Source organism: Nocardiopsis sp. L17-MgMaSL7 (assembly GCF_003182025.1).
Lineage (GTDB): Bacteria > Actinomycetota > Actinomycetes > Streptosporangiales > Streptosporangiaceae > Nocardiopsis > Nocardiopsis prasina.
Map to the genome: position 1 here is coordinate 1 of NZ_QGTF01000020.1, position 57,671 is coordinate 57,671.

Below are 57,671 nucleotides of genomic sequence, written 5' to 3' on the forward strand. Positions count from 1 at the left end.
CACCAGCTCAGCGCCCGCCTGGACCCCGAGGGTGTGGAGCGCGAGCACGAGGCCGCCCACGCCAACCGGGGCGCGACCCTGGCCCGGACCTTCGGTGGGAGCTTCCTGTTCCAGGCCTGGGGATCGGCCGCTGACGCGCTGCGCCTGGAGGCCGTGCTGGAGGGTTACGCCAACCCCCATAACCCCGAGGAGGGGTTGTCGCGAGCCCAGCGGGACTATGACGCGTTCATGAACGCGGCGGCCTTGGCCCAGACCCACCACGGGTGTGAGAAGCCCTCGACGCCGGCCGCGCTCATCACCATCCTGATCCCCGCCACCACCCTGACCGGGGCGGGCGGGGGTGATGCGGCCGCCACCCAGAGCGGGCAGGTGGTCCCCACCACCGCCGTGCGGGAGCTGCTGGGTGAGAGTTTGGTGCGTCACCTGATGGTGGAGCACAAGAGTGGCGCGGTGTTGGATGTGGGGCACGAGTACCGGACCGCTTCCCCGCAGATCAAGGCGGCCGCTTACCTGGGGCACACCACCTGCGCCTGGCAGTACGGGTGTGATGTGCCCCTGAAGTGGACGCAGGCCGATCACATCGTGGAGTGGTGGCAGGGCGGACGCACCAGCGTCGAGAACATCCAGCCCTTGTGCTCGACCCACAACCGGCTCAAGCACCGGTGGGGGTTGCGCAAGGACAACAGGATGTGGTCCGGCCGCAACCGAGGCCACCCACCCCGACCACCCCGACCACCCGGCCCGCCGGGGCGGGTACCGCTTCCCCGCCCACCACGCGAATGACCCCCGGCCCCAGCCCCCTACCCCTACCTCCGCACGCCCCTACCACCGGTCCGGGAGGAACCCCGTCATGCCCACACCCAACATCGTCGTCCAGACCCCCGCCCAGGACAGGGACGGGCAGCACCTTCCCAACCTGCGCACCACCACCAACCCCGACCCAGCTCCCGCCCTCGCTGATGCTCTTCCGTCCCAGCGAATGACCAGCCGCGACACGCAACCCGTTACGCACCGACGCGAGGAAACACCCGCCCTCGCTGCCGCAGTCCCGTCCGGGCCAATGACCAGCCGCGACACGCACCACGCTGCGCACCGACGCGAGGAAGCACCCGCCTTCGCTGATGCCTTTCCAGTTCCGGCGAGGCCGAAGAGGAGGATCCGGTGGGTGGGAAGAGAAGGCACCCCGCGTGCGAGCCGAGGAGGGCTGCCCCTCCAGCACCTGGAAGAGATCCCAAGAGATGGGGCCCATGAATCACCCGGAGCAGGTGAATCCACGAGGTGCTGGGTCCTGAGGGTTGTCGAGGAGACCACGATCAATGACTGCGCACGGGATTCTGGGCGTGGCCAGGGTGAATCCGCTGGCCTCACCCTGTGGGGCGTTGCTCAGTGTGCCGGGGTTCCCCGTTCAACGAGGGTTCGGGGATGTTGGTGATCAGGGCCGCCAACCCGTCCGCGTCCAGCAGATCGGCGGGCCGGACGGTCTCCCCCGCCCGCACGTAGTGGAACGCGGCCCGAACCTCCTCCAGCCCCACTCCGGCCAAGTCGGCCCAGGCCAGCCGATAGGCGGCCAGCTGCACCCCGACAGCCCTGCGCTCGACGTTGTTCCCCGGCGGACGACCGGTCTTCCAGTCCACGACGTCGTACCGCCCGGTGTCGGCGTCATGGAACACCGCGTCCATCCGACCACGGATCAGACGGTCACCGATGACCGTCTCGAACGGCACCTCGACCTCGGCCGGAATCCTCGTGCCCCACTCGCTCTCCTCGAACCTGCGCTGGAGTTCGGCCAGGTCCTCATCCTCACCTGCGGTCTCGTCGGCGGCCCCCGGCAACTCGTCCAGCAGCGTCGCGTTGTGGCCGAACCGCTGCTCCAACCACGCGTGGAAGGCGGTGCCCCGGCGGGTGTGCGGCGCAGGCGGCCGGGGCAGCGGCCGACGGATCTGCCGGGCCAGCGCGGAGGGATCGCGCGCCAACCAGACCATGGAGGACACCGACAGGTGGTCGGGCAGCTCCACCTGGACTGGCCCGTCCCCCGGGCCCGAGGCGGCCCGGTCCCGGTGGGCGAGCAGCAACTCGGTGTCGCGCTCCCACCCCTGGAGCCTGCGGCGCAGCCCCTCGGGGGGCTTCCTCGGCCCGACCGGCTTCCCCTCACGCATGCGCGCACGCGCCTGCTCGACCAGCTCAGCACCGGCCACGATCTGGGCTCGTCGGGAGTCGGCGGCGGGGGGCTGGTCCTGCGGGTTCGGCTCGGGCTCCGCTACCGGAGCGGGCTCGGCCGGGGACTCGATGAGCGCGTCGAAGTCGGGCACCGGTACGTCGTCGAACTCGGGATCGTACTCCGGCTCGAACTCAAAGTCCGGTTCCGGTCCGAACTCGAAGTCCGGCACGGGTTCCGGAACTGCCGGAACCGGCAACAGCACCGGCGCGGACTCCGCGGAACCCGTGGCGGACGGCACGTCCTCGGGGGGCCACACCGCCGACGACTCCTCCTCGTCGTGCGGGTTGGTGTCCTCGGGGTCCGGCGGCGGGTCCCAGCGCACCACTCCCCCGGCCCCCTGCTCGCAGGCCTCGCGGATCTCCTCCAGGAACTCCGAGGGCCCGCGCGGAGTGCTGCCGGTCCGCCCCCACCAGTGACCGGTGCACACCAGTTCGTAGGAGGCCCGGGTGACCGCCACGTAGGCGAGCCGCCGTTCCTCCATCAGGTGGCGGGCCTCCTCCGCCTCCTTGAACGCGGCGATGTCCTCCTTCTCGACCCCGCGCAGCGTGGGCAGGCTGGAGCGGTCGCCGCGCAGCGGGTACGGGAGCTGGTGGTCGGCCTTCACCCAGGCAAGGGAGTCGCGGGCCTTGGCGGGGAAGAGCGGGGCGCGCGCCCCGGCGCTCACCCCGGGCACGATCACCACGGGCCACTCCAGGCCCTTGGCTCCGTGCATGGTCATGAGCTTGACGCTGTCCGAGCCGCCCACCCGTTCTCCCGGGCTGAGGGCGCTCTCGTTCTCCTCGGCGGCGTTGAGGTAGCCGAGGAAGCTCCCCAGGGTGGGGTCCTCGGAGTTGCCGACGAAGCGGACGGCGTGGTCCACGAAGGCGTCCAGGTCGGCGCGGGCCGAGAGGGGGTCGCGGTTGGTGCGCGCACCCACCTCGATGTCCAGGCCGAGCATCCGCTCGATCTCGGTGATGAGGTCCGGCAGCGGTTGGCCCACGAGCTTGCGCAGGGTGCGCAGTTCCTCGGCGAGGCGCCCCAGACGCTCGTAGGCGGTCTCCGAGTAGTTCTCGGCGGGCCCCGGGTCATCGACGGCGTCCACGAGGCTGCCGCTCTCGGCGGTCAGGTCCAGGACGGTGCGGCGCAGCAGGTCCTCCGACTCCTCGCGCGCCCCCTCCTCGGCCGCGGGGCCGGTGAGGTCGCGGCGGGTGTGCCTGGCCAGCTCGGTGGCGCGGGAGCCGAGCGCGGCGAGGTCGCGGGGGCCCATCCGCCAGCGCGGCCCGGTGAGCAGGCGGGCCAGCTCGTTCCCGGCCGAGGCGTCGTGGACCACGCGCAGGGTGGCGATGATGTCGCGGACCTCGGGCACGAGCATGAGCCCGCCCAGGCCGACGACCTCCACGGGGATGCCGTGCGCCTCCAGGGCGTCGCGCAGCGGCGGGAACTGGGAGCGCTTGCGGCACAGGACCGCGACGTCACCGGGGCTGATCCCGCCGTCGGGTCCGCCGCCGGTCTCGCTCTCGGGCCACACCAGCCCGTCCGGGGCGAACACCTGGCCGCCCGGGGTCTCGGCGTCGGCCCGGAGCAGGTCCCGCACGTGGTCGGCGATCCAGGCCGCCTCCTCGGTCTCCGTGGAGAACAGCCCCGCCCGTGCGAGGCCGCGACCCTGCCGAGCCTGGCTGGGGTGCAGCACCGGGACGTCGGCCGCCTCGGCGCGCAGCGGCTCGGAGATTCGTTTGGCCACCCGCAGGATCCGTTCACCGTTGCGGAAGCTGAAGGTGAGTCGGCGGACCGGGGCGGGGCGTCCGGGCGCGACCGGGAAGTCGGTGGGGAAGCTGGTGAGGTTGGCGGCGATCGCCCCCCGCCATCCGTAGATGGACTGGCAGGGGTCGCCCACGGCGGTCACCGCGTGCCCCTCGCCGAACAGCGCGCGCAGCAGCACCAGTTGGGCGTGGCTGGTGTCCTGGTACTCGTCGAGCAGGACCACGCGGAACCGGCCGCGCTCGATCAGCCCGACCTCGGCGTGGTTCTGGGCGATGCGGGCTGCCAGCGCCATCTGGTCGCCGAAGTCCATGGCCTCGCGCGCGTGCTTGGCGTGGTTGTAGCGGTCCACCAGTGGGAGCAGTTGCTCGCGACGGCGCTGGGTGTCCACCAGGTCCCGGGTGGGCTGGGTGGTCTTGCGGGACATCGCGTCCACCCCGGCCTGGATCCAGCGGCCGACGCCGCGCACCTGGTCCGTGGTGGTGAGGTGGTCGGAGATCTGCCCGGACAGGTCCAGGACGCGGCGGGTGACGGTGTCCGCGCCGACGTTCACGTGTTCCATGGGACCGTCGTACTCGCCGACGATCCGGGCGGCCAGTTGCCAGGCCTGACCCTCGCTGAGCAGCCGGGACGTGGGTTCGACCGCCTCACGCAGGGCGTGGTCGGCGACGATGCGCCCGGCGTAGGAGTTGTAGGTGGAGACGGTGGGCTCGCCGTCCAGCAGCTCGTCCGGGAACTGCTCGGTGGCGCGCAGCTGCTCCAGGCGCTTGCTCACGCGCTCGGCCAGCTCGGCGGTGGCCTTGCGAGTGAAGGTCAGCCCGAGGATCTGCTCCGGGCGGACGTGGCCGTTGGCGACCAGCCACACGACGCGGGCCGCCATGGTCTCGCTCTTGCCCGACCCGGCGCCGGCGATCACCACCCCGGGTTCCAGCGGCGCCGAGATGACCTGGGCCTGCTCGGCGGTGGGTTCGGGACGCTTGAGGAGCCGGGCCAGCTCGGCCGGGTTGAAGCGGGGTCTGTGGGGGTCGGGGGAACCGGAGGCGGAGGGTGCCCCGGTGATGGGTTCAGACATGTCGGCCCTCGTCCTGGACCGGGCAGCAGGCGCGCACGGCGCACGCGTTGCATCCGGTGTTGCGGGTGGCGGCGAAGCGGGACCCGCCCATACCGATGGCGACCTCGCGGACGAGGGTCCCCGCCCAAGCAGGGTCAGGGTCCTCGCCCAGCGGGGGCTGGGTCTGTTCGCGTGCCTTCTTGCTGAGCGCGGCCTTGCCGACCTGGACGAGGGCGGCGCCGCCGGGTTCGGCCAGGCCGAGCTTGGCGAAGGCGCCCCGGAGCACGGCCATCTGGTAGACGCCGAGCTGGGGGTGGCGGGCCAGGTCGTCGGCCTTGGTGCCGCCGGTCTTGATGTCCACGACCACGGCGCGGCCCTCGGAGTCGCGTTCGAGGCGGTCCACTCGGCCGGTGATCTCGATCCCGCCCACGTCCACCTTGAAACCCTCCTCGGTGACGACCAGTTCGCGGTCGTTGGTGGCGTCCCAGGTGATGAACTTGCGGACCATCTCGTCGGCGCGGTCGCGCTGTTTGTCGGACTGCCAGGGGCCGCCGAAGTCGAGGTCGGCCCAGATCTCGTCCATGCGGGCGCCGACCTCCTCGGCGGTGCCGCCCTCGGCGACCAGCACGGCGACGGCGTGCACGACGGTGCCCAGGGCGGAGGCGGAGTCGCCGGAGGACGCCCCGGCCGCGCGCTCCAGCAACCAGCGGAGCTGGCAGTTGGTGAAGCTCTCCACCTGGGAGGGCGACACCCGGATGGTGTCCTCGGGGTCGGAGAGCGGTCGAGCGTCGGAGAAGGGGGTGAGCGCGTACCACTCGGCCGGGTCCGCTCCCCGGACGCCCTCCTCTGCAAGGCGGGCCAGGTGGGCGGCGGCGGCCGTGCGCAGGGGGTTGGGGGCCTCGGGGTCGGTGACCACCGAGCGCAGGTCGGCGACGAGCGCGGGCAGGGACAGCCAGCGGCGGCCGGTGCTGACCGGTTCCGGGTCGCCCGTGCCCATCTCGTTGAGGAAGCGGGAGGGGCGTTCGTCGGTGTCCTCGCCGCCCACGCAGGTGACGTAGAGGGTGCGGCGCGCACGGGTGAGCGCCACGTAGAACAGGCGGCGCTCCTCGTGCAGGAGCTTGGACGCCAGGGCGGCGCCGAAGGAGTCGGCGGAGTGGCCGCCGGAGTCCAGCAGCTCCTCCACGCCGAGCAGGGAACCGCGCAGCCGCAGGTCCGGCCACTCGCCCTCCTGGACCCCGGCGACGATCACCAGGCCCCACTCCAGGCCCTTGGAGCGGTGGGCGGTGAGGATGCGCACCGCCTCGCCCTCGGGCGCGCGCTCGGCGAGGCTGTCGCCGGGAATCTCCTGCGCGGCGAGGTCCTCCAGGAACCCGCCGGGGGTGCCGGGCGGCAGGCGGTCGCAGTAGCGGGCGGCGCTCTCGAACAGCGCGACCACGGCGTCCAGGTCGCGGTCGGCGGCAGCGCCCCGGCGGCCCCCGGCCAGGCTGGCGCGCATGAGGCGGTCGGCCAGGCCGCTGGCCCGCCACAGCTCCCAGAGGACCTGCTCGGCGTCGGCGCCCTTGGCCGACAGGTCCCGGACGGTGCGCAACGCGTTGGCCACGCGCAGGGCCGGGGCGGCCACGGCGGGGTCCACCAGCGTGAGTTCACCGGGGTCGCGCAGGGCGTCCACGAGCAACCGGGAGGAGGGCCGGTAGCCGGTCTCCTCGGTGCCCTCGGTGTTCCTGGCATCCCCGGCAGCGTCAGTGGGTTCGGGGGGCTCGGCGGGCTCGGCTCCGTTCGCGGCGCGGTCGAGGTCCAGGCGGCGCAGGGCGCGGACCAGACGGCGCAGCCGTACCGAGTCCGCCTCACCGAAGGGGCTCATGAGTAGCTCTCGGGCGGCGTCGTCGTCCAGCTCCTGCGGGCGCAGGCCGTAGCGGATGAGGCCGAGCAGCGGACGGACGATGGGTTCGGCTGCCACCGGCAGGTCATCGGACCCCACGACCACCGGCACCGAGGCGGCCGTGAGCGCCCGACGCAGCACCGGGAGCTGGCGGCTGGAGGAGCGCACCAGAACGGCCATGTCCGACCACGGGACCCCGTCCACCAGGTGGGCACGGCGCAGGGTGTCGGCGATGACGGCGGCTTCCTGGGTGGAGCTGTCCGCCATGAGGACGTGCACCTCACCGTCCGGGACCCCCTCGGCGGGGATGAGGTCGCGGTGGGCGTTCACCCTTCCCTGGGCTGAGGCCACGGCGGGCAGGCGGCGGGTGAGGCCGCGCGAGGCCGTCAACAGGGCAGCACCACTGCGTCGACAGGTGCGCAGTGCCACGACCGGGGCGTCGGTACGCCGCAGTGTGGGGAAACGACGCGGGAAGTCGAGGATGTTGTCCACCTCGGCACCGCGGAAGGCGTAGATGGACTGGTCCGGGTCACCCACCGCGACGAGGTCGCGGCCGTCCCCGGCCAGGGCGCGCAGCAGCTCCTCCTGGGCCGGGTCGGTGTCCTGGTACTCGTCGACGAACACCACCTCGTGGGCGGCCCGCTCGCGCTCCTGCACCTCGGGGTCGGAGAGCATGTTCGCGGCCACGCGTACGAGTTCGGCGTAGTTGAGGGTGGGCACCGGCGCGATGTCGAACCGGCCGTTCATCCGGGAGAGGAACCCGGCGGCGGCGGTCCAGTCGTCGCGGTCGCGCTCGGCCGCCGCCCGGGCCAGGTCTGCCGGGCCCAGCCCGCGCTCCTGGGCGCGCATGAGGAAGTCGCGTAGCTCCTCCGCGAACCCACGGGTCTCCAGGGCCGGGCGCAGTCGCTCGGGCCACTCCTCGGCGCCGTCCTGGAACTCCCAGTTCAGCAGCTCGCGAACCTCCATGAGCTGCTCGGGCCCGGACAGCAGCCGGGGCGGGGAGTCGCCCATCCGCTGGAACTCGCGGCGGATGAGGGCGTAGGCGTAGCTGTGGAAGGTGAGGGCGAGGGGTTCGCGGGTGGTGCGCCGCAGACGGCCGGTGATGCGCTCACGCAGCTCCTGGGCGGCCTTGCGGCTGAAGGTGAGCACCAGGATGCGGGAGGGGTCCACACCACGGTTGTCGATGCGGTCCACCACGGCCTCGACGATCGTGGTGGTCTTGCCGGTCCCGGGACCGGCCAGGACCAGGAGCGGGCCGCCCGGGTGGTCGACGACGCGCTGCTGGTTCTCGTCCAGCACCGGAGGCGGCAGCACCTGGTGGGCGCGCCGCACAAGACGGTACGGGGATGTGTTCACGCCTCCAGTTCACCAGAGGTCGACGACCATCGCGGACGCCGCGTGGGCGCTCCGGAGCCCCGTCAGGCGCCGCTTCCCCCGTCCCATCGGGCTTCCCGCATGTCCACCCGGTCGCCGCTCGGGCGCATCGGGGTGGCCTCCGCCGCGTAGTGGGATCGGGCACGTACGAGGTGGCCCTCGGCGGGTCGCCCGTCCGAGCGCACCACGCGCCACCACGGAACTCCCCCGCCCCAGCGGGACATCACCGAACCCACCTGCCGGGGTCCGCCCCGGCCGACGTACTCGGCGATGTCGCCGTAGCTCATGACCCGGCCCGACGGGATCCGCTCGACCACCGAGAGGACCTCCTCGGTGTACTCGTCGACGGGCTCGGACTCCTCGTCCTCGGCGGGTTCTCGGGGGTGGGGCTCGACCATGCGCCCGAGCCTATCCGCCCCCTCGGACACTCGTCGGCGCCCGTTACTCGGACACCACGTTCATGTGGGTGCCCCACGCCAGCTCGGGGTCGCGCCTGCGCGCGGCGCGGGCCCGTACCAGCCCGTTCACGCCCAGGGCGGCGATGATCACGCCGCCGACCCACGCCGTGATCGCGGCGGGCAGGACGTGGGTGTAGTCCAGCGCCCACGGCAGGACGAACAGCAGCACGCCGGCCGCCGTCACGCCGAGCTCGGTCACCAGCGCGCCGGGCCGGGTCAGGGACATCGTGGCCATGACGATGACCGCCAGCCCCACCAGGAGGAACATCGCCCCGGAGAAGCCGTACATCCCGTGCCCGACCCAGCTCAGACCCACGACGAGCCCGAGAACAATCGTGGCCACGTCCGCCCAGCGTCCCTTCTCACGCATCACGCCACCTCCTCGCGGCAGGGGTCCGCACCGGAGGTCGGTACCGCACCCCGTGGGTGCTTCGTACCCATTTATCACCCTTGATAGGGGTTCGGACCAGCGAAAAGCCCGGCCCGGACACACGACGGACGGCGCCGGGAACACCCGACGCCGTCCGAAGGAGACGCTTGGTCCCGCCGTGCGGGCTCGCTCTCTAGTACTCGGGCAGGCTCGGGTCGACCTGGTTGATCCAGGCCAACACGCCGCCGCCCACGTGCACGGCGTCGGAGAACCCGGCGGCCTTCACGGCGGCCAGGGCCTCGGCCGAACGCACACCGGACTTGCAGTGCAGGACCACGCGCTTGTCCTGCGGCAGCTGCTCGAACGCCTTGCCGTTGAGGAACTCACCCTTGGGGATGAGCGTGGCGCCCGGGATGCTGACGATCTCGTACTCGTTCTGCTCGCGCACGTCCACGAGGAAGATCTCGTCGGGCTTGTTGCCCAGCAGCTCCTTGAGCTCCGGAGCGGTGATGGTCGAGTCCGCGGCGGCCTCGGTGGCCTCCTCGGACACGGCCCCGCAGAAGGCCTCGTAGTCGATGAGCTCGGTCACCGGCTCGGTGTCCGGGTCCTTGCGGACCTTGACCTCGCGCCAGGTCATCTCCAGGGCGTCGAAGATGAGCAGGCGGCCGACCAGCGGGTCACCGATGCCGGTGATCAGCTTGATCGCCTCGTTGACCATCACCGAGCCGATGGACGCGCACAGCACGCCCAGCACGCCGCCCTCGGCGCAGGACGGGACCATGCCGGGCGGCGGGGGCTCGGGGTAGAGGTCGCGGTACTGGGGCCCGTACTCGTTCCAGAAGACGCTGACCTGACCGTCGAACCGGTAGATCGAACCCCAGACGTAGGGCTTGTTCAGGATGACGGCGGCGTCGTTGACCAGGTACCGGGTGGCGAAGTTGTCCGTGCCGTCCAGGATCAGGTCGTAGCCCGCGAGGATGTCCAACGCGTTGTCCGACTCCAGGCGGTCCTGGTGCAGGATGACCTCGACGTTGGGGTTCACCTCCTTGATGCTGTCCCGGGCGGACTCGGCCTTGGGGCGGCCGACGTCGCTCTGCCCGTGGATGACCTGACGCTGGAGGTTGGACTCGTCGACGACGTCGAAGTCGATGATGCCGAGCGTGCCCACACCGGCGGCGGCCAGGTAGAGCAGGGCCGGGGAGCCGAGACCGCCCGCACCGACGACCAGCACCTTGGCGTTCTTCAGGCGCTTCTGGCCGGCCATCCCCACATCGGGGATGATCAGGTGGCGCGAGTAACGGCGCACCTCGTCCACGGTCAGCTCGGCGGCTGGTTCGACCAGCGGCGGCAGCGACACGGTGACTCCTCATGACTGTTCGGGTCGCTTCGCGTCCACCCGTGCCGAGGGGCCCACGGGAACGTGGGGGTGCGCGAAGCTGCTTGCACTCATACCCAACCTAACGGGTGGGGTATTCCATTCCCACCCCGGGGAGGCGTGGTCCTCGTCGCCCCCCGGGCGCTTCCTGACCTCCCTCAACCACTGCGGCCCGGGAGTTCATTCCGCACGGTGCGGGAACACCGGCCGCGCGGCTCCCCTTGCCCCGAGAGTCGTCGCGGGTAGTGTCGCTCGTACGCTCCGCGACGATCCTGGGAGGACCCTGTGGCAACTTCCGACGACAGTGGGAACCGGCGGCCCAGCGCCCCCGAGGACGAGGACCCGACCTCGGCGGTGCCCGAGGCGGACGCGGCCGAGCAACGCGTACGGGCCGACGCCGACGGTGACGAGGGCCGCGAGGAGTGGACCGAGCGGGCCGCTCGCGAGAGCTTCGACCAGGCCGACGAGGCGGACGTGATCGAACAGGTCCGGGAGGCCGGGCAGGACGAGGAAGAACGCCGCTGACCGCACACGGTCCCGCCCCACCCCGCCTGACCACGGGCGGTCGTCCGTGCGCACTGCCCACTCCGAAGCTACGCCGGAGTAGGATGAGAGAAAAGCTGCGGGCCGCGTCACAGAGCCGAGACCGCGTCCGACAGCGTAAGCCACGCAGATGTCCGGTGAATGGTGTGCATCTGCCATGCCGAGTTCGGAGGGTGTGGGTGTGACAGCTCCATCAGACGCCCGCGCCCGGGGCACGCGCCTGCCCCGGGTCCGGCGCCGCCGCCAACTCCTGGCAGCGGCTCAGGAGGTCTTCGTCGCCCGTGGCTACCACGCCGCGGCGATGGACGAGATCGCGGACCGCGCGGGAGTCAGCAAGCCGGTCCTGTACCAGCACTTCCCCGGAAAGCTGGAGCTCTACCTGGCCCTTCTGGAGGAACACTCCGAGGCCCTGGTCGAGAAACAGCGGGAGGCGCTGGAGAGCACCGACGACAACCGTCAGCGCGTCACCGCCAGTTTCCAGGCCTACTTCGACTTCGTGGCGGGCGACGGTGAGGCGTTCCGGCTGGTCTTCGAATCCGACCTGCGCAACCTCCCGGCCGTCCGGGAGAAGAGCGAGCAGACGTTCCAGCGCTGCGCGGAACTGATCGGCAAGGTCATCCGCCAGGACACGAGCATCTCCGACGACGAGGCGCACCTGCTGAGCATCGCACTGGTCGGCATGGCCGAGACCAGCGCCCGATACTGGCTGAACAACCACGGCGCGATCCCCAAGGACGCCGCCGAACAGCTGGTGGCCCGGTTGGCCTGGCGCGGGATCAGCGGCTGGGACCTGACCCGGTCCGCCGACGAGGACGGACCGGAGACCGCCCCCGGGGCCTGACCCCGCACTGACACTCCCGCGAACCACGCGGAACGGCCCCCGGAACACCACGGTGTTCCGGGGGCCTTCGCGTTCCCCTGCGCTCTCCATGCTTTTCCCGCGCAATTACCAACCGGGGATTATCTCGAATCCCCGGGCGAAAAAGAACCACAGAATGGCCATTCCTCGACCAAGAGCGGGCAATCAACGCGACACCGGCATTCAGAACGGTTCGATTATCGTGCGCCGGGTATCGCGAAACTGAGAAGTAACGCGCTTCTCTTCGCCGTATCCGTTCGGCACCGGCCACCGGCGCCCGGACGGAACCAGCGATTCGGGGGTGAGGACGTATGGACATCGGTCAGGGCCTGATGGACGCCTGGCAGACCGTGGCGGGCTTCGTACCGCTACTGCTGGGCTTCCTGGTGATCCTGGTACTGGGCTGGATCATCGCCTGGTTCGTGGGGAAGGGCGTCGCCAAGGGCCTGCACAGTGTCGGGCTGGACCGCGCGCTGCACCGCGGGGGCGTGGGCGAGTACTTCGAGCGCAGCCGCTGGACCGCCAGTGAGCTGGGCGGAAAGATCGTCTACTACGTCGGACTGTTGTTCGTGCTGACGCTCGCGTTCAACGTCTTCGGGCCGAACCCGATCAGCACACTGCTCAATGACGTCATCGCCTGGATTCCGCACGGCATCGTGGCGCTGATCATCGTCGTTGTGGCGGGCATGATCGCCAAGGCCGTCCGGGACCTGATCACCGGTGCCCTGGGCGCTCTGTCCTACGGCCGGTTCCTGGCCAACGTCGCGGCCGTCGCCGTCCTGGCGCTCGGTGTCATCGCGGCGCTGAACCAGATGGGCGTCGCCACCACCGTCACGCTTCCGGTGCTGGTCGCGGTGCTCGCCACGGTCGGTGGCATCCTGGTGGTCGGCGTCGGCGGCGGACTCATCCGCCCGATGCAGTCCCGCTGGACGAACTGGCTGGAGGCGGCCGAGCGTGAGACCGCGCGCGTGAGCGGCGGTGGGAGCAGCTACGACGCCGGGCGCGAGGCGGCCATGGGCCGCCCCGGTTTCAGGGCCTCCGAGGGCCAGGGGACGCCGGAAGAGGCCTCCAGCCTGCCGGGACAGCGCCCGAGGGGCGGTGAGTCCACCTCGTAGACACGAGGGCAGCCGGGTCACCCGGAAACGCAGGTGAGGGCGGGGCCAATGGCCTCGCCCTCGTCGTGTGCGCCGTCCGTGCGGCGCCCCGTCACAGGAACTCGGAGTCCCGCAGTTCCTGACGGGAGAGGTTCTCGATGCGTCGCCACGCCAGGACGCCCGTGGCGATCAACGGCAGGAACGCCAGCCAGAAGACGACGCTTCCGGGTCCGGTGAACACCATCGACGCGAGCGCGACAACGAAGATCAGTGCGAAAAGCGCGAAGTCGACGCGATCCTGCTGGATCAGGACGCCGACCGGTGGGCGCGCCGCCCCATGCCGACCGCTCCTCATTCGCTTTCCTTTCTCGCGGCTCTTCGGGCCGCTCCGCAGTTACGGTGCCCGGGTACCGCCTCGCCCCTGGAACACCGTGAATACACCGTTGCATTCCGCAGGCCGCCGGTTCCGGCGGTGCGCCGATCCGGATCGGGCCGCCAAGGTTCACCGGTGCCTTTTCAGCGTACGCCCAAGTGGCGGATCGCGCCGGAGAACCAGAAGGCGATGACCGCGAGAGGAATCGCGGCGCAGATCACACCCGCCTGCGGACGTCACCAACCTAGCGGACGAAACCGCGGTCCTTCGCCAGTCGGCAGATCGCGAGAATGCGGAGCGTCTCCCAGTCATAGCTGGAGTCCTCGGAGTCCCAGCCGCGTTCGAGGCAGCCGTCAAGGAAACCGTGCAGGTACGTCCCGAGCGTGTTGGCGGTCAGTTCGGCGCCGCCGGAGACGATGCCTTCGCACACCTGTGCGGCGTGCTGGTCCAGCTCAGCGCTCATCCAGGGCGGTACCGGCGCGTCGAGGGGGCCGATCTTGTGGAAGTCACGGGTGAGTCCGGCCAGCGGGTGGCGCACGGAGGTCCCACGGGGCATGGAAGTACCTACTCGCGTGGTCAGGAGACGGGAAACTCCATCGACTCTATGTGCGCCGAACCAATGGATCGTAACGAATGTGTTGGAAATTACCCGCACTTGACCAAGTGGGACCAAGTTCCGGTCAAACACCCAAGAAGGTGGAAACCAGTACTGGTCGGACGTTCCGCGCGCCTATTCGGCCAGACCCATCGCGGAGAGTCGCGCCGCGTGCCCCTCCGTGAGGGAGGCGAACATCCGGCTGACCGCGGCGAGGTCGCCCAGGCCCGAGTCGCCCGTCCTCTCACCCCGCTCGACCACCTTGGGGTCACGCGCCAAAAGGGTGGCCAGCTGCGGTCGGTCCACCGCCACGGCCTGCGCCTGGCTCAGCGCCTCCCCCACCAGACGGCGGGCCCACAGGGACAGGCGCCCGGCCAGCTTGGGGTCCTCGGCGAGCGCGGCGCGCACCTGCCCGGCGACGAACGCGGCCCGCTCGGTCTCGGCGAGCACGTCCTCGACGAGGGCGCGGGTGTCGGCGTCGGCCAGCTCGGCGACCCTGCGGTAGAAGTCACCCGCGATGCCGTCGCCGACGTAGGTCTTGACCAGGCTCTCCAGCCAGCTCTGCGGTTCGGTGCGCTCGTGCCAGGCGTCCAAGGGCCGCACGAACGGGGCCATGGCCTCCTCGGGGTCCACCCCGAGCTCCGCCAGGCGCTGGTGGAGCGCCTGGTAGTGGTTCTGTTCGGTGGCGGCCAGACCCGCCAGCTGGCCCTTGGTCCGCAGCGACGGCGCCAGACCGGCGTCGTCGGCCAGACGGAAGAAGGAACCGAGCTCGGCGTAGGCGAGCAGTCCGAGCAGATCGATCACGCCGGGGGCGGCAGAGGGGCCTTGGGTCATGCCCGTCAGGGTATCGTCCGGCCTCCCCCGCACCCAATCGGGGACTAAACGCCTCCGGAGAACGGTTGCACCCGCTGAGAGCGGGTACGGTCCCGGCCGTCGGAGCCCGGTGAAGAGCGGGGTCCACAGCACAGTGAGCAACTATGTGCACCGGGCGAACCAGCAGCTAGACTCAGCGTGATGACCGGCGCGCACGATCGCGGCGCCGCGTCCCGCACCCCAGCGACGCGGGCCCTCCCGCGAGCACCTTCCGGCGCCGCGGACGCGGGCGCCCAGCGACGTGCGACCGGACACCACAACGTGTCCTCACGAGCAGTGCGGCGTGAGGGAGCAACGGCCCACGCGCCCAGCTACGCACCGCACACGACAATCCAGCGGATGGAACCGACACATCGTGACCAGGGAACCCCCCGGGCCGCGCGGGTCCAGACGGCAGCGCCACCGAGACTCCCTCGCCGAAGCGGGAACCGGTGAGCCGCGCCCTCCGCGGCGGTCACAAGCCGCCCGCGACCGCACCCCGCCGCGGCCACGAACAACGCTGCGGCCCGCCTAGATGGAGGCCTGAGCCCTGAGCAGCACAGCAGAAACCACGACATCCGCGACCACCTTCCGCGACCTGGGCGTGAGCCCGGAACTCGCCGACGCCCTGGAGGCGGAGGGGATCATCTCCCCGTTCCCCATCCAGGAACTGGCCCTGCCGATCGCGCTGAACGGCAGCGACATCATCGGCCAGGCGCGTACCGGAACCGGCAAGACCCTCGCCTTCGGTCTTCCCCTCCTCCAGCGCGCACAGGAGAAGCCGGGCACGCCCAAGCGGCCGCGCGCCCTGGTCGTCGTCCCCACCCGTGAGCTGGCCATCCAGGTGGCCGCCGACCTCACCACCACGAGCAAGCGCAGCGGTGGCCGCATCCTGACCGTCTACGGCGGCCGCTCCTACGAGCCGCAGATCAACGGGCTCAAGGAGGGCGTCGACGTCGTCGTCGGCACCCCCGGCCGGCTCCTCGACCTGGAGAACCAGAAGCACCTGCGGCTGGACGAGGTCGCGGCGGTGGTCCTGGACGAGGCCGACAAGATGCTCGACCTCGGTTTCCTCCCGGACATCGAGCGCATCCTCAAGAAGATCCCGACCGAGCGCCAGGTGATGCTCTTCTCGGCCACCATGCCGAGCGAGATCGTCACTCTCTCGCGGAACTACCTGCGCCAGCCCACCCACGTGCGGGCCGGTGACGACAACGAGATCGACGGCTCGGCCATCACCAAGCGGATCGCCCAGCACGCGTTCCGCACCCACCAGATGGACAAGCCCGAGATGCTGGCCCGGCTCCTCCAGTCCGAGGAACACGGCCAGAGCATGGTGTTCTGCCAGACCAAGCGGGCCTGCGACAGGGTCGCCGGGGAGCTCAAGGACCGTGGCTTCGCCGCCGCGGCCGTGCACGGCGACCTCGGCCAGAGCCAGCGCGAGCGAGCCCTGCGGGCCTTCCGCAACGGCAAGATCAACATCCTGGTCGCCACCGACGTGGCCGCCCGGGGCCTGGACGTCGACGACGTGACCCACGTGGTCAACTACGAGACGCCCGAGGACGAGAAGACCTACACGCACCGCATCGGCCGCACCGGTCGCGCGGGGCGCACCGGCACCGCCGTCACGTTCGTGGACTGGCAGGAGATGCCGCGCTGGAAGCTGATCAACGGCGCGCTCGACCTGGACTTCCACGAGCCCGAGGAGACCTACTCCACCTCCCCGCACTTCTTCGAGGCGCTGCGCATCCCCAAGGGGACCAAGGGCAAGCTCGCCATGGACAAGCGCGGCGAGCACGCCGGCTTGGAGGCCGAGGAGGTCGAGGACATCGGCGACACCGGGCAGCCGCGCGGCGGCGACCGGGGTGGCCGGGGTGGCCGCAATGGCCGTGGCGGCGACCGCAAGGAACACTCTGAGCAGGGGGGACGCAAGAGCTCCCGTGACCGTGACCGCGACCGGAACCGTTCGCGCCGACGCACTCGCGGCGGTGAGAACGCCGGCCGGTCCGAGGGTGCGGCGGAGAAGGCCTCGGTGAAGGCCGACGCCCCGACCAACGGTCCCGAGCAGTCCGCCGAGGGTGACGGTGCCCGCCGGGTCCGCCGCCGTCGTCGCACCCGTGGCGCCGTGCGCCGCGACCCCGAGAACACCTGACACACCTGATCCGAGAACGGTCGAATCCGCGTCGGGTACCCCCGGACCGGTAGTCCCATCGTCTAGGGTGGCCCGACGTGAGTACACCTGAGTTCCTCGATCCGCCGCCGGGTGTGCGGCGCACGGACCTGCGTCTTTCGTACGGTCCGGTGGCCGCACTCCGGGCCCAGCCCACCTCCGGCGGCACCGTCCTGACCCCCGCTGTCCTGGTGCACGGCTTCACCGGCAGCAAGGAGGACTTCATCGCCCTCCTCCAGAGCCTGGCGCAGGCCGGGCGGGAGGTGGTCGCGATCGACCTGCCCGGCACGTACCGTTCGCCGGGCCCCGAGACCCTCACCCCGCCGCCCGGGGTCGAGCTGCCCGACTACCGCCTGTCCTCCCTGGGCGCCGTCGTCGGAGAGGTGCTCGACGTGGTCGGCGACGGCGGCCCTGTGCACCTGGTGGGGCACTCCTTCGGCGGGCTGGTCGCCCAGGAGGCGGCGCTGACCGAACTCACTCCCCTCTCCTCCCTCACACTGATGTGTTCCGGCCCCGGCGCCCTGAGCGGCGCCGGCGCGGACCGGGCACGCAACCTCATCGCCGCACTGTCGATGGACCCCACCCCGGAACGGCTCCGGACGCTGTGGGACGAACGCTTCGCCGCCGAGGCCCGCGCCCGCACCCCCAAGCCGGAGGTCGTCGACTTCCTGCGCGACCGGTTCCTGAACACGAGTGCGCTGGCCCTCATCCGGATGGCCGAGGACCTGCTGGGCGCCCGGGACCGGATCGACGAGCTGGCGGAGGTGGACCTCCCCGCCCTGGTCATCTACGGCGAGAACGACGACGCCTGGCCGCTGGCCGAGCAGGACGGGATGGCCGAGCGCCTGGGCGCGCGGCGGCTGGTGGTCCCCGGTGCGGGCCACTCCCCCAACGTGGAGGCGCCTGAGACCACGTCGAGCGCGCTCACGAGCTTCTGGAACGAGACGGAGTCCGTGGGCCGCCGCTGACCGGCAACCGGTCCGAGACCGGTGGTGAACGAAGACGTACGGCCGGGCCGCCGCTCCTCACAGGGTGCGGCGGCCCGGCCGTTCGGGTTCGGGAGTCCGGGGGTCAGACCCAGGAGTCGAAGTTGCGGCCCTCGGCCTCGACCGTCGTGGAGGGTCCGCGGTCCGGGAGGATGCGGGTGTCCGGCGGCAGGGAGAGCAGGTTCTCGCCGATGGAGGCGAGCTGGGTGGTGTAGTCGATGTAGGTGTTGCCGACCATGCCGGGCTCGCCCTTGCGGAGGGTGTCACCGCTGAACACGGCGCCGAGTTCGCTCACGTAGAAGCCGACGGTGCCGTTGGTGGTGCCGGGCAGGGCCAGGACGTCGATGTGCAGGTCGCCGATGTCCAGGGCGCCCTCGCCCTCGACGTCGATCTCCGGGCGGTGCTCCGCCCCGTGGATGCGGCGCCAGGCACGCATCTCGCGGGGGTGCAGCGCGATGTCGGCCTCGGTCTCCTCCGCGATGGCCAGGGCCGACTCGATGTGGGGGCTGTAGCCGTTGGTGCAGGCCACCAGGTAGACCTCGCGGTCGCCGACGGCCTTCATGATCGCCTCGGCGTCGTGGGCGGGGTCGATGATCACGACGCCGTCCTTGTCGGCCTCGATGATCCAGGTGTTGCTGATGATCTCGTACTTCTCGCCGTCGAACTCGAAGGTCCCGGCGGTGCGGACGCGGATGACGCCGTCCGAGTCGGGGCCGGTGACACCGACCTCCTCCACCTCGTCGTCCTCGTCGACGGACACGGCGGCGGCCTTGGTGTCGTCCTCAGCGTCCTCGGCATCGGCGTCAGCCTTGGCCTCGCCCTTGGCGTCGGCGCCGGACTCGTCAGCGCCGGACTCGTCGGCCTCGGCCTCGGCGTCCTTGACCTCAGCCTCGTTCTCGGACCCGGCGTCCTCGGCCTTGTCCTTGGTCTCCGTGGTGTCGACCGCGTCGTCCTCGGTCTCCTCGGTGACGTCCTCCGCGACCTCCGCAGCGGAATCGGTGGCCTCCTGGCCGTCCTGCTTCTTCGGCTTCCGCTTCCAGAACACGGCTCCAGACCTCTCATCCAGGGGTAAGTGCTAAATCGCTGCGACCATTCTCGCGTCCCCGCGCAGTGATCCGTACCGTACCGAACCCCCGGCTCCGGCGGCGGGTCACCCCACGATCAGCGGTACCCCCGTCGCGGGAGCGGTGAGCTCCTCGAAGGCCTCCGGGGCCGTGGTGCGAGAACCCAGCCGGTGCCCTGTGAGCGCGCCGTGGTCGTCGCTGGAGCCGGTGACCACCACGCCCAGATCGGCGGCCACACCCCGCCAGAACTTGCGCTGCGGCCGGTTGTGCGAGGGGTGGTCGGCCTCGATCCCGCCCAGACCGGCCGCCGCCATGCGTTCGGCCAGCTCCACGGGGACGGCGCCGTTGGTGGCGCCCTCGGCCCGCCCCGGGTGCGCCAGCGAGCAGACCCCGCCGGCCTCCCGGACCAGTTCGACCGCGCGAACCGGGTCGATCGCGTACCGGGAGGCATAGGCCGGGCCACCCGATCCGATCCACTTGTCGAAGGCGTCCTGCACGTCCCGGGCAGCGCCCGCCTCCACGACCGCCCTGGCCAGGTGCGGGCGGCCGATCGTGTTGGCGTCCGCGTACTGCGCCTCGCCCGCTCCGGCGATCTCCAGCACCCGCTCCCAGGTCACGTCCACACCGTGCTCCTGGAGCTTGCGCACCATCTCCTCAGCGCGCGAGGCCCGGTCCGAGCGCACACGGCGCAGCTCGGCGGCCAGCCCCGAGGAGCCCGGGTCGAACAGGTAGGAGACCAGGTGGACGCTGGAGCCCTCGTAGGCGCAGGACAGCTCCATGCCGGGGACCAGGGTGAACCCGGAGGGCAGATGCGCCGCCGCCTCCTCGATCCCGCCGACCGTGTCGTGGTCGGTCAGGGCCAGTACGTCGAGTCCGGCGGCGACCGCGTACGCGATGACCTCGGCTGGGGCGTCGGTCCCGTCGGAGACCGAGCTATGGGAGTGCAGGTCGATACGTGTCACCGGGCGATTGTACGTAAGCGGGGGCGTTCCCGCTCGGTGCGGGACGCAGGACGGGATCAGTCCTGCTCGCCCTCCACCACCAGGACGCGGCTGAGGAAGGGGCTGGGCGCCCCGAACGGCGGTTCCTGGGCGACGCCTCCGTCTCGAAGGTCGCGCAGGTCCCGAAGGGAGCTGACCTCGCACATCAGCAGGCCGGTGTCGGCGGACGCGAAGACCAGCCACAGCCAGTGGGAGAGAGCCTCACCCGCGTAGGCGGCGCGGTCGCGCCCCAGATCGAGGTTCCACAGCGCCATCTCGTGCCCGTCGAAGCGCACCTTGGCGTCGGGCGGACCGGAGTCGAACCCGTGGCCGGGGTCCGGGCCCTCCAGCCCCGCGATGCGGGCGCCCAGGCCGATTCCCGGGTCCTCCGCGACGATGACGGCCTCACCGACGCCCCCGAGCGGGTTGGGGCCGGACAGCGCCACGGCCACCGCCAGGGCACCGCTGCGCTCGTCACCGACCTCCGCGAACCCGGTGACCACCCATCCGGTGGGCAGCGGCCACGGAATCCACACGGGGACCCCGGCCTGCGAGAGGAGGGAGTCGAGTGCGGCGGGGCCCGGTGCCCGTACTCCCTGGAGAGGTGCCACCGCCCCATGGGCGTCACACCTCCACGCGCTGGTCCACAACCCCGGGGGTTGCACGGCGCGTCCGCAACGTGGACACGAGGGCTGGGCTTTCATGTTCTACGTGTTTACCCGAGTGGTGTCCTGTGAAAACGCCGAGCGGGCGGGGCGCGATCGCACCCCGCCCGTTCCGGGCGACGGCGGGCCCGAAGGTCCGCCGTTCACCGCCTACTGCTGCTGACGCTTCCGGTTCGCCGTGATCCGGCCGCGCTCCTTCTGGTCGAGGATGACCTTGCGGATGCGGACGTTCTCCGGCGTCACCTCGACGCACTCGTCCTCGCGGCAGAACTCCAGGGCCTGCTCCAGGGAGAGCTTGCGCGGCGGCACCAGGCGGACGAGCTCGTCGCCGGTGGCCGAACGCATGTTGGTGAGCTTCTTCTCCTTGGTGATGTTGACGTCCATGTCGTCGGAGCGCGAGTTCTCGCCGACGATCATGCCCTCGTACACCTCGGTGGTGGGCTCGACGAACAGCGTGCCGCGCTCCTGGAGGTTGAACATCGCGAACGCGACGGCCACACCGGCGCGGTCGGCGACCAGGGAGCCGTTCGGACGGGAGCGGATGTCGCCGAACCAGGGCTCGAACTTCTCGAAGACGTGGTTGGCGATACCGGTGCCGCGCGTCTCGGTGAGGAACTCGGTGCGGAAGCCGATGAGGCCGCGGGACGGGACCAGCCAGTCCATGCGGACCCAGCCCGTGCCGTGGTTGACCATGTTCTCCATGCGGCCCTTGCGGACGCTCAGGAGCTGGGTGATGGCGCCCATGTACTCCTCGGGCGCGTCCACGGTGAGGCGCTCGACCGGCTCGTGCACCTTGCCGTCGATGTTCTTGGTGACCACCTGCGGCTTGCCGACGGTCAGCTCGTAGCCCTCACGGCGCATCTGCTCGACCAGGATGGCCAGCGCCAGCTCGCCGCGGCCCTGCACCTCCCAGGTGTCGGGACGCTCGGTCGGGAGCACGCGCAGGGAGACGTTGCCGATGAGCTCCTTCTCCAGGCGGTCCTTGACCAGACGGGCGGTGACCTTGGCACCCTTGACCTTGCCGACCAGCGGCGAGTTGTTGGTACCGATGGTCATGGAGATGGCGGGCTCGTCGACCTTGATGAGCGGCAGCGCCACGGGGTTCTCGGGGTCGGCGAGGGTCTCGCCGATCATGATCTCCTCGATACCGGCGATGGCCGCGATGTCACCGGGGCCCGCCTTCTCGGCGGGCTTGCGCTCCAGACCCTCGGTCATGAGCAGCTCGGTGATCTTGACCTGCTGGGTGGTGCCGTCCGTGCGGATCCACGCGACCTGCTGGCCCTTGCGGAGCTCACCCTGCTGGACCCGGACCAGGGCCAGACGGCCGAGGAAGGGGGAGGCGTCCAGGTTGGTGACGTGGGCCTGGAGGGGCGCGTCCGGGACGTACTCGGGGGCCGGGATGGTGTCCAGGATGGTGGAGAACAGCGGGACGAGGTTGTCGTTGTCGGGCACGGTGCCGTTGGCGGGGCGCTCCAGGGAGGCCTTGCCGTCACGGGCGCACGTGTAGACGATCGGGAACTCGATCTGCGACTCGTCGGCGTCCAGGTCCATGAACAGCTCGTAGGTGTCGTCCACGACCTCGGCGATCCGGCTGTCGGGCCGGTCGACCTTGTTGATCACGAGGATGACGGGGAGCTTGGCCTGGAGGGCCTTGCGGAGCACGAAGCGGGTCTGCGGGAGCGGGCCCTCACTGGCGTCGACGAGCAGGACGACACCGTCCACCATCGACAGGCCGCGCTCGACCTCGCCGCCGAAGTCGGCGTGGCCGGGGGTGTCGATGATGTTGATGACCACGTCCTCGCCCTCGGGCGTGGTGTAGTGCACCGCCGTGTTCTTCGCGAGAATGGTGATGCCTTTCTCGCGCTCCAGGTCGTTGGAGTCCATCACACGGTCGTCGACATCCTGGTTCTCCCGGAAGACTCCGGACTGCCAGAGCATGGCGTCAACGAGGGTCGTCTTGCCGTGGTCGACGTGAGCCACGATGGCGACGTTGCGCAGGTCACTGCGGCGGGCGGAGCCCTCGACGGGCGTAGCGCTGGACATGCTTAAGTCTCGATCTCCTGTACTGGGTAGAGACCGCAGAATGCCACGGCCCGTAGCCAGTTTATGCGGTCATAGCGGGCTGGTTGGGAAACGTACAGGTCACCCCGGTTAGTTTCGTCACCCCGAAGGGGGTTTCGCCGAGGGGTGTCCGAGCGTGCGTCATCCCTGTCATGAAGGGCTTTCGTGCGTCTGGAGGAGCGGGGTGAGCTCCGCCAGGAAGGGGATGTCGGCGGGCATCCAGTCGAGGTCGCGGAGCCCCTCGGCGGGCACCCAGCGCACCTCACGGTGCTCCAGCGCCCGGGGCTCTCCGATGAGGAGTTCGGCCCCCAGCAGGCGCAGGACGGCGGGGCGGGTGTGCCCGTCGGAGGGGGCGGGGAAGGGCACGTCGGCGCCGATCTGTTCCCCTGCCCGAACGGTGACGCCCAACTCCTCCTGGCACTCGCGGACCAACGCCTGGGCGGGGGTCTCCCCCGGTTCGGTCTTACCGCCGGGGAACTCCCACAGCCCGCGCAGGCGCTCGGGTTCGGCGCGCTGCGCGGCCAGGACGTGTCCGTCCCGGATGATGGCCGCGCCCACCACGATCAGTGTCTCTCGCACGAACAACCACCCTAGGCCCTCCCGGCGACCCCGGGTGTGGTCGGGGAACCCGCCACCGGCCCCGTTCCCCTGCCCCGGGGGCGGCCGCCGCGAGGTGCCCGCGACGGCCGACCCCGGACACCTCCCCGCTACGCCTCCGCGGCGGAGGCGTTCAGCACCCCGGGGATCCGCAGCAGCCTGCCCTGCCGGTCGCTGACGTAGACCGCGTCGCGGCCGTGGTCCAGCCCGATCCCGCAGACCGGGCCGAGACCGTCCGCCGCCGCGCGTTGGAGGCCCTTCTCCTCGCCGTCGGTGCGGACGACCTCGTGCAGTCTGCCGCCCGCCGGGTCGGCGACGTAGGCGTTGGCCGAGCCGTCCAGCGCCACACGGATGCTCTGTCCCAGGGCGGTGGCCACCCGCTGCGGAGAGGCCTCCTCCGCCGTCAGGTCGACCTCGTACAGCTCGCCCCGGTCGTACTGGCCGACGTAGGCCCTGTCACCGTTCAGCGCCACCCCGGCGGCCCTCGGCACCGGCCAGCTGCGCCGCTGCTCCGCCGAACCGCCGTTCAGGTCGTACTCGACCAGCCTTCCGGCCCCGAGGTCGCTGACGTAGACCCGGTCGTTCGACGGGTCCACCGCGACGCCGTAGACGGACAGACCGTCGACGACCGTCACGGGTGCGGCGGAGGGGTCGGAGAGCCTCACCGTGATCAGGCGCCGGTTGTTGTGGTCGGTGAGGTAGGCCCTGTCCCCCGGCAGGTCCAGCGCCACGTCGTTGGTGTCTCCCAGGCCCTCCGCGACCCACTCGGTCTCGCCGCTGTCGAGGTCCACCTTGTGGAGCCGACCGCCGCGACCGCGCTCGACCACGTACGCCTTCCGGCCGTCCGGATCCAGTGCGAGGCCCTCGGCCCTGCCCAGCCCCGTGGCGACCTCGTCGGGGGTCGCCTTCGGGACCTCCGGTCGCGCCATGTCGACCTTGTGGAGGGGGTGGTGCTTCTCCTCGAAGACGAGGTTCTCCAGCTCGAAGACCTCGTGCTCCCCGGCCAGGGTGGAGACGACCTCGGCCTCGCCCCTCTGCATGAAGGGTTTGCCGTCGTCGGTCAGGTCGAAGGCCTCCTTCTCCTGGCCGGTTTCGTTGAGTTTCCACGCGAGCACCCTGGAGTACCGGGGGTTCGAGGACTGCGGCCCGGCGGGACGTGCCTCCTTCACCTCGACCGGCTCGGGGTAGTACAGCGCGACCCAGCCGCCGAAGGTGATGGGGAACTCGTAGTCGAACCGGCGCACCTGGCGCCGCTGCGTGGCCAGCACGTCGACCCGGCTTCCGACCTCACCGCTCAGGGTGGACGACGTCTTGAACCCGGTGGTCAAGGAACCGCTGACCGATCCGGTGATCCCGAGCATCAGCTGGGCCGACACCTCCCCGGTGCCCGTCGCGGTCCCCGTGGCCGTGGTCGTGCTCGTGGTCTGCGACTGGGACTCCGTGTCGACGCCCTGGTTGTCCTTGCTGTTCTTCAGGGTGGTCTTCTGGGAGTTGTTCAGGGCCATGCTCTTCTGGAGCTGCTGTTGCAGCGAGGCGGTGGCCTTCGCGCCGAAGGTGAGCTGGACCTGCCCCTGGAGCGACCAGCTGATGGTGTTCGAGATGGAGAACTCGACCGTGTGCGACCAGGTCGTGGGGGTGGGGTCGGTCCGGTTGACGTACGTCTGCTTGGAGACGACGTCGGGCGGCGGCTGCGTGATGTCGCCGCGCTCCTCGACGAGGGGCACGCCCACCGTCATGTAGGCGCGCCACTCGCGTTGGTGGGCCGTGTCCTCCCGGTCGGGAAAGTCCCCGAACCGCCCCTTGTTCAGGGAGAACCCGGTGGGGTACACGTACCGGTCCCTGCCGTCCGAGGTCTTCCGTTCCGCCTTACGCCTCAGCTTCTCCCGATCCCGTTCCAGGATGACCGGAGCCTTGGCGGCGATGTCGAGTTCCTTGAGGTTCCGCCCCGTCATCGGGTGCCGGATGAAGCGTTCTCCGAGACGGGTCGTGCTCACGTGGTTCTTGGTGGGGCCGCCCATGGCCTCCTCCTTTTCTCATGACGAAACTCAACGTGTGCTGGGTGATACCGGGACCGGCTCCCGAATGGCGACCGGCGTCATTCTTCGGGCGGCCTGCGGTCGAAGCCCCTGACATTCGCCGTCGACTCCTCGTTGTCCTTCTTCAATCCCTCCCGCTCCTCAGCGCTGATCCTCGGTTCGTCCTCCTCCTCGACCTCCACCCGGACCTTCGTGAAGGCCTGGTCCTTGGCGGAGGAGGCCATTCCGGCGGTGGACTCGGGGTCCTCGCTGGCGTCCTGCTGCTCGGCGGCGGCCGTCCGGGTGTTCCCGAACAGAGGGGTGACGAAGTTGGTCAGGATCTCCAGCGCCTCCGGCGAGGTCTCGCGTACGAGCTTCGGATCGCGCTCGACCTCGGGAATTCCTTCGAGGAGCTCCGGGTCGACGCCCTCCCACTCGGGGCGGGCCCCCGGGACCCTGCCGTGCAGGTTCCGGGCGGACTCCTCGGCGGACCCGGCCTCGTTCCTTCCGTTGCCGAATATGTTCTTGAAGGTCATGACCCTCTCCCTTTGCTGCTCTGGTCTCTCGGCGGGATCACTGCTCCTGCGCGGGCTTCAGTTGCGCGGTACCGGGTTGCGATCGCATGGTTCACCGCGCACACCACAAATGGGGGAGAATCGCCACAGGGCGCATTCACCGGGTTTCACTGATGAGTCGGGGGTTGAGGGGGTACGTCATTCCCTGGACGGGGACTCCGTGTCCGCCCATACCCTCATGATGAACCATGTACTCGGTTCATGCATGCTTTTTCCGGACAGAAACCCACCAGCCTCGTCATTGGTCTGCAAAGTCTGGAATAAGAACATCACGAATTAGATAGACCTATGTCCGGACATGCGAATTTCGGGCGCGTGCCGGAGCGCGACGGGGAAACCGCCCTCGCGATCACCGGTCGGCCGGGGTGGCGGGATCAGCCCGAGACGTCCGCCAGCGATCTGCGCAGGCGGTGCGCGAGCGACGTGTACCGGCGTCCCGAGGAGGCGTTGGCGACCGCGCGTGCCAGAGCGCGGCGGGAGCCCACCAGCACGACCAGCTTCCTGGCCCTGGTGATCCCGGTGTAGAGCAGGTTGCGTTGCAGCATCATCCACGCCGAGGTCGTGACGGGGATGACCACCGCCGGGTACTCACTGCCCTGGGAGCGGTGCACCGTGACGGCGTAGGCGTGCGCCAGTTCGTCGAGCTCGGCGAAGTCGTAGGCGACCTCCTCGTCCTCGTCCGTGCGCACGGTCAGCTCCTGGCCCACCTGGTCGATCCCGATGACCACTCCCAGGGTCCCGTTGAACACCCCGTTCGCGCCCTTGTCGTAGTTGTTGCGCACCTGGGTGACCTTGTCGCCCACTCGGTACACCCGGCCGCCCAGCCGCCGCTCGGGCACGTGGTCACCGGGCGGGGTCAGCGCGGTCTGGAGCGCCGCGTTGAGGTTGACCGAACCGGCCGGGCCGCCCTTCATCGGGGTGAGGACCTGTACGTCCCTGCGGGGGTCGAGGGAGAAGCGCCGGGGGATGCGCCGGGCCACCACGTCCACGACCGTCTCGGCGGCCTCCTCCGCCTCGTCGCAGGCGAAGAGGAAGAAGTCGGACATCCCCTGGAACTCGGGAGGTTCCCCCTGGTTGATCCGGTGCGCGTTGGTGACCACGCCGGACTGCTGGGCCTGGCGGAACACGTGGGTCAGGCGCACGTGCGGGACAGGGGAGCCCTCCTCCAGCAGGTCACGCAGGACCTGGCCGGCGCCCACGGACGGCAGCTGGTCCACGTCGCCGACGAACACCAGGTGCGCCCCGGGCGGGACCGCCTTGACCAGTTTGTTGGCCAGGACGAGGTCGAGCATGGAGGCCTCGTCCACCACGAGGAGGTCGCAGTCCAGGGGGTTGTCGCGGTCGTGCGCCGCCTCACCACCGGGGCGCAGTTCGAGGAGCCGGTGGACGGTGGAGGCCTCGTGGCCGGTGAGTTCGGTGAGGCGTTTGGCGGCCCGCCCGGTGGGTGCGGCCAGGATGATCCTCGCGTCCTTCACCGACGCCATGGTGACGATGGAGGCCACGGTGTAGGACTTGCCGCAGCCCGGGCCGCCGGTGAGGACGCAGACCCTGCTGGTCAACGCCTCGCGGACCGCGTCCCGCTGGGCCTCGGCGAGGGTGGACTCCGAGCGCCTGTCGAGCCAGTCGAAGGCCTTGGGCCAGTCGACGTCGGTGAAGGCGGGCAGGCGCTCCAGCGGAGTCTCCAGCAGGGAACGCAGACCGGCGGCCAGGCCGATCTCGGCCCGGTGGAAGGGCAGGAGGTAGACCGCGCGGACAGGTTCGTCGTCGGGGCCGGGCACGGTCTCGCGGGCCACGCCCTCGGCGGCGACCAGCTCGGCCAGACACTCGATGACCAGCCCCGTCTCCACCTGAAGGATCTTCACGGCGGCGGAGATGAGCCGTTCCTCGGGCAGGAAGCAGTGCCCGTCGCCACCGGACTCCGAGAGGGTGAACTGGATGCCCGCCATCACCCGTTGGGGGCTGTCATGCGGGACGCCGACCGCCTGGGCGATGGTGTCGGCGGTCCTGAAACCGATCCCCCACACCTCCGAGGCCAGCCGGTAGGGCTCCTCCTGGACCACCCGGATGGAGTCGTCGCCGTACCTCTTGTAGACGCGCACGGCCAACGAGGTGCTGACCTGGACTCCCTGGAGGAAGACCATGACCTCCTTGATGGCCTTCTGTTCCTCCCAGGCGTCGGTGATGAGTCCGGTGCGCTTGGGCCCCAGCCCGGGGACCTCGATCAGGCGGGCGGGCTCCTCCTCGATGACGTCGAGGGCCTCGGTGCCGAAGTGGTCGACGATCCGCTCGGCCATGCGGGGCCCGATCCCCTTGATCAGCCCGGAGCCGAGGTAGCGGCGGATGCCCTGCACCGTCGCGGGCAGCACCGTGGTGAAGTCGTCCACGTGGAACTGACGGCCGTACTGGGGGTGCGACCCCCAGCGCCCGTACATGCGCAGTGACTCGCCGGGCTGGGCGCCCGGCAGGGAGCCGACCACGGTGAGCAGGTCGTGGCCGCCACGGCCGGTGTCGACCTTGGCGACGGTGTAGCCGTTCTCCTCGTTGGCGAAGGTGACGCGCTCCAGGACGCCCTGGACCACCGCCCGCGCGTGCGTGGACATGGGCCCACCGTCCTCTCAGCGGTCGTCCGCGCCGGGCAGCGGCGGGGCTTCGTCCCCCAGAACCGCCAGCACGCGGTCCCGGTCCGCCCTGCGCAGCCCCGCGGCCACCAGAGTGTACGAGTGGACCAGCATCTCCACCAGTTCGTCGTCGGGGACGGTGCCGTCCAACCGCACGGAGTTCCAGTGCCGCTTGTTCATGTGCCAGCCGGGGGTGACGGCCGGGAACCGCCCGCGCAGGTCCAGTGCGAGTTCGGGGTCGCACTTGAGGTTGACCGTGACGGCCGCCTCGGCTGAGCCCCCGCTGAGGAGGGCGAACATTCTCTGGTCGGCCACCTTGTACACCAGCGCCCCCGGCCCGAAGGGCTCGCTCTCCCGAGCCTCGGGAAACCACAGCGCCGCGTCGATGAACTGTTCCGGTGTCATGCCCTCTCCCCCACGCCGGTGTCCGACCGGTGTCCAGTTCGAGCCTGCCAGAGCGCACCGACCTTCGGGAGCCCCTCCTCCAGCCTGTGGACAACTCTCCGGCGCCGCGCGGGGACGGGCCCGCGAAGGGGACTCACGGATATGATCCGGCTCGAACCTCCCCCCACTGCCGGTTGGAGTGCCCATGAAGGCGCGCGGTGTACGCAGGCTGGCCCCGCTCGAACCGGGGGACCCCGTGGAGGTCGCGGGGCACCGGGTACGCGGTCGGGTCGGCTCGGGGGGCATGGGCACCGTGTACGCCGCCGAGTCCCCGGGCGCCCACGGCTACCTGGCCGTCAAGGTGGCCCACCCGAGGCTCGCGCGCGACGAGCGGATCCGGGAGCGGTTCACCCACGAGGCCCGCCTGCTCGCCAAGGTGGACAGCCCGTGCGTGGCGCGGTTCGTGCGCGCGGACGTGGAGGCCCTGCCGCCGTGGATGATCACCGAGTACGTCCCGGGGCCGACCCTGCGCCACCACGTGGAGAGGTTCGGACGGCTGCGCGGCGGCATGCTGCTCGGGCTGGCGGCGGGCGTGGCCGAGGCCCTGCGCGCCGTGCACGCGGCGGGGGTGGTGCACCGCGATCTCAAGCCCGGCAACGTGGTGCTGTCCGGCCGGGGGCCCAAGCTCCTGGACTTCGGTATCGCACACGCCGTGGAGGACCCCGATCCCACCAAGTGGCGGCGGCTGCGCCGGATGCGCCGGGCCTACCGGACGCTCGGGCTGCCCTCCCCGGAGACCCTGGCGGACCGGCGCACCGCCCGGACGCTCGACCGTCGGGGCACCCCGGGGTGGATCAGCCCGGAGCAGTACCGGAGGCAGCCCACCACGCACGGGTCGGACGTGTTCCTGTGGGGCGCGACGGTCGCCTTCGCGTCCGTGGGGCATGACCCGTTCGGGACCGCGCCGCCCCGGGAGATGGCCCGGAGGGTGACCTTGGAGGAGCCCGATCTGCGGTACCTGCCCGTGGGGCTGGAGAAGTTGGTGGTGGCGGCGTTGAGCAAGAACCCCGAGGACCGCCCGCGCTCCGGGGAGCTGCTGCGCGCGGTACTGGATTTGGAGGGACCGGAGGGCGGCGTCCGGGCCCGGGCTGGCGCGGGACAGGGGGGCGTACGCGGGCTGCTGGAGCGCCACTGGACCCGGGTCGCGGTGCGGTCGCCCCTGCCGCCCCGCGAGGGCGGGTTCTTCGGCCGTCCGCCCGCCTAGGGCACGCCTGGCGAAGGGTGCGGGAAGCACGACGCCCCCTGCGCGGGTCGGCAGGGGGCGCGGGGCGAGCGGAGTGGGATCAGAGCAGGCCGAAGTAGGCCCGGCTCTCCTTGGACCACATGAAGGCCAGCATGGCGGCGGCGAAGCCCAGTGGGACGATCGCGAGGAGTTCGCCCCCGAGCAGGGACCACAGCAGGATGCCCGCGGCGGCGCCCTGGAACAGCAGGGTGCTCCAGAAGACGCCGACCGTGCGGCGGCGGAGTCTGCTGGCGATGAGCAGGGACAGCGACCCGTAGATCCCCGTCACCACGGCCATGAGGCTCATCTGCGCGCGCATCATCTCGGCGTCGAAGGCCAGCGCCACACCCTGCTCGGCGGCGAGCGCCGCCTGCTCGTCCAGGGCCTCGTCCATCATCTCGGCGGGCGCGGACAGCCCCATGAGGAAGAGCAGCAGGAGCAGAAGTCCGCTGACACCGCCGACGAACATCAGCGTGCGGACGGTCACGACCCTGCGGGGCATGGGGGCGTCGGGACGCAGGGCCTCCAGGTGGGGCGCGTCGAAGTCGGGTATCCCCCGCTGCGAGGGCACCCCGCTCCGTCCCGAGTCGGGGTCGTACGGGTCCTGGCCAGAGGGAAACACGGACGTCCTCCGAGGGATTCGAGCCGACTGTCCCCTCCATGGTAGGGGCGCGGCGTCGTGGGAGCGCGAGTCCCGGGGTGACTCCGGCACGGGATGGTCCGAAACCAACTACGGAACGCGACCGCAATCGCCCCGACGTGACCCAGGGCTATCGTCTCAGGGCGAGAACCTGCACGCACACGGGAGATTCTGCAAATCGTAACCCCCCGGCCCGTGCCCGAACACCCGTCCCCATCTAGGGTGAAAAAACTCCGGCCCCTCCGGCCCCCGGGGCGGAGTCCCCGCACAGTCCCCCAAAGGAGTCACAGCAGACATGTCCAGACTCGTGCGCGCGACCGGCGCACTGATCCTGACGGGCGCGCTGGTGGTGCCCCTGGCCCCGGCGGCCAGCGCGTACGCACCCACGGACACCCCTGACGGCGACGCGGCCTTCACCCTCACGCTCCTGCACGGCAACGACCCCGAGTCCGCCCTCCTGCACTCCTCCGCCGACCCCGACTTCGGTGGCGCCGCGCGCTACGCCAGCCTGCTCCACCAGCTGCGCGACAGCGAGAACGCGGGCACCGGTGCCGGGCCCGGCGAGGCGGCCGACCGCGGCGTGGTCGCCGTCAACTCCGGCGACCTCTACCTGCCCGGCCCGGAGTTCGCCGCCTCCCAGGAGGAGGGCGCCCCCTTCTATGACGCGATCGCCACCTCCCACATGGGCTACGACGCGATCTCCATGGGCAACCACGAGTTCGACTTCGGTCCGGACGTGTACGCCGACTTCATCGGCGCCCTGCCCGAGAACACCCCCGTGGTCGCCGCCAACGTGGACGTGTCCGGTGAGGCCTCACTGGCCGCTCTGGAGGCCGAGGGACGGATCGCCCCCAGCACCGTCGCCGAGGTCGCGGACGAGAGGGTCGGCATCGTCGGCGCGCTCTACCCGCCGCTGGCCACCATCACCAGCCCGCGCGACGTCGTGGTCGACGAGGTCGTCGGCCCGGTCCAGGCCGAGGTGGACCGCCTCTCCGCCGAGGGCGTCGACAAGATCATCCTCATCTCGCACCTCCAGAACATCACCTACGAGGAGCGGGTCGCCAAGGAACTCACGGGAGTGGACGCCATGGTGGCCGGTGGCGGCCACGAGGTGATGGCCAACCCCGACGACGCCCTGGTCCCCGGTGACGAGGTCACCGTCCACCCGGGCACCGGCGAGCCGCTGTCCTACCCGCTGCTGGTGGACAACGCGGACGGCGAGGAGGTGCCCATCGTCACTGCGGGCTCCGACTACAAGTACGTGGGCCGCCTGGTCCTCAACTTCGACGCCGCCGGGGACCTCCTCTCCGTCGGCGATCGCTCCGGCCCGGTCCGGGTCTCCGGAACCGGCGACGACGCCGTGGAACCGCACCCGGAGGTGGAGGCGGAGGTGACCAAGCCGGTCACCGACTACGTCGCCGAACTCGCGGAGACGGAGGTCGCCCGGAGCGAGGTCGCCCTGGACGGCACGCAGAACCCGGGCGTGCGCACGCAGGAGACCAACCTCGGCAGCCTCATGGCGGACGCCCTGTTGGACACCGGTGAGCGCAACGCCGAGGAGTACGGCGTCCCCAAGCCGCAGATCGGCATCCAGAACGGCGGCGGCATCCGCAACGCCTCGGTGATCCCGGCCGGTCCGCTAACGGTGCTGGACACCTACTCGGTCGCGCCGTTCGCCAACCAGGTGGCCGTGGTCCCCGAGATCCCGCGCGGTCAGATCAAGGAGCTGCTGGAGCGCGGTGTTGCCTCCGCACCCTCCGCCGACGGCGGGTTCATGCAGGTCGCCGGGGTCAACTTCGCCTACGACCCCGAGCGCACCGCGCAGGTGGTGGACGAGGACGGCGAGGTGCTCACCCAGGGAGAGCGGGTGCGCAACGCGATCCTGCACGACGGCACGGTCATCGTCGAGGACGGCGAGGTCGTGGACGGTGCGGCCATCACGGTGGTCACCAACGACTTCTCTGCGGGCGGCGGCGACATGTACCCGTTCCGCGGCGCCGACTACACCGTGGTGGGCTCCACCTACCAGGGCGCGCTGGAGCGCTTCCTCAGCGGGACCCTCGACGGCCGGATCAGCGCCGAGGACTACCCCGAGGGCGGCGCCGGTCGCATCGTGGTCGGGGAGGAGGCCACCGTGCCCCCCGGCGGTGACGACGACGAGGACGACACCGATCCGCCCGCGTCGCCGAGTCCCAGCCCGAGCCCCAGTCCCAGCCCGAGCGAGAGCCCCACGAGCGGGCCCACGGAGGGTCCGGGCGACCAGAAGCCCGGCGCCCCCGACGACAAGAAGGGCGGCACCCTTCCGGTGACCGGAGGGGCCCTGACCGGCCTGGTCATCGCCGCCCTGGTCGCCATCGGCGCCGGTGGCGGAGCCCTCTACCTGAGCCGTAGGCGCAGGTCGGCCCCGGCCACCGGCGAGATCGGCGGCTGATCCCCCACCGGACCCGCCGTCGACGCGGGCCGGACAGTGAACGCGGGCCCGTCCGAGTGAAGACTCGGGCGGGCCCGCGCCGTCGTGTGGGGCCGGTCCAGCGGGCGGGGGCGGTCAGCAGCGGGGCAGCCCCTCGATCGGCTTCCATGGCTCACTGTTGCTGAAGGCGGTGGCGCTGACGAAGACGTCCCGGTTTCCGGTGTCGTCGTCGGTCAGCGCCCACCAGGTGGAGTAGCCGTCCTCGCCGTCGGAGTGCGGTTCGCCCTCGACCTGGCAGAAGAAGTAGTGGCGTCCGGCCCAGAGCCAGCCGCCCGTGGGGTAGCGGCTCTCCTGGGACCAGTAGGTCCGGGCGTCGCGCCAGGTGGAGTAGTAGTGCCGGCGGGAGAACGCGGTGGCCTCCGGTTGGTTGACCGCGTCGTCAGCGGAGGAGGCCACCGGAGTCTCCACGCGCACGGCCTCCGCGGCGGTGTGCCCGGCGGCCGGGGCCGCGAACGCGGTCGGGAGGGAGACCGCGAGGGCCAGGGTCAGGGCGGCCGGCGCCCCGAGGCGTGTCCCCCCCCCCCGCCACTCCCCCCACCCCCTTGGTCTGGTCGGGCCCTTCGGACCACCCGGTCGGCTTCCGGCCTTGTCGTTGCGCCGCACCATCCACACTCCTCACGTGCCCCGGACCGGGTTCGGGGTCCGAGTTGGGTGACGGGTCCGGTGGGGTGCGGTCACGCGGGACCGCCAACCACCACCAACACCACCATTGCCACTCCTATCATCACTCAGAGTGCTCAAAGGGACGCGTTACGACGCGGTTGCTGTTTCGGAGGGTCAGCAACCGGTGACGTTCCTGGCGTCGCCGGTCATGTCGTCACGCTCGGACTGGTCCGTGCCGCTGCCCTCGAACCAGATGAACACGATGTGGCAGGCGTTCTGGGCGTCGACCACGTCGTTGTCGTCCTCCTCGATCTGGGCGCGCAGCCCCGCGATGACGATCGAGGCGGAGAAGATGTCCTCGAAGGCAATGATGCGGGCCAGGTTGGTGTCCATGGCGCCCGTGCAGGCGAAGGCCTCCTCGGCGTCACAGATCTCGTCGGTCTTGTCCACTCCCGCCTCGAGACCGTGGTCTCCGCTGAGCTCGGAGATGATGTCCTCGACGGTCGCCAACTCCTCCGGCTCCTGCGTGGGGACGGTGGTGGGCTCCTCGGTGGGCTCCGGGCTGGGGAAGGGGTCCTCGGTCGGACTCGGGGACTCCTCGGGTGTGGGCGACGGGGTCGGGGCGGGAGCGGGTTCGGGCTCCCTCTCCGCCGCGATCCGACCGGTCACGACGCCGCCCAGCGCGAGTCCGCCGCCGAGGAAGGAGGCCCCGGCCAGGATCGCGATGACGGCGAGCACCGCGACGAGGCCGGTTCCGTACCGCCCCCTGGGAGGCGGCGTCGGGTGGGGCGGGCCCTGCGGAGGAAAGCCGAATTCGTTACCGCCCGGGGGCGGCGGGTGGGGATTCACGTCCTGGCTCCTCTGCTGTCAGGTGAGTTCTGGCGAAGGGCACTCCTACACCCCGCGTTCCAGCTTCCCAGTTTCACCAAGAACGTGCAAAGAAAGGGCTGCTGATAGCTATTTGCACTATTTGACCGGTATGTGATTCGCGTATTTTCGGCCAACCTTGGGCCATCCGGCGCGCATAATAGGGAAATGCGCCACCCTGGACCTACGATCGGCTCCATGACCTGCGTTTTGCTGGCCGAAGACGATGTCTCGATCTCCGAGCCTCTCGCGCGCGCACTCCGACGCGAGGGCTACACGGTAGACGTGACCGTCAACGGCATTGAGACACTCGACCGCGCCCGTGCGGGAGACATCGACCTCATGGTCCTGGATCTCGGGCTCCCCGAAATGGATGGCCTCGAGGTGGCACGTCGGCTCCGCGCCGAGGGTCACGGAACGCCGATCCTGATCCTGACCGCCCGAGCGGACGAGGTCGACACCGTCGTCGGCCTCGACGCCGGTGCCGACGACTACGTGACCAAACCGTTCAGGCTCGCCGAACTCCTGGCCCGCGTCCGCGCCCTGCTGCGGCGTGGCGGGGCCGAGGTACCGGTGGTCCACGGTGTCCGGATCGACAACGACTCTCGTCGTGCCTGGCTGGGCGACCGCGAGCTCCAACTGACCACCAAGGAGTTCGACCTGCTGCGCGTCCTCGTGCGCGACGCGGGCAAGGTGGTCACGCGAGAACAGATAATGCGGGAGGTGTGGGACACCAACTGGTGGGGGTCGACCAAGACCCTGGACATGCACATCTCCTGGTTGCGCCGCAAACTCGGCGACGACGCCAACCAGCCTTCCTACATCACGACCGTCCGGGGCGTGGGGTTCCGGTTCGAACGAGACTGACACGACCTTGGGTTCGACGCGCTTGCCAGTCGACCGCCCAGGGGGTCGGACGGACGTGAGGTGACATGCGCAGGCGGATGGTTTTCTCCACCCTGGTGGTGACCGTCATCGCCGTCATGCTGCTCGGGCTGCCCCTGGGTGCGCTCACCTACAAACTGGTGCACGACGAGGCCAGTCGGCAGCTTGAGGGCGAGGCCGAACTGATCGGCGCCGAGAGCGACAACATGTTGGAGCTCCACGGCGAGCTGGACCTGGCGGAGTTCGATCGGGAACACCCGAACAGGTTCGTCCGCATCACGCCCGCGGGCGAACCGACCGCCGTGACAGCGGGCGATCCCGCGTTGAACCCCGAGGCCGTGGACTCACCGCGCCTGCTCAGGGCCACCGTCACCACCGGCCGCGACACCAGGGTCGAAGTGTGGAGCGACGGCGAGGACGTGCAGGAGAGCGTGGTCCGCGCCTGGTTGGGGATCGCCTCACTGTCCCTGCTGGCCATCGGGGTCGCCGTGGGACTTTCCATGTTCCAGGCCCGCCGCCTCACTCTGCCGCTGGTCGACCTCGCCGCCACCGCCGAACGTCTCGGCTCCGGGGTCACCACGCCGTGGGGGCACCGCTACGGCATCCCGGAGGCCGACCGCGTCGCCGAGGTGCTGGACCGCAGCGCCGAACGCATCGCCGGGCTCATCGCCACCGAGCGCCACTTCGCCACCGACGCCTCACACCAGCTCCGCACACCGCTGACCGCGCTCACCATGCGGTTGGAGGAGATCATCGCCGAGTCCGGCAACGCGGAGGTGGTCAGGGAGGAGGGCGAGGCCGCCCTCGCCCAGACCGAACGGCTCGTGGAGACCGTCGAGAGCCTGCTCGGCCGCGCCCGCAAGAGCCAGAACCCCGAGGTTGAACCGGTGGAGCTCGACCCGGTCCTCAACCACCTCCAAGCCGAGTGGTCGCCCGTCTTCCAACAGGAGAAGCGCCGGCTCCTCGTCACCGGGGACCCCGGGCTGACCGCCATGACCGTCCCCACCGACCTCGCCCAGATCCTGGCGACCCTGGTGGAGAACGCCTACAAGCACGGTGCGGGGACGGTGACCATCCGCCGCCTCGACACCGGTCAGTCCGTGCGCATAGAGGTCAGCGACGAGGGTGAGGGCGTTCCCGAGCACCTGTCCGGGCGGATCTTCGAACGCGAGGTCAGCGGAGGCGGCGGCACCGGTCTCGGACTCGCCCTGGCCCGCCACATCGCCGAGTCCGAGGGCGCGAGGGTGGAACTGGTGCAGACAAGACCGACCACCTTCGCGCTGTTCCTGCCCGCCGGGGCGGGGGGGCTGTCGAAGATGACGGGGCCCGTCTGATCGTGCTTCTTTGGGCCGCCGCTTCGCTGTGTCTCTTTGCACCTCCGCTTCGCTTCGGTGCGTGTTCGGGCGCCCAAGTAGCCAGGGATTCTTCATCCTCATCCACGCCTGGCTCGTCCCTCACTGGCGGCTCGACTCGTCTTGCAGAACCCTGGCGGCACCCGAACGTGTGTCTCCTTGCACCTCCGCTCCGCTTCGATGCGTGTTCAGGCGCCCAGAAAGCCAGGGATTCCTCATCCTCAACCACGCCTGGCTCGTCCCTCACTGGCGGCTCGACTCCTCTTGCAGAACCCTGGCAGCGCCCGAACGTGTGTCTCTTTGCACCTCCGCTCCGCTTCGATGCGTGTTCAGGCGCCCAGAAAGCCAGGGATTCCTCATCCTCAACCACGCCTGGTTCGTCCCTCACTGGCGGCTCGACTCCTCTTGCAGAACCCTGGCGGCACCCGAACGAAGGCACCCCCCTTGTGCCGAAGGTTCAGGGCGGGACTCACGCCCGTGGCTGAGCCGGGCCGTTGGCTCCCCGGCCATGGCTGAGGAGCCACGCCCGCTCGCCCAGCCCCGGGCTCACGGCGAAGTGCGAACTGCACACATCGATGCGGGGGCCTAGTTGGCGCTGGCGTGGGCGGTGGACCCCTGGGCGGCGGGCGTCTCGCCCCGGACCACCAGATCGCTCCACATCCCCCGGACCCGCTCCAGTGCGTAGACGGCGGTCACCTCCGCACGGGCCCGCTCGCTCTCGTCGACGAACCGGCCCTCGGAGACGGTCGTGTGGATGGACTCGGCCATGGCCACCGCGTCGTCGTGGATCCAGTGCGGGTCGTAGATGGTGTCCGAACCCGGCCACGCGAGGAGCGCCGGGACCCCACCGGAGGCCGCGCACTCGGCGGGGGCCAGGTGGAAGGACTCGTCGTCGCTGGTGGAGAGCACGAACCCCACCCGGCGCAGCCAGGTGGCCACGTCCGGCCCGAAGCCGTCGAAGACCACCCCGGAGGCCAGGTTCTCGTCACGCTGGATGCGCCGGTACACCCGCTCGAAGTAGGAGCGCTCCTCCGGCCGGTTCCAGATCCACCAGTACTCCCACGGCTGCTTGGTCTTGACCGACAGCGTGTAGCGCGGGTCCATCCGGCGCAGCTCGGAGAGCACGTCCAGCCCCCGGTCCAGGCGCTTGCGGGACGGTGCGATCCCGATCATGCCGAGCGAGAACTCGGCCCCGGCGAGCTTCGGGCGGTCCAGCTGGCGGTCGTCCACCCAGTTGGGCAGCACCACGACCTTCTCGGCGGGCCAGCCGGTGAGCTCGCGGGTGAGGTCGGCGTAGTGCGGGCTCACGCAGACGACCGCGTCGACCTTGGCGATGTCCAGGCGGCGCGGCCACTCCGCGTACAGCTCGAAGCGGTGCAGGCGCACGATCAGCCGCTGGTCGGGGCGCTTCCACTTGGCGTAGAAGAGCGCGTTGGGCCCGCACCACTCGCAGATGACCACGTCGGCCCAGGAGGCGAGCTCCCGGGACCGGTACTGGTCGTGGGTGCTCAGCCCCTCCCACTCGTCGATGCGTACGTCCAGGCCGGGCAGTGAGTCCAGGTACTCGGCCAGGCGGGTGAAGAATTTGAGGTCGTGCCCGGCGATGACCACCTTGAGCGGGCGCTCGGGGTCGGTGCCCTCGGGAGCCGCGGGAATGGCCTCGGCCAGGTATCCGCGCAGGCGCTCGGCGGCGCGTTCCAGGGTGTGGTTCGCGGCGGCCCTGCGGCAGCGTTCGGCGGCCTCGGTGTACACGGCGCGGTCGTGGTAGGCACGGGCGACCACCGCTGCCACCGAGGCGGTGTCCTCGCCGGCGAACAGCGGATAGTCGGCGCCGAGCAGGGCCTCGTGCATGGGGGTGCGGTTGAGGACCACCGGCAGGCCGAGCGCGCCGAGTTCCAGCACCTTGGTGGACAGCTCCAGGCTGGAGTCCATGTCCGGGTCGCGCCAGGACAGGCCGAAGTCGCACTCGGCGGACTGGCTGAGGGCGTCGGCCCTGGCCATGCCGCCTCGCCAGTCCACGTGCGGGGTGCTCTCCAGGGCCCTGCGCATGCGCTTGGCCCAGTCGGCGGGCTCGGCGTGGATCTTGTCGCCGATCATCACCAGTTCGGCGTCCACCCCGAGCCGGGCCAGCTCCTCGGGCAGCCCGGTCATCTCCAGGGTGTTCCAGCGGGGCGCGAACTTGCCGGTGTAGGCCAGGCGGGTGCGCGCGTGCGTCTGGCCCTCGGCGGCGATCCCCTCGGGCACCACCGCGACGGGCGGGAACAGCACGGACCGGCCGCAGGCGGCGGGGACCGTGGACTCCAGGAAGGCCCGCAGCTCCTCGGTCTGGCAGAGCACGAACCGTGAGGCCAGCGCGATGTCGGTGAGCTCGGCGGTGGCGGTCGCGGACAGTTCGCCGACGCTGTGCGGGAAGTCCGTGAGGTAGGTCCACAGCCTCCCGGCCAGGCTCTCCTCCTGGGCGGCCAGCCCGGCGAGTCGGCGGCCCCGGACGACGACCAGGTCGAAGGGCCTGCGCGAGTGCAGACCGCCCATGATCTCCACGGCCTGCTCGGGCGTGAGACCGCGCGGGCCGAGGTCGGACAGCAGTCGGTCCTCGTACGGACGGACCAGGTGGACGCCGGGGTTCGCGGTGAGCGGCGCGGTGAGCCGGTCGGTGCGGACCTGGGCCTTGAGCAGCAGGGTGACCTCGCAACCCGCCGCCGCCAGGGCCTGCGCCATCGACTGCGCCCAGATCGCCGAGCCGTCGATGATGTTCAGGTCCACGTCCCCGTACAAGAGTGCGCGCGGAGGAGCTGTGCTCACGTTCTTCCCTTCGGATGCTGATGGGTGGCCCGAGTGTTGCGTACTACCGCGCCGCGCGCGCCCGTCGGGGGCGACTCGGGCGTGGCGGTGGTCAACCGACCGCACCCGTCGAGGCGTCGGCGTGGGTCGGTCCCTCGTTGTCGCCGTCGGTGCCGGGCCCGTGGTCCGGTCCGAGGGCCAGGAGCCGGGTACCGCGCCGGTTCCACTCCGCCGGGAGCCAGCCCCGGCGCAGCAGATCGGTCCGGGCCAGTTCCGGGGTGACCGAGGTGACGAACACGTATTGTCTGCCACCGGTGTCACGGTCGAAGAAGCCCCGTTCCCCCAGGCCCGGGGTCTTCTGGTCGCCGGTGTCGGGGGTGCCGACCGCGTCGGCGCCCGAGCACTCGGCGGCACAGGCGAGGTCGGCCAGGCGGTGACGGCCGACCGGGGCGGTCCACAGGTGCGCCCACGGTGAGGCCGCGCGTTCGGCCAGGGCCGCCCAGTGCTCCGGTTCGAACCCGCCGACCTGGGACCGGGTGCCCTCGCGGGTGAGTTCCTCGGGAGTGTCGGGGGCGGTGGTGCGGACCGCGCGCACCGTCAGGCCCTCGGCCCGCAGGCGCTGGACACCGGGCATCCGCGCGGCGGTGTCGGGGACGACCACCTCGGCTGGGCGCAGACGGGAGCCGAGGAGGTCGTCGGCGAGGCGGTCGGCCTCAGGTTCGGAGGCCGGGTCGGCCAGGACCGCGACCCCGCGGCCGCTCAGCGGGAGTTCGGTGCCGGGGGTGCCCGACGGGAAGTCGAGGCCCTCCAGAAGGGAGACCAGCCGGACGGGCGCCGCCTCGTCGAGGAACACCTGGCGGAGCATGGCCCGCACCTCACGGGGTGTGGGCGGTTCCGCGCGCAGTCGGGGCACGGTGACAGCGAGGTCCTCGGCGTCGGGAACGGGCACGGCCGGGTGGGAGACCACCCGGGTGCCGCAGGCCCACGCGCGGCGGCGCAGACGCAGGTCGCCGTGGCCGGACTCGGGGATCACGGCGACGTTGGCGGCGCGCAGGGCGTCGGGCAGTTCGGGCGAGTCGGCGTCCACCACGCCCACGCCGAGGTCCACCAGGACGTCGGGGACCGGCTGGTCCGGGGAGGTGCGGACGAAGACCGCCTCGGGGCCGGAGACGAGTTCGGCGGCCACGGGGTTGAACAGGTGCAACGGCACACCGGCGTCACCCTTGTGCACGCGGTCGAAGCCGAGCTGGCGCAGGGCGGGCGGAGACGGGGCGTCGTCGAGCAGGACCGTGGGGATGCCGCGCGCGGCCGCGGACTCCAGCACCCAGTGCAGGGCACGGGTGCGGTCGACGGCCGCGGGGTCACCCACGTGAGCCCAGGGAGACCCGGGAGCGGCCGCCGAGGTGGACACCAGGAGCAGGTCGACGTCGACGGCGTCCATGACGATCTGGGCGTCGTGCGGGCGCAGCGGCACCGAACGCAGGTAGGGGTCGACCGCCTTCTGCACGGCCGGGCCGAGGACGGTGGCGACCACCAGCAGGTCCTCGCGGCCGCCGCTCAGCCCGGTGAGGAGGCGGGCCTCCTGCCGGTCGGCGTCGAAGGAGCGGACGGGCTCGACGCCGCGGCGTTCGGCGTGGTTGGTGCTGCCGCTGCGTCGCCACAGCCGGTAGAGGTCGCGCGGGAGCCTGACCAGGGAGCGGCCGGGGCGTTTGGCGGCGGCGGTGAGCGCGCGGCCCACCTGGAGGGAGGTCGATCCCTCGAGCGAGGCCAGGCGGGCCTGCGCCTCCTGGAGCTGGGCCTCGCGCTCGGCCAGGGCTTGCCGAAGCTGTTCGGTCTGGCTCTGTTCACGCCGTTTCACGGTCTGCCACCTTGTGCTCGGTTCGGGAAACCTCGGGTCGGGACACCGGGGTGTCCGTGGTGCGGTCCGGGTGCCGGGGGGCGCCCGCGCGGATGGGGAACACGGCCGGTCACCGTGACCACTGGGTGAGGACGGAGGCGATGCGTTCGCCCGCGTGACCGTCCCACAGCGGCGGCACGTCGCCGATCCGCTCCACGGCCCGGCCGTCCAGGACCTTGCCCAGTGCCTGGAGGAGATCGGCCTCGGTGACCAGCTGGTTGGTGCCGTGGGTGATGGTGATCGGGCGTTCGGTGTTGGGGCGCAGGGTCAGGCAGGGCACGCCGAGGATCGTCGTCTCCTCCTGGACCCCGCCGGAGTCGGTGACCACTGCGGCGGCGCCCCGGGTGAGCGCGACGAAGTCGAGGTAGCCGAGCGGTTCGAGCAGGCGCACGCGCGGGTGGTCGCCCAGCCCGGCGCGGTCGAAGGCGGCCTTGCCGCGCGGGTGCACCGGCATGACCACGTCGGTGAGGTCGGCGATCTCGTGCAGGCGCTCGGTGAGCAGGGCGACGTTGGCGGGGTCGTCGACGTTGGCGGGCCGGTGCAGGGTGGCGGCCACGTACCGCTGGGGCAGGTCGAGGCGGTCGCGCAGGGCCTCGGCGTCGAAGCGGTCGATGTTGCCCAGGAGCGTGTCGATCATCGGGTTCCCGACGAGGTGGACGCGGTCCGGGGAGACCCCCTCGGTGGCCAGGTGGCCGATCGCCTCGGGGCTGGTCGCGAAGAGGAGGTCGCTGAGCTGGTCGGTGACCCTCCGGTTGATCTCCTCGGGCATGGTGTTGTCGAAGGAGCGCAGGCCAGCCTCGACGTGCGCGACGGGGACGCCGAGCTTGGCGGCGACCAGGGCGGCGGCCACGGTGGAGTTCACGTCGCCGTAGACCACGACCATCCCGGGCGTGTTCGCGGTGAACTCGCGTTCCAGGCCGACCATGAGCGCGGCGGTCTGCGCTGCGTGCGAACCGGAGCCGACACCGAGGTCGACGTCCGGGGTGGGCAGGCCGAGGTCTCGGAAGAAGACGGCGGACATGCGGTCGTCGTAGTGCTGACCGGTGTGCAGGACCGTCTGGTGCGCGCCCCGCCCGCGCAGGGCGGAGACGACCGGAGCGGCCTTCACGAAGTTGGGGCGGGCCCCGACCACGTGCACGATCCCGGTGTCCTGGCTGCCAAGAGGCGCACTCGTTGCCACGGCTGTTTCCTTCTGCTTCTGGTGGGGGTGACTGCTGTGCTGGTGTGGGCCGGGGTCCCGGCCGGGCGGTTCGCGGCGCGCGCGGTCCGGGTGACGGAGTTCTTTGCCCCAGCCGTCCCGTCCGTGTCGCCGTGTTGTCACCATCCGGCCACGTCCACGTGGTTGTGTGACTGACCGTGCATGACTCCCAGAATCCCGAACCCCGTGTTCCGCGTTCGCGCGTCCTCTGGCCGAGGGCGGTGACCTTCACCGCGACCCTGGCCTGGCACCACCTGCGTTCCGATCCGGCCCGCCTGCCGCTGCTGGCGCTGCGGCTGATGCCCGGCCCCGTGCGGACCTCGGCGCGTGCCGTGTCCGCCCGTTCGGGCGCGCTGCCGCGCGCCTACTCCCTGTGGGACCAGGGACGGCGCGAGGAAGCACGCGAGGTCCTGCTGTCCGCCGCGACGAACTCCCCTCCCCGCAGGGTGGGGCGCCTGGTCTTGGCGGCTCTCGCCGCCGGAGACGCCGACACCGCCCGTGAGCTGGTCGAACGTATTCCTCCGGGGCCGCACAGGACCTCGGCGGAGTATCGGACGGCACTGGCCACGGGACGTGCCGTCCCCGCGTCCCCGTCCGTTTCGCCTGACCGTCACGGGTTCACGTTAACCCGCGGTGCGCCAACGCGGCCTGACGACACGGTGAACGCTCAGCGACCGGCCACCGGCTCGGATGACGGCGGAGGCTGGCGCGTGGCCGTGGACCCGGGGCGGCCCGGGGCGGGGGTGCGGGTGCTGCACCTGGTCACCAACGCGCTTCCGCACACCAACGCGGGCTACACCCAGCGCACGCACCGGATCGCGGTGGCGCAGCGGGACGCCGGGATGGACGTCCACGTGGCCACCCGTGCCGGGTATCCGCTGACCAAGGGGGTCCCGGACCCGCGCACACTGGTGCGGGTGGACGGGATCCCCTACCACCGGCTCCTTCCGTGGACGGCGCCCGGCGACCACGCCGACGAGCTGGCGGCGGGGCTGCGGATGGCGTCGGAGCTGGTGCGGACCGTGCGTCCGGATGTGCTGCACGCGGCCAGCAACCACCACAACGCGCGGCTGGCCCTGGAACTGGGCCGCCGGTTCGGGCTGCCGGTGGTCTACGAGGTGCGGGGGTTCCTGGAGGAGTCCTGGCTGTCCCGGGATCCCTCCCGTAGCGTGGACGATGCCTTCTACCAGGCCGAACGCGCCAGCGAGACCGAGTGCATGCTCGCCGCGGACCTGGTGGTGACGCTCGGGGAGACCATGCGCGCCGACATCGAGGCGCGCGGCGTGCCCCGGGAGCGGCTGCTGGTGGTCCCCAACGCGGTGGACGAGTCGTTCCTCGATCCGCTGCCCTCGGGGGACGAGGTCCGCAAGGAGCTGGGGATCGGACCGGAGGAGTTCGTGGTGGGCACCACCACGAGCTGCTTCGGCTACGAGGGCCTGGACGTGCTCTTGGACGCGGTGGCGGCCATGCGGGAACGAGGGGAGCGCGCCCACGCCCTGGTGGTCGGGGACGGCCCGGAGCTGGCCACGCTGCGTGACCGCGCCCAGCGGCTGGGGCTGGACGGTGCGGCGCACTTCCCCGGGCGGGTCCCGGCCGACCGGGTCCGCCACCACCACGCCGCGCTGGACGTCTTCGCCGTGCCACGACTTGATGAACGCGTGTGCCGCTTGGTGACACCGTTGAAGCCGGTGGAAGCCATGGCTGGTGGGCTTCCTGTTGTCGCGAGTGACCTTCCGGCGCTGCGAGAGATCGTGGAACCGGGGGTGTCCGGCGAGTTAATTCCGGCGGGCGAATCGGCACGTCTAGCTGATGTCCTCACAAATCTCGCCTACAGTCATCAAAAGCGGACGTCCTACGGTCAAGCTGGTCAGGAGCGTGTCGGAGCCAACCGAACGTGGACCGAGGCCGCATACCGCTACAGCCAGGCGTATCGGGTTCTTATTCGAAAAATGTCCGAACCAGGACAGAACCCGTAACCGAGGACAACGTCTACCTACACTCGGACGTCCTGCACTCCGAATGGTGGACCCATGGCAGTCCTCGACTATTTGCGCCCGTTCACGAAATGAATGCGAGTGTGACCGCGAAGTGGATGCCGCAGCCTCCAACCCAGCCACTGTCCCCGAGCAGAGCTCCGGTTCGGCCAGCGACCTCGTCGTCCTCGGCCTCGGTTACGTCGGTCTACCGCTGGCGGCGGAAGCCGTCTCAGCGGGACTGAGGGTGACCGGATTCGACGTCAGCACGCGAGTGGTCGACGGTCTCAACAAGTCCGAGTCGCACATCGACGACCTGTCGACGGACGACGTCGCCTCGATGCTGTCCCACGGGTTCAGCGCGACCACCGACCCGGCGTGCCTCGCGACGGCGCGCACCATCGTCATCTGCGTTCCCACGCCGCTCTCCCCGGAGGGCGGACCGGACCTGGGCGCGGTCACCTCGGCCGCCAGGGCCATCGCCGGGCACCTGTCACCGGGCACCCTGGTGATCCTGGAGTCGACCACCTACCCGGGCACCACCGAGGAGGTCGTCCGGCCGCTGCTGGAGGAGTCCGGCCTGGTCGCCGGCGCCGACTTCCACCTGGCCTTCTCGCCCGAGCGCATCGACCCGGGCAACCCGACCTTCGGCGTGGCCAACACTCCGAAGGTGGTCGGCGGGCTCACGGAGGAGTGCGGCGAGGCGGCCGCCACGTTCTACGAGAACTTCGTGAACACCGTGGTGCGGGCGCGCGGCACCCGGGAGGCCGAGATGGCCAAGCTGCTGGAGAACACCTACCGACACGTGAACATCGCGTTGGTGAACGAGATGGCCGTCTTCTGCCAGGAGCTCGGCATCGACCTGTGGGACTCGATCGCGGCGGCCGCCACCAAGCCGTTCGGCTTCCAGGCGTTCTACCCGGGCCCGGGCGTGGGCGGTCACTGCATCCCCATCGACCCGAACTACCTCTCCTACAAGGTCAAGACGCTCGGCTACCCGTTCCGGTTCGTCGAGCTGGCCCAGGAGATCAACGGCCGGATGCCCGGCTACGTGGCACAGCGCGCACAGGAGCTGCTCAACGAGTCCGGGCTGGCGCTCTCCAGATCCAAGGTCCTGCTGCTGGGTGTCACCTACAAGGCCGACATCGCCGACCAGCGTGAGTCGCCCGCGCGCCCGGTGGCCCGCAAGCTGGCCGCGAAGGGCGCCACGCTGACCTACCACGACCCGCACGTGGACTCCTGGGACGTGGACGGGACGGACGTGCCGCGCTCCACCGACCTGGAGCGGGCGATGGCCGAGGCCGACCTGACCATCCTGCTCACCGACCACGCCGACTACCGGCCCAAGCTGCTCACCGAGTTCGCCCGGCTTCTGCTGGACACCCGCGGTGTCCTGCGCCGCTCGGACCCGGAGGCCGACGCCGTGGCCGACGTTCCCTCGCAGGCGCGCCGCCACGTGCAGCGCGAGGGGGTCCAGATCCTCTGACCAGCCGCTAGATCCGGTACCACCGAGGCACGCCGCTTCGGACGCCACCGCGCGTTCAACGGCGTGCCTTCGTGCGTTCACGGTGACCCAACGAAGGGTTCACCGGAATCACCCCACGCGTCCACTCAGCTTTCCTCGGCGTGTTTCCGCTGGTGAATACCGTGTCGTTCAGCTGATTCCGCACCCTCGGGGCGGATCATCGAATACGGACGAGTCGTACAAACGGTGACATAAGTAGGTGAACCCGATGCACGCGCTTGTGGCCACGATTGTGCACCACCCCGAGGACGCCCGGATCCTGCACCGACAGATCCGCGCCCTCGTCGACGCCGGACACACCGTGACGTACGTGGCGCCGTTCCGGGAGTGCGGGGTGACGCCCTGGGACCAGGTGCGTTCCGTGGACGTCCCCCGCGCCTCGGGCCGGGACCGGCTGTCCTCGCTGAGGGCCGCCCGGACCGCGCTGGCACGGCTGGCCCCTGAGGCCGACCTCCTCCTCTTCCACGACCCCGAACTGCTGCTGGCCCTTCCGACCAGACGCCCCGTGACGGTGTGGGACGTCCACGAGGACACGCCCGCCGCGCTGCTCACCAAGGCCTGGATCCCCGAACGGCTCCGCAAGCCGCTCGGCTCCGTGGTGCGCAGGTTCGAGCGGCGCGCGGAGCGGAGGATGCGCCTGCTGCTGGCCGAGGAGGGGTACCGCCCCCGCTTCCAGGGCGCGCATCCCGTGGTCCCCAACACCACCGAGGTTCCCGACACCCCGCTCCGCCCGCCCGGTGACGACCGTGTCGTGTACCTGGGCCAGCTCTCCAGGGCCCGGGGCGCCCACGACCTGATCGAGATGGGCCGCCAGCTGCGCGACCACGGGGTGCGCCTGGAGGTCATCGGCGGCGCCGACCACGAGATCCGGCCGCTTCTGCGCGACGCCCACCAGGAGAACGCCCTGCACTGGTACGGCTTCGTGCCCAACGACCGGGCCCTGCGCATGGCGGCGGGAGCCCTGGCCGGGATCAGCCTGCTGCACGACACCGACAACTACCGGCACTCCCTGCCCACCAAGGTCGTGGAGTACATGGCTCACGGACTCCCGGTGGTCACCTCGCCGAACCCGATGGCCCAGGCCCTGGTGACCGAACGGCCGGAGGGCGCGGCGGGCGTCATCGTGCCGTTCCAGGACCCGGCCGCCGCCGCCCGCGCCGTGCTCGAACTCAGGGACGACCAGGCGCAGCGCGAGGAGTACGCCCGCACAGGGCACCGGATCGCACGGACCTCGTTCCACTGGCCGGTGCAGGCGCGCCTGTTCGTGAAGCAGCTGGAGGAGTGGGTCGCCGAGGCGAACGGACCGAGGCCCTCCATACCGCGTCCGCGTACGCCCCGGCCCAGCAGCCGCCGCCCCGTCGGCCGTCGCCCTGCGCGAGTGAGAGAGTGACCTCACCGACAGTTCTCTGCTGAAATAACTTCCCGGGAAACCATGTTGTGCTCGGTTGTCGGCCCCCAGCGGCACGCCATGAACCGCAAAAGCACAGCTGAGGTTTCCCTATGAGTGACGCCCTCGTCCTGTCCAAGGACGCGCAGGACCTGTTGTTCCGCAGCGCCCGCACCGCCAACTCCTTCACCGACGAACCGGTGACCGACGAGCAACTGCGCTCCATCTACGACCTGGTCAAGTTCGGCCCCACGGCGATGAACAACCAGCCGCTCCGCGTGACGGCGGTCCGCTCCCCCGAGGCCCGCGAGCGCCTCGTCAAGCACATGGGCGGGAACAACGCGCCCAAGACCGCCAAGGCCCCGCTGGCCCTGGTGCTGTCGGCGGACAGCTCCTTCCACGAGCACTTCCCCACGACCTTCCCCGTCCTGCCGGACGCCCGCGAGAACTTCTCCGGCATGCCGGTCGAGGCCCGCGAGGACATGGCCCTGCGGAACGCCTTCCTCCAGGTCGCCTACCTGATCGTCGGCGTGCGCGCCGCCGGTCTGGCCGCCGGCCCCATGACCGGTTTCGACGCCGAGGGCCTGCGCGAGGAGCTCTTCGGCACGGACTCCACCCAGACCCCGGTGGTCGTGATGAACATCGGCCGCCCCGGCCCGGACGCCTGGTTCGACCGCCTCCCCCGCCTGGACTACGAAGCGGCCGTCACCGAGATCTGATCCCACCGCGAGCGAGGGGCGGGGTGCCCACACGGCGCCCCGACCCTTCGTCATGCCGGGTGCGGCACCGGCCCGAGCACCAGCATGCAGACGTCGTCGTCGTAGGCGTGCCCGCGAAGCGCCGAGGCCAGCAGCTGGTCCGCGGACTCCTCGGGCCCTCGGGACCGCTGGGCGGCGTCGCCGAAACTCGCGGTCAGCCGGGCGATCCCGGCGTCGATGGGCTCGCCCCGGCGCTCGACCAGACCGTCGGTGTACAGCAGCAGGGCGCCGCCCGGCGGGATTCCCACGCGGTTGTCCGTGTAGGTGAGGTCGATCGGCAGGCCCAGCATCCCACCGGAGACCGGTTCGACCGGGGCCGCCTCCCCCGGCGCCATGCGCAGCAGCGGAGGCGGGTGCCCCGCCGACGCCAGGGTCACCTCGGGGTCGCCCGGACGGAAGCGGACGATGACCGCCGTGGCGAACAGGTCCGGTTCCAACCGGTCGAGCAAACGGTGCAGGAGCCCTAGGAGCGCCGCCGGGCTGTGCTCGTCCACGGCGTAGGCGCGCAGGGCGGTCCTCAGCTGGCCCATGGTGACCGCCGCGTGGATGCCGTGCCCGGTGACGTCGCCGACCACGCCGATGTACTCGCCGTCCTCCAGGGGGAAGACGTCGTACCAGTCGCCTCCCACGTTCATGCCGTCCTCGGCCGGCAGGTAGCGCGCGGTCAGCTCCAGGCCCGGGACCTGGGGCAGACGGGTCAGCATGGCTCGTTGGAGGGCAGCCGCGGTGTCGCGCTCATGCTCGAAGCGCTGGGCGTTGTCCATGGCCGTGGCGGCCCGCCGCGCCAGCTCCCCGAGCATGAGGTCGTCGTCGGCGGCCCCCGCCGCACGGTGCAGGATCATCGCACCCAGCGAACGGGAGGCCAGGAGGAGCGGGAAGGCGGTGCCGGCCACGCCCCCGCGCGAGGCCTCGTCGTGCACCGGGCGTCGTTCCGCCACCGCTCGGACGGCCGTCTCCGGGGGCTTTCGCCCCCCGGAGTCGTCCATGGGGACCAGTGAGCCGTCCTCGACCACCCACAGGTCGACCGCGCTCGCGTACGAGGGGATGAGCAGCTTCTCCAGGCGTCCGCGGATCTCCGAACGCTGGAGAGTGGCCATGAGTTGGGCGCTCGCGGTGGAGAGGAGGGTCAGCCGGTTGCGCGCGGTCTCGGCCTCGTCCCGGGCGGCCCGCTCCGCCCGGAGCAGTCGCCGCTGTTCGTCACTGGCCTGCGCGAGTTCCGCGTGCAGGGCCAGCACGCCCAGGTTGGTCTCCTCCAGCTCCCGCTGGTGGGAGGCGAGTTCCCGGGCCCGCTCCGCGGCCAGCCCGGCCAGCCTCCTCCGCTGCCGGTCGTCGGCCAGCTGCTGGGCGGCCAGCAGTTCGACCTCCGAGGCGAGCGCCTCCAGCGCCGCGCTCGGGAGGGGGCCGTCCAGGACCAGGGAACGGGACCAGGCCCCGTCCGGTTCCCCGCCGTCCTCGAGCACGCTCGCCCGCAACTCGCGGAGGTCGTCCGACGCCTCCAGCCGCATCAGCACCGCGCTGCCGGACTCGACTCCGTCCAGGGCGCGCTCGGTGGTGGCGGACAGGAACTCCGCGTCCGCGTCGGTGGTGCGCTCACCCGAGCGGAGCACGTGTCCGACGCGGGCACGGGCCAGCGCCACGTCCACTGGCGACTGGACTCGCTCGTTCAGCAGGAGGTGCCTCATTCCCTCTCCCCGTCGAAGCGTCCGGTGTGCAGGACGACGGCGACCGCCGTGTCGTCCCGCAGGGGGCGGGCGGCACTGCCGGCGTCCCGGAACACCCGCCCGGCGACCAGCGCGGCGTCCCTGTCCGCCAGGTGTTCGATCCCGTCCGGGGACCACCGGCTGGGCAGCCCGTCGGTACACAGCACCAGGACGTCGCCGGGGTGCCACTCCCGGCGGACCGGCGCCGGGGTGCGCAGCCCGAAGGCTCCGACGATGCCGGGCCGGGAGAGGAGTGTCTCCCATCTTCCGCCGCTGTACAGCCGGGCGCCGATGTTGCCCACGCCGCAGAAGGTGAGCCGGTGCGCGGACTCGTCGATGTCGACCACCACCAGGGCCGCCCCACGGGTGGACCGCAGCTCCGTGTGCAGGAGTCGCAGCAGGTCCTCGGGCCTCCCGCCCGCCCTGCTCCGCACCGTGCGAGCGGCGGCGTCGCTGGCCGCGGCCGCTTCCGGACCGTGTCCGAGGCCGTCCGCCAGCATGACGGTCCGGTGCCCCGAGGCGCTGCGGAACGCGAGCCCGTCACCCGACTCGGGCGCACCGCCCAACGACAAGTGCAGGCCCCCGGTGACGGCGGGCGCGGCGAAGGGTCCGCGGGAACCGGTCGGAGCCAGGCGGGCCAGGGCGAGGGTCCCCTGGCCGAGCACGCTGTCCACGTCGAAGTGGTCGCAGGCCCGGACGCAGGCCCCCAGACCGGTGCCGAGGGAGCTTCCCGTGGTGAAGCCGTCGGTCATGGCCCGGTCCACGTCGCGCATGCCGGGCCCGTGGTCCAGCGCGAGGATCTGGAGGGCCCTGGCGTTGCCCCACGGGTCGCGGGCGACCTCGGCGACGATCCTGCCCCCACCCGCGTACTTGACCGCGTTGGTGGCCAGTTCCGTCGCCACCAGGGCCGCGTCACCGGCACGGACCCGGTCCAGCCCCGCGGCCTCCGCGGCTTCCTCAGCCGCTTCCCGGGCCCGGCGGACCAGTGTGGAGTCGCTGACCGACACGTCCCAGACCCTGGTCATCGGAGTCCGTGGGTTCGGGGTCCCGACCACAGGGTGATGGTGACGGCGGTGCCCTCCCCGGGCGCGGTCCGTACGGAGAAGTCGTCGACGAGCCGTTTGGAACCGCTCAGCCCCATACCGAGCCCGCCGGCCGTGGAGTAGCCGTCGTCCAGCGCGCGGTCGACGTCGGCGATGCCGGGGCCCTGGTCGGTGAAGACCAGGGTGACCCCGGCCCCGCCGTTGCCGTCGGTGACGGCCTCCACGGTGACGTGCCCGCCTCCGCCGTGGACGAGGGTGTTGCGGGCCAGCTCGCTGGCGGCGGTCACCAGCTTGGTCTGCTGGACCAGCCCGAACCCGAGGTCCTGGGCCAGGCCGCGCACGCGCTGGCGCACCGACATGAGGTCGGCGTCGTTGCGGACCGGCAGGCTCAGGTCGGTGCGCTCGTTGGTGCTCACGTCTGGTCCCGGTCGGTGTCCCTGGCGGCTGGCCGCCCGGTGTCCCGGATCTCCACTCCGAAGCGGGACGCCGCTTCGGAGAGCGTCCGGGCGGTGTCGAGCCCCGGAAGTGTGAGTCCGAGTTCGACCAGGGTGATGGCGACGCTCGGGCGCATGCCCACCACCACCGCCTGGGCCGCCAGGAGCCGGGCACTGGCGGCCAGCTCCGCCAGGACCCTGGCGAGGAAGGAGTCGACCATGTCGAGTCCGCTGATGTCGATGATCACGCCGCGGGCCCCCGTGGAGGACAGGGCGAGGGTCACGTCCGTCCGTAGGTCGACGGCCGCGTGGTCGGGGAGTTCTCCCTGGATACTGACGAGCAGGATGCCACCCAGGTCCAGGACGGGGACGGGGGATGCTCCAGGCTGCACAGGCGGGTCCGATCGGTGAGTCAGTCGCGGGGGGTGAGCCCCTGGGCCTTCGCGTTCTGCCTCTCCAACGCGAGTTCCAGCGCGTCGGCGAGGGTGGCTCGGGTGGTGACCGGGCCGAGGTCGAGTCCGAGCTGGACCATGGTCTGCGCGATCGCGGGCCGGATGCCGGAGATGACGCAGTCGGCGCCCATGAGGCGCGCGGAGGCGACCGTCTTCATCAGGTGCTGGGCGACGAGAGAGTCGACCGTGGGCACCCCGGTGATGTCGAGGATCGCCATGGTCGCGTTGTGCTCGACGATGGCCTCCAGGAGGTTCTCCATCACCACCTGACTGCGTGCGCTGTCGAGCATGCCGATCAACGGCACGGCCACCAGCCGGTCCCAGAGCTTGATGACCGGCGTGGCCATCTCCATCAGCTGCTGGCGCTGGCGGTCCACGATCTCACGGTTCTCGTGGAGCGTCGTCTCGACGACGACGACCCGCAGGGTGGACAGGAGTTCGGTCCACAGCAACCGGGCCCGGAGCACATCGCCGCCGCCCGCGTCACCGGACTCACGCTCCAGGATCTCCACCGGGGCGGTGCCGAGGGCCCCGACCTCGCGGTCGATCTGCCCGATGGACAGACCCGAGCGGGTGCGGGAGGCGCTCATCGAGGCCAACTGCTGCCGGATCGTTCCGAACCCCGGGGCCTCGATGTCGCTCACGCGCCCGCTCTCCGCCACCTGGGCCAGGGACTCCAGTACGGCGTGGCAGGCCTCCACCGCCTCGTCCCGGGTGACGGTGAAGACCGCCTGGAAGAGCGGCAGGTCGGCCCAGCGCTGGGCGATCTGCTCGTTTCTCTCCCTCAGGATCCGAGCCACGGTCCGTGGCGCGTTCCCTGCGGTGGGGTCTTCGGTCATGTGGTTCCCATCGTTGCTCGCTTGTCGCCCGACAACTGTCTACCAGAATGTCCGGCCCGGGGCGGTTCCCTACTGTGGTTCCCCCTGTGGGGACTCACACCTTGCCCCGCCAGTCAAGGCACACGACCAGCGCGTCGTCCTCGCTCCGCTCCCCGTGCCGGTAGCCGCTCAGGTTGCGCAGGATCTCCTGGGGGACCGAGGCGGCGGGCAGCAGGCGGGTCGCGAGGATCGAGCGCGCGAGCGCGCGCTGCCCGAAGGTGTCGGCGCCGGGGCCGGAGGCCTCGAACACGCCGTCGCTGACGAAGACCAGCCGGTCCCCCGGCTGGACGGTGAAGCGCTGCGTCGTGTAGACGGTGTCCTCCGCCATCCCCAGCGGCATCTGCGCCTCGAAGGGGAAGTGCGCCACCGCGTCGTCCCTCAGGAGGTACAGGCGGGGTGACCCGGCGTCCACCACCTCGACCTCACCGGTGGTCTGGTCGAAGGAGAGCAACAGGACGTCGAGGTAGAGCCCGCCTTGGTGCTGGGCGTAGACCGCCTGGTCAGCGAGGGCGACCTGGTCCGCGAGCGGGATGCCCGCCCTGCGGGCGTTGCGCAGCGCGTTCACCGCCAGGCTGGTGAGCAGCGACGCCTCGATGCCCTCGCCCATGCCGTTGGTGACGCTGAGGACGAGGTGGTCGCCCCCGGCGGACCAGTCGAAGTTGTCGCCGCGGATGGCGTAGGCCGGCTCCAGCTGGGCCCCCAGCCCGTACTCCGGGCACTCGTAGGCGCGCCCGGCCAGGAGGTCCCACTGGATCTCGGCGGCCAGGGTGAGCCGGTCGCGGCGCCGGACCGTCCGGTAGAGGTCCGTGTCCCGTTCGGCGACGAGCAGTTCGTGGCCCAGGGCCCGCGCGATCCGCTCCAGGTCCCCGAGCACGCGCGGGTCCGGCTCGACGACGGGCAGTTCGACCACGAGCACGCCCGTCCGGTCGCCGCGTACGCTCACCGGCAGGCGCACCACCGAGCGTCCGGCGCCCGGGAACCCCTCGACCAGCCGCTCCTGGGAACCGAACACCCTCCCGTCCGTGCTGTTGAACAGGGAGTGGTGGCTCGGCTCCTCCCCCGGCTCGGTGACGTGGCACAGGGACGTCATCCCGTAGTCGGCCAGCAGCAGGTCCACCGCCAGCGCCTCGAAGTACTCGGTCACAGCTCCGCGCAACGCGGTCAGCAGACCGTCGGGCCTGGCCTGTTGGAGGGCCCGTGCGACTGCCTCGTAACCGTTCAAATTCGTCAACCTGTGTTTTCTGTCAGGGGGAGCAGACGTCCCCTCCGGCTCTCCGGAGGGCACGGGCGGCGGGCGCGGAACCGGGCGTTCCGTTATGGTCTTGGAGATACCCGGCCGCCGTCCAAGGCGCGGGTCCCACTCACAACCGCGATGTGGTGAGGCTGGAAAGTGAGCGCTGAATCGCAGGAGAAGGCACATGACGCCGCCCGCGTCGCCTCCGAGGCGACCGAGCTGATGGAGGTGTTGTGGGGCCGGGGACGCGAGCTCGCGACAGCACCGGTCTCAGCGTCCCAGCTCAAGGTCCTGTTCATCCTCGATGACGAGGACGGTGTGAACCTGCGGACCGTCACCGATCGTCTGGGCTCCACCCCTCCGTCTGTCAGCAGACTGTGTGACCGCCTGGAGGCGGTCGGCTTCGTACACAGGACCTCCAGTCCCAGCAGCCGTCGCGAGCTGAGGGTCTGGCTGACCGAGAGCGGGCGCTCCTTCATGCGGGACCTCCGCGCCCGGCGGGAGCGCGAGCTCCACGCCGTGATCGCCCGTATGCCCCCGAGGAAACGGGCGATGCTGCTGGAGGGCCTCGCCGCCTTCCAGGAGGCGGCGAACCGTGTCGACGGTGACACCGGAGAGGCCGAACACGAGCGGCTGGGATTCCGCACGGCGTGAACCGCCGCCGCCCGGTACCCCTCCCACTCGAGAACAATGCCCACATCGTCAACTATTGTCAAGAAGCAACAGTCTGGTCGGTTCCAGGGGAGCCGGGCAGACCGGGCCCCGCACACGAACGCTCCCCAGGAGCCGGTCCGAAAGCGTCGGTCCGGCTCCTGGGGAGCGATCCACGGGGCGCGCACCGTCGGCGCCGACGCCCCCGAGCCTGTCTTCGTCCGTCTCCCGCCCGATCGGCGGGCCGCCCCGCGCGCGGCGGGTCGGTGGTCCGTCAGATGACCGGGGGCCGACCGGCCCGGGTCATCCGCCAGGCGGTCCGCCAGCTGATCGGCGTGCGTGGGCCCGCGTCCTCGCGCCATCCCTCGCGGAAACCGGAGAACCACGACTTCAGGGCGGCGCCGTTCCGCTCGCGCAGGAGGGTCAGCCCCACCCAGGTGCCCAGGTAGGCGAAGGCCAGGGGCCACGGCAGGTTGCGGCGGGCCAGCCACACCCGGTTGCGGGCGTTGAGCCGGTAGAAGTTCTCGTGCCGGGTCGGTGCCACCGCCGGGTGGTACATCACGGCCTCGGCGTCGTACTCGATCGTGTAACCGGCGTCCATGATCCGCCAGGCGAGGTCGGTCTCCTCGTGGGCGTAGAAGAACTCGCCCGGCAGGCCCCCGCCCTCGTCGAAGGCGGTGCGGCGCACGGCGCTGGCCCCGCCGAGGAACGTGGTGACCACACTCGACTGGCGGGAGTCCCCCACGCGCAGCCGAGGCACGTGACGGCGCTGGTCGGGTCCACCGTCCGGGTCGGCGATCCGGAAGGACAGCGCACCCAGAGTGGGGTCGGCGGCGAAGCGGTCGCGCACGTGCCGGGCCAGGTCCATCGACCGGTACCAGCCGTCGTCGTCCAGGAACAGGATGACGTCGCCGCTGGTCGCCCGCACGCCCTCGTTACGACCGGCGGGGATGCCCACGTTCTCCGGGAGGCGCACCGTGGTGACGCCCTCGGGCAGCTCGGGCAGGTCCGCGCCGTTGCCGACGACGACCACCTCGACGTCGGCACCCTGCTGCTCGAACACGCTGGTGATCGCACGCCGCAGCTCGGCCGGACGGTTGCCCATGGTGAGCAGGACGCAGGACAGTGTGGGCTTTCCTGGCACCTCGGAGCTGCTCCGTTCGGCTCTGGGCGCACGGTTGTCGTGCGCCGTCGGCGCTCCGGAGCCTTGAGATGGAGGGATCACGGGTGTGGCCATGGTTGCGACCGTTCAGTGGACGACGTGCGGCTGACAGGTGGACACATGTCAACGTTCGCAGGAACAGACTAACGAAAGAATAAAAGCGACGTGTACGGAGCCACGGACGGGGTAACGTCCGCGGCTCCGTCAATGACGTCACGCGTAGGCGCGGCGCTACTCCAGGCGCCGGGAGGCGAGCACGCTCACGAAGTGCGCGAAACTCATCAGCACCGCGACGGCGGCACAGGCCACGACCAGTACACGGGTGGCCAGCAGGTCCCCGAGGAGGAGGTCGGCCACGGCCGCCACCACCACGATCAGGGACAGTTCCACCGCCTGGATCAGGCGGTGCACCTTCAGCGCCGAGGCGAGTCGGCGGGCCAGGCTCAGTCCCGAGGACTTCGGCCGCATGGCCTCCTCGGTGATCTTCTCCGGCAGCCCTGCCTTGGCCCTGGCCACCACCACGTTGTCGGTCTCGGCCTTGATGAGGACGACACCGAGCGCGGCGGCCATGCCCAGGATCACCCAGCCGCCCGCCTCGAACTCTCCCTGGGCTCGGATGCCCAGGCCGACGAGCAGGGCGACCTCGGACACGTAGTGCCCGATGCGGTCCAGGTAGATCCCGGCGACGCTGGTGCGTCCGGTGTACCGGGCCACCTCACCGTCGGAGCAGTCCAACAGGAGGTAGACCTGCACGAACACCGCAGCGAGGATCGCCGACCACAGACCGCCGAAGGCCACGATCACCCCGGCGAGCACACCGAACACCATCATCAGGTACGTGATGGGGTTCGGCGGCACGCGCAGGCGCACGAAGAACGTCGACAGGTACGGGGAGATGTCCCTCATGTAGAGACGACCCGCCCAGTGCTCCTCGTTGACGCGCTCCTTGATCCCCGCGGGCTGGCCGCCCGCGCGGACCTCAGCGACCGACGGCTTCGACATAGTCCGCGACACTCCGCCCGATCTCGTCCTCGGAGAGGTTCAGGTGTTCAAGGATGGTGAACCGGCCCGGGCGGGTGCCCGGGGCGTGGGCCACCGCGCGCGCGAACGACGCCTCGTCGAGACCGACGTCGGAGGGCACGATCGGCAGCTGGTGGCGGATGAGGCAGTTCCTGATCTCCTCCAGCCGCGCCTGGGGCCAGTCCAGGTGCCTGACTCGCAGGTAGGACGCGAACAGCGCGCCCAGCCCGGCGAGCTCGCCGTGGTTGCTGGTGCCCGGGTACAGCTGGGTGACGGCGTGCAGGATCTCGTGGCAGGCGCCACTGGCCGGACGGCTGGACCCGGCGACCGACATGGCCATGCCGGACAGCACCAGCCCCTCGGCCAGCACCTTGAGGAACCCGTCGGAGTCGATGGAGTCCGGGCGGTGCAGGACCGCCTCGGCCGCCACACGCGCGAAGGTGACCGCCATGCCGTCGACCGGCTCGCCGTTCACCCTCCCCGCCAGTTCCCAGTCCTCGATGGCCGAGATGTTGCTGACCACGTCGCCGACGCCGGACCGGACCAGGTGCGGGGGCGCCGCCTGGACGTAGTCGACGTCGATGAC

Annotated in this window: 47 protein-coding genes (1 of these 47 running past the window's edge); 15 read left to right on the forward strand and 32 right to left on the reverse strand. The window is 71.0% G+C overall.

All coding sequences use genetic code 11. The features are described 5' to 3' along the window. On the forward strand, window positions 1–783 hold a 783-nt coding region (locus BDW27_RS24750), incomplete at its 5' end, for an HNH endonuclease signature motif containing protein (protein WP_110052008.1). Window positions 784–1,364: 581 nt separating this feature from the next. On the opposite strand, the gene BDW27_RS24755 is transcribed toward BDW27_RS24750, so the two are convergent. The 5 genes from BDW27_RS24755 to moeZ form a co-directional block, all read right to left on the reverse strand. Further along, a complete protein-coding gene (locus BDW27_RS24755; protein ID WP_110052009.1) occupies window positions 1,365–5,027 on the reverse strand; it encodes a UvrD-helicase domain-containing protein in 3,663 nt (1,220 codons plus the stop codon). After that, window positions 5,020–8,217, reverse strand: a complete 3,198-nt coding sequence (locus BDW27_RS24760; protein WP_199560762.1) for an ATP-dependent DNA helicase — start codon at window positions 8,215–8,217, stop codon at window positions 5,020–5,022. Before BDW27_RS24760 ends, BDW27_RS24755 begins: the two co-directional genes overlap by 8 nt. An 86-nt stretch (window positions 8,218–8,303) precedes the next feature. After that, window positions 8,304–8,657, reverse strand: a complete 354-nt coding sequence (locus tag BDW27_RS24765; RefSeq protein ID WP_017547248.1) for an MGMT family protein — start codon at window positions 8,655–8,657, stop codon at window positions 8,304–8,306. Window positions 8,658–8,700: 43 nt separating this feature from the next. After that, window positions 8,701–9,087, reverse strand: a complete 387-nt coding sequence (locus BDW27_RS24770) for a hypothetical protein (protein ID WP_017547247.1) — start codon at window positions 9,085–9,087, stop codon at window positions 8,701–8,703. Between the two features lie 193 nt (window positions 9,088–9,280). Next, window positions 9,281–10,444: an adenylyltransferase/sulfurtransferase MoeZ gene (moeZ, locus tag BDW27_RS24775; protein WP_110052013.1), complete on the reverse strand. Its 1,164-nt coding sequence runs from the start codon at window positions 10,442–10,444 to the stop codon at window positions 9,281–9,283. Between the two features lie 303 nt (window positions 10,445–10,747). Between moeZ and BDW27_RS24780 the strand changes: the two genes are divergently transcribed. The 3 genes from BDW27_RS24780 (at window position 10,748) to BDW27_RS24790 (ending at window position 12,979) form a co-directional block, all read left to right on the forward strand. Next, window positions 10,748–10,987: a hypothetical protein gene (locus BDW27_RS24780; RefSeq protein ID WP_110052014.1), complete on the forward strand. Its 240-nt coding sequence runs from the start codon at window positions 10,748–10,750 to the stop codon at window positions 10,985–10,987. Window positions 10,988–11,186: 199 nt separating this feature from the next. Then, complete coding sequence (locus tag BDW27_RS24785; protein WP_026129705.1) at window positions 11,187–11,846, forward strand: TetR/AcrR family transcriptional regulator; 660 nt, start codon at window positions 11,187–11,189, stop codon at window positions 11,844–11,846. A gap of 329 nt (window positions 11,847–12,175) precedes the next feature. Then, on the forward strand, window positions 12,176–12,979 hold the full coding sequence (locus BDW27_RS24790) for a hypothetical protein (protein ID WP_017547199.1): 804 nt from the start codon (window positions 12,176–12,178) through the stop codon (window positions 12,977–12,979). A gap of 91 nt (window positions 12,980–13,070) precedes the next feature. Here the strand turns inward: BDW27_RS24790 and BDW27_RS24795 are convergent, their stop codons facing one another. The 3 genes from BDW27_RS24795 to BDW27_RS24805 all read right to left on the reverse strand — a co-directional run bounded on the left by BDW27_RS24795 (window position 13,071) and on the right by BDW27_RS24805 (window position 14,760). After that, window positions 13,071–13,313, reverse strand: a complete 243-nt coding sequence (locus BDW27_RS24795; RefSeq protein WP_017547200.1) for a hypothetical protein — start codon at window positions 13,311–13,313, stop codon at window positions 13,071–13,073. A gap of 262 nt (window positions 13,314–13,575) precedes the next feature. After that, a complete protein-coding gene (locus BDW27_RS24800; RefSeq protein WP_017547201.1) occupies window positions 13,576–13,887 on the reverse strand; it encodes a DUF6401 family natural product biosynthesis protein in 312 nt (103 codons plus the stop codon). 174 nt (window positions 13,888–14,061) lie between these two features. Continuing rightward, window positions 14,062–14,760: a ferritin-like fold-containing protein gene (locus BDW27_RS24805; protein ID WP_026129706.1), complete on the reverse strand. Its 699-nt coding sequence runs from the start codon at window positions 14,758–14,760 to the stop codon at window positions 14,062–14,064. Between the two features lie 622 nt (window positions 14,761–15,382). On the opposite strand from BDW27_RS24805, the gene BDW27_RS24810 reads away from it, so the two are divergent. Both BDW27_RS24810 and BDW27_RS24815 read left to right on the forward strand, forming a co-directional pair. Continuing rightward, window positions 15,383–16,930: a DEAD/DEAH box helicase gene (locus BDW27_RS24810; RefSeq protein WP_110052016.1), complete on the forward strand. Its 1,548-nt coding sequence runs from the start codon at window positions 15,383–15,385 to the stop codon at window positions 16,928–16,930. Window positions 16,931–17,007: 77 nt separating this feature from the next. Continuing rightward, a complete protein-coding gene (locus BDW27_RS24815; RefSeq protein ID WP_026129707.1) occupies window positions 17,008–17,916 on the forward strand; it encodes an alpha/beta fold hydrolase in 909 nt (302 codons plus the stop codon). A 103-nt stretch (window positions 17,917–18,019) separates the two neighbouring features. On the opposite strand, the gene BDW27_RS24820 is transcribed toward BDW27_RS24815, so the two are convergent. From BDW27_RS24820 to BDW27_RS24860, 9 genes are all read right to left on the reverse strand, one after another. Beyond that, window positions 18,020–18,979 (reverse strand): MBL fold metallo-hydrolase, encoded by a 960-nt coding sequence (locus BDW27_RS24820; protein ID WP_110052018.1) that lies wholly within the window; start codon window positions 18,977–18,979, stop codon window positions 18,020–18,022. 105 nt (window positions 18,980–19,084) lie between these two features. Beyond that, window positions 19,085–19,960 (reverse strand): PHP domain-containing protein, encoded by an 876-nt coding sequence (locus BDW27_RS24825; RefSeq protein ID WP_017547207.1) that lies wholly within the window; start codon window positions 19,958–19,960, stop codon window positions 19,085–19,087. A 56-nt stretch (window positions 19,961–20,016) separates the two neighbouring features. Continuing rightward, complete coding sequence (locus BDW27_RS24830; protein WP_110052019.1) at window positions 20,017–20,682, reverse strand: DUF6758 family protein; 666 nt, start codon at window positions 20,680–20,682, stop codon at window positions 20,017–20,019. 111 nt (window positions 20,683–20,793) lie between these two features. Further along, complete coding sequence (typA, locus tag BDW27_RS24835) at window positions 20,794–22,686, reverse strand: translational GTPase TypA (protein WP_017547209.1); 1,893 nt, start codon at window positions 22,684–22,686, stop codon at window positions 20,794–20,796. Between the two features lie 168 nt (window positions 22,687–22,854). Continuing rightward, window positions 22,855–23,283, reverse strand: coding sequence for a (deoxy)nucleoside triphosphate pyrophosphohydrolase (locus BDW27_RS24840; protein WP_110052055.1), 429 nt, complete (start codon window positions 23,281–23,283; stop codon window positions 22,855–22,857). A gap of 128 nt (window positions 23,284–23,411) precedes the next feature. After that, on the reverse strand, window positions 23,412–25,319 hold the full coding sequence (locus tag BDW27_RS24845) for a gluconolaconase (protein WP_110052021.1): 1,908 nt from the start codon (window positions 25,317–25,319) through the stop codon (window positions 23,412–23,414). Between the two features lie 77 nt (window positions 25,320–25,396). Then, a complete protein-coding gene (locus BDW27_RS24850) occupies window positions 25,397–25,852 on the reverse strand; it encodes a hypothetical protein (protein ID WP_017547212.1) in 456 nt (151 codons plus the stop codon). A 413-nt stretch (window positions 25,853–26,265) separates the two neighbouring features. Next, a complete protein-coding gene (locus BDW27_RS24855; RefSeq protein ID WP_199560760.1) occupies window positions 26,266–28,491 on the reverse strand; it encodes an ATP-dependent RecD-like DNA helicase in 2,226 nt (741 codons plus the stop codon). A 15-nt stretch (window positions 28,492–28,506) separates the two neighbouring features. After that, window positions 28,507–28,914 (reverse strand): MmcQ/YjbR family DNA-binding protein, encoded by a 408-nt coding sequence (locus BDW27_RS24860; RefSeq protein WP_017547214.1) that lies wholly within the window; start codon window positions 28,912–28,914, stop codon window positions 28,507–28,509. Between the two features lie 184 nt (window positions 28,915–29,098). Here BDW27_RS24860 and BDW27_RS24865 point away from each other — a divergent pair, with 184 nt between their 5' ends. Then, window positions 29,099–30,157 carry a serine/threonine-protein kinase gene (locus BDW27_RS24865; RefSeq protein WP_110052022.1) on the forward strand — a complete coding sequence of 353 codons (1,059 nt, stop codon included), beginning with the start codon at window positions 29,099–29,101 and terminating at the stop codon, window positions 30,155–30,157. 79 nt (window positions 30,158–30,236) lie between these two features. Here BDW27_RS24865 and BDW27_RS24870 read toward each other — a convergent pair whose 3' ends face one another. Beyond that, entirely contained in the window at window positions 30,237–30,728 is a 492-nt protein-coding gene (locus BDW27_RS24870; protein WP_370446550.1) for a hypothetical protein, read from the reverse strand. Between the two features lie 382 nt (window positions 30,729–31,110). Between BDW27_RS24870 and BDW27_RS24875 the strand changes: the two genes are divergently transcribed. Beyond that, a complete protein-coding gene (locus tag BDW27_RS24875) occupies window positions 31,111–33,246 on the forward strand; it encodes a 5'-nucleotidase C-terminal domain-containing protein (RefSeq protein ID WP_110052026.1) in 2,136 nt (711 codons plus the stop codon). 114 nt (window positions 33,247–33,360) lie between these two features. Here BDW27_RS24875 and BDW27_RS27915 read toward each other — a convergent pair whose 3' ends face one another. Further along, the gene (locus tag BDW27_RS27915) at window positions 33,361–33,681 is read right to left on the reverse strand and encodes a hypothetical protein (RefSeq protein WP_233515917.1); all 321 of its coding nucleotides are present in this window, start codon (window positions 33,679–33,681) and stop codon (window positions 33,361–33,363) included. A 381-nt stretch (window positions 33,682–34,062) separates the two neighbouring features. Further along, on the reverse strand, window positions 34,063–34,737 hold the full coding sequence (locus tag BDW27_RS24885) for a hypothetical protein (protein ID WP_146223301.1): 675 nt from the start codon (window positions 34,735–34,737) through the stop codon (window positions 34,063–34,065). A 216-nt stretch (window positions 34,738–34,953) separates the two neighbouring features. Between BDW27_RS24885 and BDW27_RS24890 the strand changes: the two genes are divergently transcribed. Further along, on the forward strand, window positions 34,954–35,622 hold the full coding sequence (locus BDW27_RS24890; protein WP_026128827.1) for a response regulator transcription factor: 669 nt from the start codon (window positions 34,954–34,956) through the stop codon (window positions 35,620–35,622). Between the two features lie 65 nt (window positions 35,623–35,687). Next, window positions 35,688–36,974, forward strand: a complete 1,287-nt coding sequence (locus BDW27_RS24895; RefSeq protein ID WP_017542136.1) for a HAMP domain-containing sensor histidine kinase — start codon at window positions 35,688–35,690, stop codon at window positions 36,972–36,974. 603 nt (window positions 36,975–37,577) lie between these two features. Here the strand turns inward: BDW27_RS24895 and BDW27_RS24900 are convergent. From BDW27_RS24900 to wecB, 3 genes are all read right to left on the reverse strand, one after another. Continuing rightward, entirely contained in the window at window positions 37,578–39,767 is a 2,190-nt protein-coding gene (locus tag BDW27_RS24900; RefSeq protein ID WP_110052031.1) for a glycosyltransferase, read from the reverse strand. 118 nt (window positions 39,768–39,885) lie between these two features. Further along, on the reverse strand, window positions 39,886–41,631 hold the full coding sequence (locus tag BDW27_RS24905) for a hypothetical protein (protein WP_110052032.1): 1,746 nt from the start codon (window positions 41,629–41,631) through the stop codon (window positions 39,886–39,888). A gap of 109 nt (window positions 41,632–41,740) precedes the next feature. Then, window positions 41,741–42,850 (reverse strand): non-hydrolyzing UDP-N-acetylglucosamine 2-epimerase, encoded by a 1,110-nt coding sequence (wecB, locus tag BDW27_RS24910; protein ID WP_110052034.1) that lies wholly within the window; start codon window positions 42,848–42,850, stop codon window positions 41,741–41,743. 239 nt (window positions 42,851–43,089) lie between these two features. On the opposite strand from wecB, the gene BDW27_RS24915 reads away from it, so the two are divergent. From BDW27_RS24915 to BDW27_RS24930, 4 genes are all read left to right on the forward strand, one after another. Further along, entirely contained in the window at window positions 43,090–44,844 is a 1,755-nt protein-coding gene (locus tag BDW27_RS24915; RefSeq protein ID WP_233515918.1) for a glycosyltransferase family 4 protein, read from the forward strand. Between the two features lie 112 nt (window positions 44,845–44,956). Then, window positions 44,957–46,327 (forward strand): nucleotide sugar dehydrogenase, encoded by a 1,371-nt coding sequence (locus BDW27_RS24920; protein ID WP_017542141.1) that lies wholly within the window; start codon window positions 44,957–44,959, stop codon window positions 46,325–46,327. 247 nt (window positions 46,328–46,574) lie between these two features. After that, entirely contained in the window at window positions 46,575–47,756 is a 1,182-nt protein-coding gene (locus BDW27_RS24925) for a glycosyltransferase family 4 protein (protein ID WP_110052037.1), read from the forward strand. Between the two features lie 110 nt (window positions 47,757–47,866). Beyond that, window positions 47,867–48,472 carry a malonic semialdehyde reductase gene (locus tag BDW27_RS24930; protein ID WP_110052039.1) on the forward strand — a complete coding sequence of 202 codons (606 nt, stop codon included), beginning with the start codon at window positions 47,867–47,869 and terminating at the stop codon, window positions 48,470–48,472. A 50-nt stretch (window positions 48,473–48,522) separates the two neighbouring features. Here BDW27_RS24930 and BDW27_RS24935 read toward each other — a convergent pair whose 3' ends face one another. The 6 genes from BDW27_RS24935 to BDW27_RS24960 form a co-directional block, all read right to left on the reverse strand. Further along, entirely contained in the window at window positions 48,523–50,193 is a 1,671-nt protein-coding gene (locus BDW27_RS24935) for a PP2C family protein-serine/threonine phosphatase (protein ID WP_110052040.1), read from the reverse strand. Then, window positions 50,190–51,236: a SpoIIE family protein phosphatase gene (locus BDW27_RS24940; RefSeq protein WP_110052042.1), complete on the reverse strand. Its 1,047-nt coding sequence runs from the start codon at window positions 51,234–51,236 to the stop codon at window positions 50,190–50,192. Before BDW27_RS24940 ends, BDW27_RS24935 begins: the two co-directional genes overlap by 4 nt. Beyond that, window positions 51,233–51,670, reverse strand: coding sequence for an anti-sigma regulatory factor (locus tag BDW27_RS24945; protein WP_233515919.1), 438 nt, complete (start codon window positions 51,668–51,670; stop codon window positions 51,233–51,235). The genes BDW27_RS24940 and BDW27_RS24945 overlap by 4 nt, the downstream gene beginning before the upstream one ends. Next, window positions 51,667–52,080, reverse strand: coding sequence for an STAS domain-containing protein (locus BDW27_RS24950; protein WP_110052043.1), 414 nt, complete (start codon window positions 52,078–52,080; stop codon window positions 51,667–51,669). Before BDW27_RS24950 ends, BDW27_RS24945 begins: the two co-directional genes overlap by 4 nt. Window positions 52,081–52,100: 20 nt before the next feature. After that, window positions 52,101–52,979: an STAS domain-containing protein gene (locus BDW27_RS24955; RefSeq protein ID WP_110052045.1), complete on the reverse strand. Its 879-nt coding sequence runs from the start codon at window positions 52,977–52,979 to the stop codon at window positions 52,101–52,103. A gap of 94 nt (window positions 52,980–53,073) precedes the next feature. After that, window positions 53,074–54,240 (reverse strand): PP2C family protein-serine/threonine phosphatase, encoded by a 1,167-nt coding sequence (locus tag BDW27_RS24960; RefSeq protein ID WP_110052047.1) that lies wholly within the window; start codon window positions 54,238–54,240, stop codon window positions 53,074–53,076. Between the two features lie 168 nt (window positions 54,241–54,408). On the opposite strand from BDW27_RS24960, the gene BDW27_RS24965 reads away from it, so the two are divergent. Beyond that, a complete protein-coding gene (locus BDW27_RS24965) occupies window positions 54,409–54,906 on the forward strand; it encodes a MarR family winged helix-turn-helix transcriptional regulator (RefSeq protein ID WP_199560761.1) in 498 nt (165 codons plus the stop codon). 271 nt (window positions 54,907–55,177) lie between these two features. Here BDW27_RS24965 and BDW27_RS24970 read toward each other — a convergent pair whose 3' ends face one another. From BDW27_RS24970 to BDW27_RS24980, 3 genes are all read right to left on the reverse strand, one after another. Further along, window positions 55,178–56,008, reverse strand: a complete 831-nt coding sequence (locus tag BDW27_RS24970; protein ID WP_017542147.1) for a glycosyltransferase — start codon at window positions 56,006–56,008, stop codon at window positions 55,178–55,180. Between the two features lie 288 nt (window positions 56,009–56,296). Then, complete coding sequence (locus tag BDW27_RS24975; protein ID WP_017542148.1) at window positions 56,297–57,067, reverse strand: CDP-alcohol phosphatidyltransferase family protein; 771 nt, start codon at window positions 57,065–57,067, stop codon at window positions 56,297–56,299. Next, window positions 57,045–57,671: the 3' portion of an iron-containing alcohol dehydrogenase family protein gene (locus BDW27_RS24980; RefSeq protein ID WP_017542149.1), read on the reverse strand. It continues 423 nt past the right edge of the window; only the last 627 of its 1,050 coding nucleotides appear in the window; its start codon lies off the right edge, out of view — the gene reads right to left on this strand; the stop codon is at window positions 57,045–57,047. The genes BDW27_RS24975 and BDW27_RS24980 overlap by 23 nt, the downstream gene beginning before the upstream one ends.

Bases quoted from the DNA above. Each gene is read 5' to 3' on its own strand.
- BDW27_RS24755 (WP_110052009.1), bottom strand. From the start codon at position 5,027: ATGTCTGAACCCATCACCGGGGCACCCTCCGCCTCCGGTTCCCCCGAC.
- BDW27_RS24805 (WP_026129706.1), bottom strand. From the start codon at position 14,760: ATGACCCAAGGCCCCTCTGCCGCCCCCGGCGTGATCGATCTGCTCGGA.
- BDW27_RS24935 (WP_110052040.1), bottom strand. From the start codon at position 50,193: ATGAGGCACCTCCTGCTGAACGAGCGAGTCCAGTCGCCAGTGGACGTG.
- BDW27_RS24875 (WP_110052026.1), top strand. From the start codon at position 31,111: ATGTCCAGACTCGTGCGCGCGACCGGCGCACTGATCCTGACGGGCGCG.
- BDW27_RS24940 (WP_110052042.1), bottom strand. From the start codon at position 51,236: ATGACCAGGGTCTGGGACGTGTCGGTCAGCGACTCCACACTGGTCCGC.
- BDW27_RS24800 (WP_017547201.1), bottom strand. From the start codon at position 13,887: ATGCCCCGTGGGACCTCCGTGCGCCACCCGCTGGCCGGACTCACCCGT.
- BDW27_RS24955 (WP_110052045.1), bottom strand. From the start codon at position 52,979: ATGACCGAAGACCCCACCGCAGGGAACGCGCCACGGACCGTGGCTCGG.
- BDW27_RS24795 (WP_017547200.1), bottom strand. From the start codon at position 13,313: ATGAGGAGCGGTCGGCATGGGGCGGCGCGCCCACCGGTCGGCGTCCTG.
- BDW27_RS24925 (WP_110052037.1), top strand. From the start codon at position 46,575: ATGCACGCGCTTGTGGCCACGATTGTGCACCACCCCGAGGACGCCCGG.
- BDW27_RS24855 (WP_199560760.1), bottom strand. From the start codon at position 28,491: ATGTCCACGCACGCGCGGGCGGTGGTCCAGGGCGTCCTGGAGCGCGTC.
- BDW27_RS24865 (WP_110052022.1), top strand. From the start codon at position 29,099: ATGAAGGCGCGCGGTGTACGCAGGCTGGCCCCGCTCGAACCGGGGGAC.
- BDW27_RS24895 (WP_017542136.1), top strand. From the start codon at position 35,688: ATGCGCAGGCGGATGGTTTTCTCCACCCTGGTGGTGACCGTCATCGCC.
- BDW27_RS24845 (WP_110052021.1), bottom strand. From the start codon at position 25,319: ATGGGCGGCCCCACCAAGAACCACGTGAGCACGACCCGTCTCGGAGAA.
- BDW27_RS24765 (WP_017547248.1), bottom strand. From the start codon at position 8,657: ATGGTCGAGCCCCACCCCCGAGAACCCGCCGAGGACGAGGAGTCCGAG.
- BDW27_RS24970 (WP_017542147.1), bottom strand. From the start codon at position 56,008: ATGGGCAACCGTCCGGCCGAGCTGCGGCGTGCGATCACCAGCGTGTTC.
- BDW27_RS24790 (WP_017547199.1), top strand. From the start codon at position 12,176: ATGGACATCGGTCAGGGCCTGATGGACGCCTGGCAGACCGTGGCGGGC.
- BDW27_RS24830 (WP_110052019.1), bottom strand. From the start codon at position 20,682: ATGAAAGCCCAGCCCTCGTGTCCACGTTGCGGACGCGCCGTGCAACCC.
- BDW27_RS24930 (WP_110052039.1), top strand. From the start codon at position 47,867: ATGAGTGACGCCCTCGTCCTGTCCAAGGACGCGCAGGACCTGTTGTTC.
- BDW27_RS24770 (WP_017547247.1), bottom strand. From the start codon at position 9,087: ATGCGTGAGAAGGGACGCTGGGCGGACGTGGCCACGATTGTTCTCGGG.
- BDW27_RS24890 (WP_026128827.1), top strand. From the start codon at position 34,954: ATGACCTGCGTTTTGCTGGCCGAAGACGATGTCTCGATCTCCGAGCCT.
- BDW27_RS24860 (WP_017547214.1), bottom strand. From the start codon at position 28,914: ATGACACCGGAACAGTTCATCGACGCGGCGCTGTGGTTTCCCGAGGCT.
- BDW27_RS24850 (WP_017547212.1), bottom strand. From the start codon at position 25,852: ATGACCTTCAAGAACATATTCGGCAACGGAAGGAACGAGGCCGGGTCC.
- typA (WP_017547209.1), bottom strand. From the start codon at position 22,686: ATGTCCAGCGCTACGCCCGTCGAGGGCTCCGCCCGCCGCAGTGACCTG.
- BDW27_RS24975 (WP_017542148.1), bottom strand. From the start codon at position 57,067: ATGTCGAAGCCGTCGGTCGCTGAGGTCCGCGCGGGCGGCCAGCCCGCG.